Below are 57671 nucleotides of genomic sequence, written 5' to 3'. Positions count from 1 at the left end.
AAGCTGTTCAATTTCATTTAATTCTGTGGCAAAGCTATCTACCAACATTTTCAGTAAATCCACTGCAAGGTCTTCTTTGTCGGCTGCCAACATTAGGCTTTGTTGCCAATTCAACACGTCTGGGTCTAGCGCTTCAATCACAATGGCTTTATCTACTGCAGGTGGTTTATTAAAACTTTGCGTCGTCCAATGGGTTAAAATCTGGATGATTTGTTCAATCTGAATCGGTTTGGTGACATAGTCATCCATGCCAACTTTGAGTAATTTTTGCTTTTCATCGGCAAGTGCATGTGCGGTGAGGGCAATAATAGGCAAGCGTTTATGGTTTTCTAAAGTTGACTCTAAAGAACGAATTGCGCGAGTGGTATCTATCCCTGACATCACAGGCATTTGAATATCCATAAAGATCAGGTCAAAGGGTTGCTGTCCCTGTTCAATACGTTGCTGCAAAATCCCCAACGCTTCCTGACCACTTTGCGCTTTGGTAGTGGTCACATTCAGTTCGCCCAACAAGGCTTCCAGTACAATCAGGTTGGGTAGATGGTCATCCACCGCTAAAACGTGCAGGCCTTTACCATCAAATGATGCAGAATCTTGTTCATCAAAATTGTTTTCATTGTTAAGTAAGTCAATTAATGCTGAACGACTGAGCGGTTGATACAAAGCCCGCGCACGATATTCATTTAATAGGCTTGGGTCTAGCGCCATTTGATAGCCATATACCGCCAAGTTGCCTTGATAACGGGTACGAATTTCTTTTAACAAGGCTTCCGTGTCGCCGCTATGGTCAACAATCAACCAAGTGTTGTCTTGCAGGTCAGATACATCTTTTAAGCGGCTAAATAAATCTAGAATTGAAGCGGCTTCAATATGTCGCACCGCATAATTTTCAAGATAATGACGCAAGATATTGGCTGTGGCAGGGTGCGCCAAATAGGACACTACCTGAATCTCTTTAAAAGTTGGATGCTGCTGAGCATGTGCTTCATCTACCGTAAACAAGGCAGTAAACCAGAAGGTCGAGCCTTTTTCGGTTGGGGCACGTTCCTGATTGTCTTCAAAGCCAATTTGACCTTGCATTAAATGCACCAACTGTTTGGAAATAGCCAAACCTAACCCTGTACCACCAAATTGACGCGTGACCGAAGTATCACCCTGAGAGAACGACTCAAACAGTTTTTTACGGTCCGTGCCGCTCAAACCAATACCGCTATCTTGGACGCTAAAGTGAATCAGACATTGTCCAATATCATCATGTTCTACCCGCGCCCGTACAATAATTTCACCATCGGGGGTGAATTTAATCGCATTGGAAATTAAATTGGTCAAAATTTGCTTGAAACGTAAAGCATCGCCTAGCACATATTGCGGCACATTATTGGCAAAATAAAAGGCCATGTTGATGTTTTTTTGTGCAGCCAATGGCGATAGCATATCCATCACATCAAAAATAGCTTCTTCTAAATCAAAGGGTGCTGTATCCAGTTCCAGTTTGCCTGCATCAATTTTGGAAAAATCCAACACGTCATTAATGAGTGCTAAAAGATGCGCCGATGATTTACGAATGGTTTGTAAATATAAATTCTGTTCATTGCTCAGATTTTCCTGACGCAATAACAGGTGGATAAAACCATCAATACTGTTTAGCGGTGTTCTGAGTTCGTGACTGATATTGGCTAAAAATACCGATTTAGACTGGTTGGCAGAAATCGCTTGGTCACGTGCCTGACGATAAGTGATGTTTTGCACTTCCAAAGTATCGAGGGTGCGGCGCAAGTCATCTTCAGTTTGTTCGGTATGTTCTTTGAGTTCTAAAAAGCTGAAATGCAGGCGTTTTACCACATTGGCAATATCCCGCTGCAATAAACGCAATTCGCCAGTGCTGTTAATGACCATGTGTTGATCGAGCGTATCGGCATTCAGGCGTTGTAGCTGCATGCGGATTTCATACATGGGTGCAATCCAGCGTCGTGAATAGAAATTCAGACACAGCAATAACAGTAATAAGGTCAGCAAGCCTGTGGCAATTAATACAATCATGACCCGATAACGGGCTATTTGTAGCGGTTGATTGTCTAGTTCAATCAATAACCATGCAGGACGGTTGATTTCCTGCTGAATTTGCATGCCATACACATGATTGTTTTTATATTGAATTGGGCCAAAAAAATCGGCATTTTTAGGAAATTTGGGCCAACCTGCTTGATCTTGAAAGCCCATGCTTAAACGGCGTGTACCTGAAGCATCAATCAGTGCAGTACGAACCAAATGCTTTTCGTTCATCATATTTTGCATATAAGAACGGGCTTCTTCGTACTTCCACGGAAAGCTAGCCAGTTGATGCAAAGCTGCTTCAGATGGCAACTCAAAACGGGTCAAAATCGCAATTGCCATTTGTCGCTGCTGTGCTTTGGCTGCGTTCGAAGTTTCGGATAAAACCAGCATCGTGCCGACGCATGCCAAAACCATAATTGGCACAAAAATAAGTGCAATCAGCTGTCCATAAGCATGATTTAAGTGCAAGCGCTTAAATAACTTTTTATTGATATTTGACATGGTTGACGCAGTTCAATCCCTATGCAAGGCAGTTTAGCATGCTTTATTTCTGCTGACTGTGTTTTCATCTGCTTCTGTGCTAGTGATGCCGATTTTCATAGATGAGTAGGTCGTTTATAAGAAGTTAAGTCGTGTGGATTTAAACGCTATTTGACGTGCTTGAAGCGATAAAAAATAAGTCAAAGCAATGAGAGGCAGCAACGATGTAAAGGAATGCATAAATTCTCGACAGACTCTTGTCGATTTGATAAAAAGCCTGTGAAAAACGTGCAGGAAGATGCATTTTTTCATACAATAAGCCCACCTTGATATTGGTGCAGAGCATGCGTGATACCCAACCAGACTTCCAAAGTGATGAATTTTTGTTAGATCATTATGTGGGCAAAACCCCATTAGTGCGTTTGCAGCGTTTGGCTCAACATACGCAGGCAACGGTTTTAGCAAAACTGGAAGGCAATAACCCTGCGGGTTCTGTTAAAGATCGTCCTGCCTACAACATGATTATGCAGGCAGAAAAACGCGGTGAAATTCAACCGGGCGATACTTTAATTGAAGCAACCAGTGGCAATACGGGGATTGCTTTAGCGATGGTAGCCGCCATGCGTGGTTACAAAATGCAGCTGATTATGCCTGACAACATGAGCCAGGAGCGTAAAGATGCCATGCGTGCCTATGGTGCAGAGTTGATTGAAGTGACCAAAGCACAAGGCATGGAAGGCGCGCGCGATTTGGCTTTGCAAATGCAACGCGAAGGCAAAGGCTTGGTGCTGAACCAATTTGGGAATCCAGATAATGTGCAGGCACATTACCTGACCACGGGCCCTGAAATTTGGCAGCAAACGGGCGGTAAAATTACCCACTTTGTCAGTTCTATGGGTACAACAGGCACCATTATGGGCGTGTCTAAATACTTAAAAGAACAAAACCCAGAAATTCAAATTATTGGTTTACAACCTTCCGATGGTTCAAGTATTGCAGGGATCCGTCGCTGGCCTGAAGCCTATTTACCCACCATTTTTGACCGCAGCCGTGTTGACCGTATTATTGATATTCCGCAAATTGAAGCGGAAAAAACCATGCGTAAATTGGCGCAAAAAGAAGGCATCAGCGCGGGCACATCATCGGGCGGGGCGGTATGGGCAGCTTTAAAAATTGCCGAAGAAAATCCAAACGCAGTCATCGTTTGTATTGTCTGTGACCGTGGTGATCGTTATTTATCGACAGGTTTATTCTCTGTTCAAGATACTGAATCGTGATATTCATTTTTCTATCACCCATTGAGTAAGATTTTATGCGTTTACCTGTGCTGATTTTCGATATAGAAACCGTTACCGATTTGAAGTCAGGCGCGCATTTATATCAGCTGGATTTGCCTGAGGCTGAACTTGAGCAGGCTTTAATGAAACTGCGTCGCCAAGAAGCGGGAACCGATTTTCAGCGTTTGCCCTTGCACGAAATTGTGTGTATTTCAGGTTTGTGGATTGATGAACACGGCATGAAGCTTTTTTCCTTTAGCCGTGAACACGACAGTGAAGCGGCCATGCTGAAAAAGTTTTTGTCTATTTTTGATAAGCGTCATCCGACTTTGGTCAGTTGGAACGGTTCGCAGTTTGATTTGCCGGTGATTTTATTCCGTGCCATGTATCATGGGCTGTCTGCACCAAGTTTATTTGATCAGGGTGAGATTGATCAGCAAAAACGCTATAACAATTATCAAAACCGTTACCATCAGCGTCATGTCGATTTAATGGATGTGATGGCCATGTTTAATGGTCGTCATTTTCAAAAGTTGGATGACATTGCCTATTTGTTAGGTTTTCCAGGTAAACGCGTAGATGCGGGCTATCATGTTCCTGCATTTATGCAAAGCGGTGAATGGTCGAGGTTGACGCGTTATTGTGAAGGCGATGTCTTAAATACTTGGCTCATTTACCTGCGTTGGCTGCTGCTCAAAGGGCAATTACTGCTTGAAGAGCACACTCAATGGGTACAGCACACCATTCATTATTTGCATACCCAACCGCAGCATGCAGACTTTTTAAGCGTGTGGCAGCACAGTTCGCAGCAAACTGAATTTACCCGTACAGATTTTCCTGAAAAAAGTGTCAGCACGTCTTCAAATGAACCCGTGATGCCTTTTCAATCTTCCCCATCTTCCGATATTTAGACTGATATGAAGCATCGCAGTAAAAACCGTACCACGCAGCAGGCTGAGTATTGCTTTCAGGTGGAATCGTTGTCACATGAAGGCCGCGGGATTGCACACTATACAGCTCAGTCGGGTCATCCTGCAGAAAAGCAGGGGAAAACAGTTTTTATTGAAGGCGCATTGCCTGGTGAAACAGTACGCGCCAAAATTAAGCATAGTAACAAACACTTAGAACAAGCCGAGTGTTTAGAAGTACTGAGCGAGCCTTCGGTATTACGGGTCACGCCGCCGTGTCCGCATTATCAGCGTTGCGGTGGTTGCAGTATGCAACATATTCAGTGGGATGAGCAGATTCATCTCAAACAACAGGTGTTGCAGTCGCATCTGCAACATTTTGCGCAAATTCAGCCTGAAGAATGGTTAACGCCTTTGCGTTCACAGCGTGAAGATTATCGCCGTAAAGCCCGTGTTGGGGTGCGTTATATTGCCAATCAAGATAAATTGGTGGTCGGTTTTCGTGAGCGCAATAGCAATAAACTGACCTCAATTGACCGCTGCATGGTGTTGGATCAGGCTTTTGGTTCGTTAACACGAATCAAGCAGCTATTCCAAAGTCTAACAGGCAAAGCCCATATTGGTCATATAGAATTGGCAATGGGAGATCAAGAGATTGCTTTGGTGGTAAGGCATACAGAACAACTATCTGCAGCCGATATCAACGAGTTACAACAGTTTGCATTACACAAACACTGGCAATTGTATTTGCAGCCTGAAGGTCCTGATAGTTTGCATCGGGTAGATGATCCACATGCAGCACTGCGTTTGCATTATCGTTTAGATGATTTTGATGTGAATTTTAGCTTTCATCCGCAAGACTTTACCCAAGTCAACTCTACAATTAATCCACAGATGGTTAAGCTGGCATGTGATTTGCTTAATTTGAAATCAGGTGATCGGGTGCTTGATCTATTTTGTGGATTAGGCAACTTTTCCTTGCCGCTTGCACGTTGTGTAGGTGCAACAGGAAAGGTTGTTGCGGTAGAGGGTTCAGAGCAAATGGTGCAGCGTGGTGCAGAGAATGCGCAACGTAATGATTTAGACAATGTTAAGTTTTATTCACAAGATTTAACAAAAGATTTTTCGCATCATTCTTGGGCAAATCAAGGATTTGAGGCATTATTAATTGATCCTCCGCGTTCAGGTGCAGAGGAAGTGATGTATTATGTGCCCAAATTTGGCGCAGATAGAATCGTTTATGTGTCCTGTAATCCAGCTACACTCGCAAGGGATGCAGGTGTATTGGTCAAGCAGGGTTATCAATTAAAAAAAGCAGGCGTGATGGATATGTTTCCGCATACGGGGCATGTCGAATCCATTGCCTTGTTTGAGAAAGAAAAGCAAATAAACGATTTATAATATGAAGTACATAGAGGTAGGAGAAGGGTATGGTCACAGTACGTGAACAACTTCCTGGGCGTTTAAATGAACTGTCTGAGGAAACGACTGTAGAACATGCCGAGCAAGCCCGACAGGATTTAGCAGAATGGCTAGACCGAGTACGCGGGATTTACGATGGGGCGGCACTTGAACAATTAGAACGCGTTGCCCATTACACCCTAAAAAAAGAGTTAGAAACAGACGTTAGTCACCCATCGCATACCTTGTATACAGGTATTGAGATGGCGAATATTTTGGCGCACTTGCATGTTGATGAAGACACTTTATCTGCAGCGGTGCTCTATCGTAGTGTGCGTGAAAATGTCCTACAGTTAGATGATGTGCGTGAAAAATTTGGTGAAGCAGTGTACGGCTTGATCAAAGGCACCTTGTCGATGGGTAAGTTGTCTGAGCTGATTGAGAAAAATAAGCGTTTAGAAGACCACTTTAATAATAACCAGCGTGAACATTTAACAGGCATTTATAAAATGCTGATTTCTATGACAGAAGATGTGCGTGTGGTGTTAATTAAACTGGCAGAACGTACCTATTCATTACGTGAGTTGGCAACTGCTTCTAAAGAACGTCAGGAGCGTGTGGCGCGGGAAATTTTAACCATTTACTCGCCATTGGCACACCGTTTAGGGATTGCCCAACTGAAATGGGAACTCGAAGATTTAGCATTCCGTTATTTGGCACCAGACCGCTATAAAGAAATTGCAACATTGCTGAATGAAAAGCGTTTAGAACGTGAAAATTACATTCAAAGCATAATTGAGCAATTGCGTACAGAGCTAGGCAATAACGGTATTGATGCCGAAATTAGTGGACGGGTGAAACATATTTATTCGATTTATCGAAAAATGAAGAGTAAAAGCCTCAGCTTTGACCAGCTCTATGACATTCGTGCTGTACGTGTTTTGGTGAAAACCATTCCAGAGTGCTATCACTCGTTGGGTATCGTACATCAATTGTGGCGGCATATTCCGCACCAGTTTGATGATTACATTACCAATCCAAAAGCCAATGGTTATCGCTCGTTGCATACTGCAGTGATTGCAGAAAACAAGTCGCTTGAAGTGCAAATTCGTACCCTGGATATGCACGAAGAAGCCGAGCTTGGGGTATGTTCGCACTTCAATTATAAAGAAGGTTCTAAAACAACAGACCACTCGTTCAATCATCGTTTACATTCTTTGCGTTCTGTTTTAGAGCATTATCAGGAACGTAACGATGCCAGTGCACATAAAGCAGATGATGATTCTGAAAACTTTGAACAAATTCAAGAGTTTGAAGATTTTGAAAAAATTTATGTGTTCAGCCGTGATGGTGATATTAAAGAATTACCACGTGGCTCAACAGTGCTGGACTTTGCCTATCATGTGCATACCGAAGTGGGTAACAAATGTTATGCTGCACGGGTCAATCAGCGCTATGTACCGCTCACCTATACTTTAAAAACAGGGGAGCAGGTCGAGATTTTGACCAAAAAAGACCGTGAACCGAACCGTGATTGGTTGGTGAACTCTTTAGGATATATTAAAACGGCACGTGCGCGCGATAAACTGCGTCATTGGTTTAGACAGCAGGACCGCAGCAAAAATCTAGAAGTAGGGCGTGAAGTACTCAACAAAGAATTGTCACGTTTGGCGATTCATCCAAAAAGTATTGATCTAAATGATTATTGCAATCACTTTAATGTCAAAACTGGTGAAGATATTCTGATTGGTTTGGTTAATGGTGATATTAGCCTGCATGCTTTAATTAATCAGGTCAATCGTCACATGCACTTAGATCAGGATGAACCTGAACTGGTGTTGAAGCCGACTTTGAATCCACGAGCCAGCCATACCTTATCGGCACATGGTATTTTGATTGATGGTTTGGATAACGTTGAACTGCATATCGCACAATGCTGTCAGCCTGTGCATGGTGAAGCGATTGCGGGGTATATCACTCTCAATCGTGGCGTGAGTATTCATAAAGTAGCGTGTTCAGACTATGTGCGCATGATTGGCAATGGACCTGAACGTGCAGTCGAAGCTGACTGGGAAATGCAGCCAACCCGTGGTCAAAGCGTGCAGATTGTGGTGGAAGCCTACGACCGCCGTGGTTTGCTCAAAGACTTAACTCAAGTGATTTTTGCCGATCAAATTAACATTCGTCAGGTGAATACCATTTCTGAAAATGATGGAATTGCCAATATGAAATTGTTGATTGAGGTCAAAGGCTTGGCGCAACTTTCTCGTCTGTTGGCGCGTTTGGAGCAGCAACCAGGTATTATCAGTGCACGCCGTTTGGTGCAAGGCAGCTAAGCGAGCACGCTTTAAAAAACCAGCATGTTTGCTGGTTTTTTTCTATCGTATTTCAGCCAAAATGGAGAAGGGCGGATGAATAAAACACCTAAAAAAATTTGTGTGAATGTTAGCCGCATTCAGCAGATTTTTAGTCCCGATCCAAGTGCTGTACGCAGTGAACAGATTCAACAGCAAAAACAGGCTATTTATCGGCATCGGAATCAATTGCTTTCTGGATACTTAGAACACGATATTCAAAACAGCGATATTGAGCGTAACCCACATGGCAAGCCATTTTTGACAGCATTCCCTCAATTGCAGTTTAACCATAGTCATAGCCGTCAGCATTATGCTTTGGTAAGCAGTTTTGAATTGCTCGATGTTGGCGTAGATGTCGAGGACTTAGACCGTAAGGTGCGTTTCGATGCCTTGGCACAACATGCGTTTCATCCCAATGAACTCCAATACTGGCAAGATTTGGAACACGACGCTGATTATTGGTTTCGTGTCTGGACAACTAAAGAAGCAGTGCTGAAAGCATCGGGTTTGGGGATTCGTTTAAGCCTAAATGAGTTAGATACCCGGATGCATCCCAATGCACAGGGCGGCATTTGTCATCATCCACAGATTGGGCATTTCGCTTATCAAAACTTTCGTTTACCAGATTGTATGCTGACTGTAGCATGGCGAGCTGCACCTTCCTGCGCAGGCTTTCAGTTTCCACAGATTGATATTATTCGGCATTAGCATCGCAACGTCAGCGTAAATGTCGCAATGCTAAGGCACAAAAAAGCCTATCCGAAGATAGGCTTGAATGTTGGTGTCAGCAGAAATACATTAAGGAATTTCTTGCTCTTCACCCTCAAATTCTGGTTTAACTTGAACAATGAAGTCCTGACGGTTCAAACCGCGCCATAAAGCAAAGGCTGTACCAATGTAAATAGATGAATATGTTCCGACAAATACACCGACAAACATCGCAATCGAGAACCATTTCAGACCATCACCGCCCATGAGCATCATTGCGACTACAACCAATAATAGGGTCATAGAGGTGTGAATGGTACGACGTAAAGTTTCTGTCAGTGCAATGTTCACCACTTCAAGCGGTGTTGCACCACGGATTTTACGGAAGTTTTCACGAATACGGTCAGATACAACAATATTATCGTTAAGTGAGAAGCCAATAATTGCCAATAACGCTGCCAATACAGTCAGGTCAAATGGCCATTGCATCATGGCAAAAATACCCAGTGTCACAATAATATCGTGGAACAATGACAGTACCGCACCCATTGCCAGTTTGAATTCAAAGCGAATGGTGACGTAAACCAGCATCAATAATAGCGCTAAAGCGACAGCGCCCGCAGAACGCACATATAGCTCATTACCGACTTGACCACCCACCACATCTACCTTTGGAACGGTTGCCGTGTTATTTGGCAACTGTACCGCAGCGGTAATCGCTTTGGTTAGGTCTTCGGCTTTTACATCGTCTTGCACAGGCATACGCACCATGAGGTCGCGGTCAGAGCCCAGTGTTTGTACCACAGGGTCATTGAAGCCTGCTTTGATTAAAGCATTAGATACATCAGTCGCTTTGACAGGGTTGCTATAATTAAGTTCTGCCGCAATACCGCCAGTAAAGTCCAAACCTAAATTTAAACCTTTAGTGGCAATAAAGAAGATGCTAGCAACCGTTAATAGAATAGAAAGCAATGCCGCTGGCAAAGCAATCTTCATAAACGGAATCACGCGCTCATCATCAGGGCGACCATATTTTTTTGAAGGCAGTTGAGTATTCTCAGTCATCAGTGATCTCCTTAAATGCTCAACTTTTTCAAGTTACGTTTTTTGCCATAAATGATTTGTACAATTGCACGGGTGACTGTAATTGCAGTAAACATCGAGCAGACAATACCAATCATGAGCGTCACAGCAAAGCCTTTGATTGGGCCTGTACCAATCGCAAATAGAATGAATGCCACCAAAAATGTGGTTAAGTTCGAATCGAAAATAGTGTTATACGCTCGGTCATAACCTGCCACAATCGCTTGTTTTGGCGAGGCGCCCCACTTAATTTCTTCTCGTATTCGCTCACAAATCAAGACGTTGGCATCCACCGCCATACCAATAGTGATCACGATACCCGCAATACCTGGTAAGGTGAGTGAAGCACCAATCCAAGACATGACGGTTAAAATCATGGCTAAGTTAAACACTAAAGCGAAGTTGGCAATCAAACCAAACAGGCGGAAGAACACCACCATCCAGATTGCCACCAAAATGAAGCCAATCTGAGTCGACAATACACCTTTATCAATGTTTTCTTGACCCAAGCTAGGACCAATCACACGTTCTTCGACAAAGTACATTGGCGCTGCCAAGGCACCTGCACGAAGCATTAAGGCTAATTCAGAGGCTTCTTGTGGAGAATCTAGACCTGTAATACGGAACTGTGAACCTAATACCGCCTGAATAGTTGCAGCATTAATGACGACAGATTCGGTGTAAGGGGTACGTACTTCAGTTTGTGTGCCATTTTCATCGGTCACATAGCTAATGCGTTGTTTGTTTTCAATAAACAATACCGCCATACGTTTACCCACAGCGTTACGCGTCGCATCTGCCATGAGCTTGCCGCCCGCAGCATCTAGGGTAATGTTAACTTCTGCACCGCCTGTATCTTGGCTAAAGCCACTTGAGGCATTTTGAACACGTTCGCCCGTTAAAATACGGCTACGGTTCAATAATAATTGGCGCCCACTGTCTAATGATTCAAAGGCAAAAGCTTCTGTGCCAGGTGGTACTGGACCTGTAACCTGACCTGTGTATGGATCAATATATTGATCATTTAAGTCAGACACCAAGCGGAATTCAAGGTTCGCAGTTCGACCGAGTACACGCTTCGCTTCAGCTGTATCTTGTACGCCTGGCAATTCCACCACAATACGGTTGCTACCTTGGGTTTGTACCAAAGCCTCAGCCACACCTAACTCGTTAATACGGTTACGTAAAGTAGTTAAGTTCTGATTGACCGCATACGACTGAATTTCCTGTTTACGAACATCGGTATAGTTCAAACGTAAGCTAGAACCTTCTGTGGTGGCTACAGCTTGCTGCGTGTACTCATTGCCGTTACGACGCAAGAAATCCATCACTGCATCACGGTCTGCATTATTGGCAAACTGTAGCGTGATGGTGTTGTTATTCAGCGAAAGGCTATTAAATTTCAGCTTGTTGTCACGCAATTGACGGCGTAAATCGGTGGCTGAAGTTTCCATACGTTGGCTGATGGCCTTGTCCATATCCACTTCTAATAAGAAGTGCACACCACCACGCAAGTCCAGACCGAGCTTCATTGGTTTTGCACCAATTTTTTGTAGCCATTCGGGTGTGGTTGGCGCAAGGTTCAGTGCCACGACATAGTCATCACCTAAACCGCGACGTAAAGCTTCTTTGGCTTTGAGTTGGGCTTCTGAGGTGTCTAAACGCAACAATGCAGCATTGTTGGTAAAGCTGTTGTCATGACTGGTAATATTTTCTGATTGTAAAATTTGCTCTGCTTTTTGTATGATGCTTTGATCAATTTGGGTACCAGCTTTGGCACCTGAAATTTGAACAGCAGGTTCATCTGGATACAAGCTAGGCAGGGCATATAATGTACTCACCACAAGAACAACGAGGATGAGCAGATATTTCCATGCTGGGTAACGCATTTATTTTCTTCTTAAAATGAAAAAGTCGTGCGTGAGCACGACTCTTTTTGATTAGAGGTTGTTTAATGTGCCTTCAGGAAGAACTGAAATGACACTCGCGCGTTGTACTTTTACTTCTACACCACGGTTCAGCTCTACCACTGCAAAATCACCTTCAATTTTCGTGATTTTACCCATAAGACCACCTGCGAATACCACTTCACTGCCTACGCCCAAGCTTTCAATCAGTGTACGATGCTCTTTGGCACGCTTTGATTGTGGACGCCAAATCAGGAAGTAGAAAATTGCAATGAAGACTGCAATCATTAAAAGGTTAGCCACAAGGCTTGGTTGTTGTGCAGCTTCACCTGCTGCGTGAGCGGTCGAAATAAAAAGGCTCATTTCATTTTCCTAAACTAAAAACTGGCGATCAGTGATCTGATAATAAATTGGGTTTGTTCTGCAATTTACCTTGTCTTTTTACTCAGCGCAAATACTGAAAAGACTAATCTTCAGGACAAGGCGGTACTTCTAAGCCACGGCGTGCATAAAAGTCCTGTACAAATTCATCAAAAGTGCCGTTATCCAAGGCATTGCGAATATCTTGGGTAAAGCGTTGGTAATAACGTAAGTTGTGAATCGTGCCCAACATTGAACCCAACATTTCGCCACATTTTTCTAAATGGAACAAATAAGCGCGGGTAAAGTTCTTGCAAGTATAGCAATCACAATGCGGATCGAGCGGGCTTTGGTCATGACGATACTTACTGTTACGAATACGTACCAAGCCATCGGTGACAAAGTAATGACCATTGCGCGCATTACGGGTTGGCATCACGCAGTCGAACATATCCACACCACGACGAATCGCTTCCACAATATCTTCTGGCTTGCCTACGCCCATCAAATAACGTGGTTTATCTTCTGGCATTTTAGCTGGTAAATAATCTAGGACTTTGATCATTTCTTCTTTCGGTTCACCCACCGAAAGACCGCCAATGGCATAACCATCAAAACCAATTTCAAGTAAGCCGTTTAAAGATTCATCACGTAAATCTTCATACATACCACCTTGAATAATTCCAAACAGTGCGTTGCTATTTTGTAGTTCATCATGGTGATGGGTTTTACAGCGTTTTGCCCAGCGTAAAGATAATTGCAACGATTTTTGTGCTTCTTCATGCGTTGCAGGATAAGGCGTACATTCATCAAAAATCATCACGATGTCAGAGTTCAAGGTTTTTTGAATTTCCATCGAAATTTCAGGCGAAAGAAAAACCTTTGAGCCATCAATAGGCGAGCGGAAGGTCACACCTTCTTCTTTAATTTTACGCATTGCGCCTAAGCTAAACACCTGAAAGCCGCCAGAGTCAGTCAAAATAGGCTTATCCCATTTGATGAATTCGTGTAGACCGCCGTGTTGCTGAATCACTTCTAGCCCTGGACGCAAATATAAATGGAAGGTATTGCCTAAAATAATTTGTGCCTGAATTTCTTCGATATCACGTGGCAGCATGCCTTTGACTGTGCCATACGTCCCCACAGGCATAAACACAGGAGTTTCTACCACACCATGAGCAAGCGTTAAACGACCACGACGGGCGCGCCCCGACTGACCTAATTTCTCAAACTTCATATATGTTCCAAATCAAGGCGAAAAAACAGTTCGCTGATTGTTCATGCTAAAAGTGCACTATTTTCCTAGATTCTGCACGGAATTGCCAGTTGAGATACGTTTTCCTTGGTAAAAATTACGAGTAAATATTTTGCTCAAATCCATTGCGTTTACATGGCGTTAAATTGCTGAATACGTTGGGTAATTTCTTCTTTATGTAAGGCAAACTCCCCTTGTTCATGGTTGTCCATTGCAGCAACGTGCTGAATTAAACGCTGAATATATAAATTACTGTCAATAAAACTCGGTTCTAATGTGAGCAAATAGGCTTCATGTGCAATGCTCAAATAATCATACGGTTCCACTTCTAAAAGTTGTGCCAGATCAATCAGCAAGTCTTTATCCACTTGTTGTAGTTTGAGCTTGGGTTGTGCGGTGGATTGTTCCATCGTGGTTTGAGGCGCTTTGTTGTGCAGGAATTCATCGAGCAAAGCACTTGGAGCGTTTAGAAATTGCGCTGAGTGGATTTCTACATCGACCTGTTTGGGCACATGAATAAAAAACAGAATTTGGCTTAAATCTAAGCCATAAGCGCCCGATAAAGATTGTTTAGCCTGCTGAAATATATCCAGTAAAAGTTCAAGATGGTTGTATTGCAGCGTGTCATTGGAATTCAGCAGAGGATTGCCATAGATATGTCGCTGTTTAAAATAATCTGCAAAAATATTTTTAAATTGATGCAGACCGCTAGAATTGTTGGCTTGAGTGCGATAACGCCATTTTTCTATATTCCATTTATTTACTTCAGATAAATATTGTGCTTCATCTTCCTGTTCATTAAACAGGCTGCGTTGGCTTGAAACAGCTAAATAATCGACCCCAAGATATTCATTAAAGACCAGTACACAGGCATAAATTTGGTCTTGTTCATATTGCTCATAGAGTTGGAAAAACTCTTGAATGAGGGTGTTTTTCAGGTTCTCAATATGTTCTAACATTTTATCGGCTTACTTTTTATTTTGGGATTTATGTTTTGAGCAATTGTTGTTTATATTTTGCTCAACCTCATGGTTGTGTCAAAGCTGAGAAAAATGTCAATAAGACAGAACAAATTGTAGTCAAAGCTCACTTAAGTTGTTACATTGTAATTAAAATAAATTCATAGGGTGGGCTATGAGTGAAATAAACAGTGCACTAAAAGAAGACCAATTCTATAAAAAACTTTTGGAAACCACGAATGCAATTCCGTGGCAGATTAACTGGAAAACCAAAGCTTTTAGCTACATCGGTCCACAAATTGAGTCTTTACTGGGTTGGACGCAAGACAGTTGGAAAACTGCACAAGATTGGATTGATCGGATGCATTCTGAAGATCGAGACAAGACCGTAAATATGTGTGTGAGTTTGTCTGATCAAGGTACAGACCACGAAGCTGATTATCGTGCCTTAACCGCTACAGGAGATTATGTCTGGATTCGTGATGTGGTGCATGTGATTCGTGAAAATAACGAAACTGTGGCGATTATTGGGTTTATGTTTGATATTTCTGCACGTAAACAGATGGAGTTGGAATTCGAAGCATTAAGTCGTAAAAATCTGGCTTTGAGCTTACAAGACCCGCTGACCTTGGTTGCTAATCGAAAGGCGCTCAGCGAGTGTATAGAGAATGAATTTAAACGTGCTGTGCGTCATCAACATGCCTTGTCTATCCTGTTTATCGACATCGACCATTTTAAGCCTTATAACGACAATTATGGGCATTTACAGGGTGATCACTGTTTGATTAGCGTGGCGCAGTTGCTTAAACAACACTTTGCGCGTGCATCTGACTTTGTGGCTCGCTTTGGTGGTGAAGAATTTGTGGTGCTATTGCCTGAAACGCCATTGGCAGATGCTGTACAACTTGCTGAAAACTTTAGGCAGGCGGTATATGCACTGGAAATTCCACATACCAAGACTGGGGAAATCACTCAAGTCACTGTGAGTATTGGCGCAAATAGCTATCATCAAAATCAGCAGTATCACAATGTGGTCGATTTTCTGCATTCAGCCGATGAATTATTGTATTTGGCAAAAAATAAGGGGCGTAATCAGGTGCAGTATCTGACACAGTCTTGTGTTTAGTTGAAATCTGAAAAAACAGCAAGCTTCGTGCTTGCTGTTTTTATAAATAATTTCAAAGGAGCGGCTTAGAATTAAATGGCTTAAAAGTTTGGACGATAATCAAAACTTTGCGCTGCACTGTTATCACGAAAAGCGCGCACTGGTTTTTTGGCTGTGGTTACAGTATTGATCATGTTGTTAGGAAAGACCTGAATATAATTATTAAATAGTTCGACATTGCGGTTATAAATAGTAATTGCAGCACCGACATTTTCATTCTGCTCATCAATTTCATGCATCATTTTTAAATACAGTTGATCGGCTTTTAGCTCAGGATAATTTTCGACCACCACATTCAAGCTGCGCATCAATTCTTTGCTCAAGGCTTCAACACGTTGTAACTGACTTACATCGGCATTGTTGATGTTCAGGTTCATAATATTTTGGCGTAGTTCAGTCACTTTTTCTAAAGTGCCTTTTTCCATGCCTGCATATTGTTCGACCACTGGCGCAAGTTCTTCGAGTGTTTTTAATTTCTGTCGTTCAAAACTTGTCACATCTGCCCAAGCGCGGATAGTAGCGTTGTGGTGGCGTACGATATTGTTACGAATCATGATACCTAGAATCACCAATACGATAACAACCAAAAGAAAAATTGCGATACCCATGCTTTGCCCCAAGATGATTTTCTTAGTCCAGAAAATCGACCAGATCTGTCTGTAATTGTTCTAAATAAGGTAATTTAAAAGTGCGTAAGTGTCCACGCAATGCGGAAATATCTTGAATATTTTTTGCTTTACTGGAAATTTCAAACAGGTTGCGATTGCCTAAAAAACACAGCGTGTTCCGCTCAGGGTGAAATAACAAATCACCTTGCTGATGCTGAAAAAAATCATCTAGTTTTAACACCATTGCAGGGCTGAGCGTACGCGCCAGTTGAATTGCATCACTACCAAAAAAATTGAGTTTTTTATTCAGACAAATATCACTGGTATGCCACGGCACATGATAAGGCGTACCAAAGGATTTATTGTTTGAGGTAACGGCTAAACCTTGTAGCTGCACATCAAAGACAAATACGCCCGATAAATGTCGCACGACTTCACGAACTTTATAGTCATTGCCATTTTGATCTTTAATACGGGTTTCGCTGACATAGCGATATTCAAACACCAAAACCTGATGCTGCTTGCCTTGTTGATCTTGCCAAACAGTACTGGCGTAACGGCGAATTTCATTAGACAGATTCCCTAAATTAAATAAAGGGAACAGACTTTTTAAATGAGCAATCAAATAAACGGGTTGTAAGGTGCGGGCAAGATGTTGCGGCGGTTGCTGCCATGCCAGTTGATAGCGCTGTGCAATGCTTTCCTGTTCTAAAAAAGTGATAACTTCTTCAATGGGGTCGTCTTGTTCATAGGTAATAAATGCCCAGAAGATACAGCCCAACCCAATTAGCAAGCAGAGTTGCAGCCAAATATTGCTCGGTTGAATCAAGAGCAATAAACAGAACAACACCCCCATAATACCAAGCAAAATAGGCAAAACATTTTCAAACTTGAGGGTGATGTCATCTTGCCAAGGGTGCAAACCATCCAAAATTTCTTGATGGCTTTGCGCTTTTTTTCCTATATCCCATAACCGAGCGATATTGCGAAATACCCGCTGATTCTTCTTACGTCGAATATGAATGGAGTGTTTCACGGTATCGAGCGGCATAGCGATATCTTTTACAGTTTGAAAATTAAGACTGAGCTTGATCAATCAGCATGGCATCGCCATAACTAAAGAAACGATAGCGTTCAGCCACAGCATGTTGATACGCCCGCATGACATTTTCACGGCTCGAAAGCGCAGACACCAACATTAATAAGGTTGATTCAGGCAAGTGGAAGTTGGTGATCAAACGATCCACCACTTTAAATTGATAACCTGGGTAGATAAAAATTTGTGTATCACCCGACCACGCCGCAAGTTCGCCTGCATGGGCTTGTGCCGCACTTTCCACAGCACGGGTGGCAGTTGTACCCACTGAAATAACTTTGTTGCCTCGTGCTTTGGTTTCACGAATCAGCGCTACGGCAGCCTCAGAAACCTCACACCATTCACTGTGCATGATGTGATTGGCAATATCTTCGGTACGTACAGGCAGGAATGTACCTGCGCCTACATGCAAGGTCACAAAGGTTTTTTGAATGCCCTTAGCTTCTAACTGTTGAAGTAAGGCTTCATCAAAGTGCAAGCTAGCAGTAGGTGCGGCAACACTAGCGAGTTTTGTCGGGTCGTTAAATACGGTTTGATAACGCTCGGTATCAATCGCTTCGGCTTCACGGTTAAAGTAGGGCGGAATCGGCAGCTGACCGTAGGCATCTAACACATCTAAAATAGGCTGTGAAAATTCGACAATAAATAAGTTTTCATGACGTCCTTGAACGGTCACTTTTACAGCATCAGGCCCAATAAACAGTTCTGCACCTGCTTTTGGTGAGTTGCTGGCTTTAATATGACAATGGGCAATAAATTGATCTTGCAGACGTTCAACCAAGACTTCCACTGCACCGCCTGTGGCACGTTTACCTTTAAGACGTGCTTTCATGACTTTGGTATCGTTAAGTATCAGTAAATCGCCTGCTTCGAGTACATTCAGTAAGTCAGTAAATTGGTGGTCATGATATTGACCTTGAGCATCAAGATGCAGCAGGCGAGAGGCACTACGACTGGCTAGAGGGTAGCGTGCAATGAGTTCATCGGGGAGATTAAAATTAAAGTCAGAAAGCTGCATGATAAAAAAAGTTAGATCACTGGGAAAACTGCGCCTAGTATATGCTTTTTTAGGTTTTATAGATGAAATTGGTCGATTATAAATCAAAAAAATGACAGCTGATTTAATTTTAAGCAATTGCAAAAAACTTGCGTTGACAAGCTGTCAAAAAAGTTTATGATACCCATCAACACCTACCCGAGGTGGTGAAATTGGTAGACGCGGCGGACTCAAAATCCGCTGTCAGAGATGACGTGTCGGTTCGAGTCCGACCCTCGGGACCACAGATATATAATTATATGCCAACCAATGGTATATAAGCTTCGAAAGCCCTGATAATTCAGGGCTTTGTTGTTTCTGCATACCAACCCATGCCTATACACATCCCAATGTTTTAAAGATACGATTAAAGATACGGTTTATCTTTTCGAAATTTATATCTTTATTATGGCTAAAATCGTCAAACCTCTCACCGATACCAAGTGTTCTTCGGCAAAGCCCAAAGTCAACTCTCAAGGAAAACTTGTCAATAATAAGCTTGCTGATGGCAACGGGTTGTACTTAATTGTTAGACCTAGTGGCACAAAGACATGGCAATTCATTTACGGTTCATTTTCGGATTCAATCAATAATTGAACCGCTCTTTCTCTGATTTCAGGGGTATATTTTGGTTTTGTCATTGGAACATTCTCTCTCAAGAAAGTTGGTCTCCGACAAACCTGGTACGGTTCAATACGCGCTCTAGAACACTCTCATTCGCGTTTATTTGTTATGTTGAAGTTTTTCTTTGAAAGTGTGTTGATCGAGTTGGAGTGGCGAATAGGAGCAAAAGAAAGGGAGTGACACATATAACTTCCTTTCAAAAAATCTTAAATATTTTTACTCTGTACACGACAAATTTCACAGAACCCTTATCCTATCAGGGTTCTGCCTTCTTAAAATTGCCAAAATTTCCTTAAACTCTTCTTTTTTCCCAAAACCAATTAAACGCTGAATCGCCATTTGAACATAGTCTAAACCATAGCGAAATAAACTCATTGAGAGTCGTCCATGCTTCTTTATTTTTATCGCTTTTTTTTGATCATGTTGCCATTCACCCGTTAAGTAACACCAACAGAAGCTTATAGCTAACACCGCAATCAATTTTTTCACTCGTCTAGGGTCTGTCAAGCGCGTATTTTCAAGATTAAACCCGCGTCCTTTGAGACAACTGAATAAGGTTTCAATTTCCCAGCGTAATGCATAATCCTGAATAGCATTGGCATTAAACTGAGGAGAAACGACGAGTAAAAGCTCTCCATTTTCTAACTGTAGTGCACTTATATATAGTTTCACCCGACCAACCAAAATCCGTCGTTTACGACATTCAATTTGACCAACTTTAAGATGGCGAAATAAATCACTAATTTTATGATTCTTTCCTAAATGATTGGTGACAATGAAGTTTTTTTAACACGAATGCAGAAGTTGATGTCTTGTTCAATTAACCATGTAAACCACTGCTCACCGATAAACTCTCTGTCTGCGAACACATTCACAATACGGTCTTTACCAAAAATGGCTATAAAGCGTTGAATCAAAGCAATACGCTCTTTCGTATCTGAATTTCCACGTTTATTAAGCAATGTCCAAAGGATAGGTATCGCTATTCCACGATAAACGATTGCGAGCATCAGGATATTAATATTTCGTTTTCCCCATTTCCAATTGGTTCTATCTAAAGTCAGTTGCACTTGGTCGAATGAAAACATATTGAAAATCAACTGAGAAATTTGACGATAATCAAAATACTGACCTGCAAAGAAGCGCTGCATACGTCGATAAAATGATTGTGGTAAGCACTTGATGGGCAAGGCTTTAGATGCAGAAGAAAGATTACATGTTTGCTTTAAAATAATCACAAGCATGATGAGCGCAAAGCACTTTAAATGTGACTTGTTCCATTTTAGATATTTGTTTAAGATAAGATATAACTCATTGAGATGTGTCATAGTATTCGTCGTTAGAAAACAATTATTATGACATTATTTCAATGAGTTATCTATTTTTGTCGTGTACAGAGATATTTTTATTTAATATTCTATCTCTATCCTTCATATCAGCTACGAATGTTTCTAAATTATCTTTCACGAAAACTATTCTTTGTTCAAAGATTTGCTTTGGAGTAAGTTCATCTAGCTGGAGATTCATATTTTTTGCCCAAATGATAAAAAGATCATCAAACCCTATTAAATTTTCTCCACTTTCCACACGTTCTTGATGGCAGTAATCGATAATAATTCTTTTGGCTTCTTCATGTCTTTTCACTGCTTTAAAAATTTCACTAATCGGTAAAAAATTAATATTATCGCTATCTTCGCTACCTCTAATGTGCATACCTACACATTTAACTTTACCTCGATGGAATCCTACAATTAATCCACCCGACATTCCATTTGTGTTTTCACTCAAATAACTTAACTTTTTGAAAACATGAGTGTAGGTATCCTTCGTCATCACTCCTTTAATAACATCTCTATTAACTATAGTGCTACATGAGTGAATATCGGGATTAAAGCTCATAGTTGCGTTTTCTGAGTCATAGAATATTTCGTTCGATTTTTCCGTAAATCCATTATCGAATAACAATATTCCTTCTTTAAAATCATTTATTTCTAATGTGGCAGTTTTATCGACATCGATCCAAAAATTAATCTCCTGACCAGGCATAGGATTGAATAACTCGACTAAAATTACATCTTTAAAGTCATAGTATTCATGTTCCTCTATGAGATCAGCAATCTCTACGAAATACTTCGGGTATAAGAAGTCATTTATAGATTTAAAGCTATGGTTAGCTCTAGATGTAACCCAAAAGGGTGAAGTATTAGAATTTTCATGATTATCTATATAGTCGAGTAATGTGTGACGCGTCGTTAATAGAAAGTAATTTAATCCTTGCTTTAACAGTATACCTGTTCCTATTCCAGTAAACATTTGATCTTTAAAATGTTCATTTTGATTTTCGGAATATTCTTCAAGAATATGAAAAATTCTTCGTGTCGAATTTCTTAGTATTTCATACTTAGCAAGTGCTTTAGCAAATGCTTGAGGAGTTAGGCGAGGGTGTGAACTTGTTTGCTTGTTCGGTTGCGGTTTTTTTCTACGTTTAGATAGTGGCATGAGAATCTATTTTCTTGGAAAGGCAGTAAGAATATTAATCATATTGATTTGAAATATAAAACATATATAAGCGATGAGGCATATATATCTTCGGATATTAAAAATCATTATGTTAAGAAGACAAATTGTTTAATATTTCACATGGGGGATCAACCGAGCCAATCTGCTAAATATTGCTAACAACAAAGCCGACGATTGAAAGTTGGCTTTTTATTTCGTTGAAAATTTAGATAATTATTCATCAAGATATAGAGCCTAGCGAACGAGTGTTGAAGCAGGGTGAAATAGAAAATAAAGCTATACATTGGTATATTTAATTAAAATATCTTTTAATATCATGGTGTTATTGTTTGGATATAGTTCTGACCCTCGGGACCATATAAAGGAAAAGCCCTCAAGCATATTAAGACTTGGGGGTTTTTTATTGTCTGAAATTAATAACTTATATCAAATCCCTAGAAAATTTTCGATGATTCTATTAGCCACATATCAGGTGGTCACTTCGTAAAATGAGTACCCGATCTTTGTTTGGATACTCATGGTGGAATCAGATGCTAAGCTTAAATTATTAGATCAATACAATAATCAAATGTGATTGATCGGGTGTCTTATAGGGCTTGTAGTACTTAAAAGCTTTATTCACTATCTAAAGCTACTTTGATGACATCTGCAATTGTCTCAGTGGTGACGCCTCTTTTTCGAGCATTCTCAGAATGGAGCCAAGTTGCTAAGTCTTTATTGCCTTTAGATGCATTGCAGCCAATACAGCACAATGCAATATTGGATAAGGTTGTAATTCTTATATCGTTGATAATGTGTTCCCAAGACTGTTAGCGGCAGTGTAAAAATGACCCCCTAATGGCATTTAAAAACTGACCCCCTTGGTTAATATAGCGGTCATTTTGGACTGCTCAACATGTTAACTTTGGAGCAAGCAGTGACAATCCAAATACTTCATCAACAAGGTAAATCTATTAAAGCCATTAGTCGTGAACTGGGGGTGTCCAGAAATACCGTACGTAAATATTTACGGCAAAACACCACACCTCAGTATCAGCGTATACAGCCTAGAATAAGTATCCTTGACCCATATAAACCCTATTTACTCCAACGTGTAAACGCAGCTCATCCTGAATGGATTCCTGCTGTTGTGCTCTACCAGGAAATTTTAGGGTTGGGATATCCAGGAAAGATCAGGATCTTGAGGGAATACCTTGCAACATTAAAACCAGTTGCTCAACCGGAACCGATCATTCGTTTTGAAACCCAACCTGGCCAACAAATGCAGGTGGATTTCACCACAATTCGACGCAACAACACGACTTTAAAAGCCTTTGTCGCAACATTAGGGTATTCCAGAGCGACTTTCGTGAAATTTTATGATCATGAACGTACGGATGCATGGATCGATGGTCTAGAAAATGCATTTCAGTTTTTTGCAGGAGTACCTCAAGAAATCCTGTTTGATAACGCTAAAACGATCATGATTGAACGGGATGCCTATCAGGAGGGGCAGCATAAATGGAACCCCAAACTGCTCGACTGCGCCAAGAAATACAGCTTTCGTCCTCGCGTATGTAAGCCCTACCGTGCACAGACCAAAGGCAAAGTTGAACGCTTTAATGGATACCTCAAATCAAGCTTTATTGTGCCATTGAAAGCAAGCCTGAAGACTTCGGGTTTACTGTTAGATGTTGATGTCGCCAATGCCCACATTGGCCGGTGGCTGCATGAAACCGCCAATCAGCGGATTCATGCCACCACGCAAGAAAAACCGGCTGTTCGACTGCAACAGGAGCAGCAAAAATTTACGCCATTACCGCAATCAGATACAGGTTCCAGCACTGTACCTGTTGCAGCAGCACAGCATGTCATGCCCTACGAGAGTTTGCAGCATCCCTTATCTGTATATGACCAGTTGCTGGGAGTTTCCTGATGAATCTGCAATACGACCGTATAGAGCAGCTTTGCCAAAAGCTCAATCTGCCTGCCATCGCATCACAATGGTCACATCATGCACAACAAACATTAGGTCAGGATGGAAGTTATGCCGACTTTGTTGAAGCGATCTTGACGCATGAATATGCTGCCAGGCAACAGCGCAGCCAGCAGGTACTGATGAAACTCTCAGGCCTGCCTCAAGTCAAAACCCTGGAAGACTATGATTTTAATTATGCCCTAGGGGCCCCTAAATCACAGGTGATTGAACTGTTCAATCTGAGCTTTATTGCTAGAACAGAAAATGTGGTGTTTCTCGGGGCTAGCGGAGTAGGAAAAACGCATTTATCTATGGCATTAGGCTATAAGGCCATCATGAACAATGTCAAAACCAAGTTTATTACCGCCGCCGATCTCATGCTGCAACTCAGTACAGCCTATCAGCAAGGTAAACTGAAAACCTATATGCAACGTGCGGTACTGGGACCAAAGTTACTGATTATCGATGAAATTGGTTATTTACCGTTTGGACGTGAAGAAGCGAATCTGTTCTTTAACGTGATTGCCAAGCGTTATGAAAAAGGCAGTACGATATTGACGAGTAACTTACCCTTTAGCCAATGGTCTAAGTCGTTTGCGGATGATGTTACGTTGACCGCTGCGATGTTAGATCGGTTGCTGCATCACTGTCATGTGGTACAAATATCGGGTGAGAGTTATCGTTTGAAGGATAAAAAAAGAATTGGGATTCAGCCCCAGGTTGAAATTTAATACGAGATCAAAGGGGTCAATTTTACTTTGCCATTTGTAAGGTGAAAGGGGTCAATTTTAGAATGCCGTTGACAAGACTTCTTATTAGCTCTTTCAGTGCCAAACTTTTTGCCGCAATATACACAGCACAGGTCTCGCTCCGAGACCGCATCTTCTATGTGCTTTGGTATTCCCCATGAATTTGCCATTTTAGGTTTTCCTTATTTTACGGCTATAGTTCAATGAAAAATCCTAACCTTTGATAACTCACATTCATAAAATTTAGATCTAAGCATTAAATGAAATAGTTGTCATAACACTATATAAATTAGTGTGTAAAAAAACCAGCACCGAAGCGCTGGTTTTTTACATCACTAACTTAGGTTAGTTTTGCATCAACTTATTGAGCTGCATCAAGAGCAGCATTGAATGTTGGGCTTGGACGCATTACGGCATTCACTTTGGCTTGATCTACTGCGTAGTAACCACCGATATCAACCGATTTACCTTGTACTTCAGCAAGTTCAGCAACAATTTTGTCTTCGTTTGCAGCTAAAGTTTGTGCAAGCGGTGCAAACTTCGCTTTTAACTCAGTATCTTCGTTTTGCGCAGCAAGTTCTTCAGCCCAGAATTTTGCCAAGTAGAAGTGGCTGCCACGGTTATCCAATTCGCCAGTACGACGTGATGGAGACTTATCGTTGTCCAGTAATTTGCTGGTCGCTTGATCAAGGGTTGATGCAAGTAATTTCGCACGCGTATTGTTTTCTTTAATGCCCATTTCTTCTAAAGAAGCAGCAAGTGCAAGGAACTCACCTAAAGAATCCCAGCGTAAATGGTTTTCTTCAACAAGTTGTTGTACGTGTTTAGGCGCAGAACCACCCGCACCAGTTTCGTACATACCGCCACCCGCCATTAACGGAACGATGGACAGCATTTTCGCAGAAGTACCAAGTTCCATAATTGGGAACAAGTCAGTGAGGTAGTCACGTAAAATGTTACCTGTTACAGAAATGGTATCTAAACCACGTACAACACGCTCAAGTGTATAGCGCATCGCACGCACTTGAGACATGATTTGAATGTCTAAACCAGTCGTGTCGTGATCTTTTAAGTATTTTTGCACTTTTTTGATCACTTCGTTTTCATGCGGACGGTACGGGTCTAACCAGAAGATTGCAGGCATACCAGAGTTACGTGCACGAGTTACTGCAAGTTTAACCCAGTCGCGAATAGGTGCGTCTTTCACCTGACACATACGCCAGATATCGCCTTCTTCCACGTTTTGAGTCATCAACACTTCACCCGTGTCAATGTCGGTGATGTTTGCAACACCCGCAGCAGGAACTTCAAAAGTTTTGTCGTGTGAACCGTATTCTTCAGCTTTTTGCGCCATCAAACCTACGTTTGGCACAGTGCCCATTGTACGTGGGTCGAAGTTACCATTCCACTTACAGAAATTGATCATTTCTTGGTAAATACGCGCGAAAGTAGACTCAGGCATTACAGCTTTACAGTCGTAAGGCTTGCCGTCAGCACCCCACATTTTACCGCCACCACGAATCATTGCAGGCATAGAAGCATCTACAATTACATCGTTTGGAGAGTGGAAGTTGGTGATGCCTTTTGCAGAATCCACCATTGCAAGTGCAGGGCGGTGTTCTTGGCATGCGTGTAAATCTTCGATGATTTCTTCACGTAAAGAAGTTGGTAAGGTTTCGATCTTTTCATAAAGACCTGCCATACCGTTGTTAACGTTAATACCAAGTTCTTCAAACAATTTACCGTGTTTTTCAAACGCTTCTTTATAGTAAATTTTCACACAGTGACCAAATACAATTGGGTGTGAAACTTTCATCATGGTCGCTTTTACGTGTAAAGAGAACAAAATGCCTGCTTCTTTACAATCATCCAATTCTTTTTCATAGAAGTCGCAAAGCGCTTTCTTGCTCATGAACATAGAATCGATGATTTCACCATCAAGTAACGCTACTTTTTCTTTCAGTACAATGGTTTCACCAGAATGAGTGATGAGTTCCATTTTTACATTACGTGCGCGGTCAAGCGTCATTGATTTTTCGCCATGGTAGAAGTCGCCTTCATCCATGTGTGAAACGTGAGTTTGTGACCATTGCTTCCATTCACCCATAGAGTGAGGGTGTTTTTTTGCATAGTTTTTCACTGCAGCAGGTGCACGACGGTCAGAGTTACCTTCACGTAATACAGGGTTTACTGCTGAGCCTAAGCATTTACCAAAACGAGCGAGTAAAGCTTTCTCTTCTTCAGTATCCGCATTTTCAGGATAGTCAGGAATTGCATAGCCTTTTGCTTGTAACTCCTTGATACATGCAACTAACTGAGCAACTGAAGCACTGATGTTTGGAAGTTTGATGATATTGGTATCTGGATCTTGCGTGAGACGTCCAAGCTCTGCGAGGTTGTCGGCTACCTTCTGTTCTTCGGTTAGGTATTCCGAGAATTCAGAGAGTACGCGTGCTGCGACAGAGATATCACTCTTGACAATCTCGATGCCGGCAGGCTTAGTAAAGGTCTCAATGATCGGCAGTAGAGAGTAGGTCGCCAACAATGGCGCCTCATCGGTCAGTGTATAAATGATTTTTGACTTTCCACCAGCCATATATAGCCCCTTGCTTTGATTGAGTTTTTTAGGAGCGAGATCATGACTCAGCCCCTGCGAACCGATTTGCCTAATTTAACCTTGAGAGTATCGACTCTCTATGCATTTCAGTCAACGTAATTACAGTGATGACGCCATTTCGCTACGAAATGATGTGTCGCATTTGTGCGAGTCAAGACACGGCTTAATGTAAAAACGAGCCTGTTTAAACCTAAAAATCGCCTTGAGTATTTAGTGTTGAAATACTAATCAAATCGTATGATGAAGATATGACATCAAAAATATATGTATATTTTATTATAAATTAACCAGTTGATGGTTCGACTTAAGTCGTATGTTTGATAAATAATCGATGAAAATGATAGGTAGATATATTTAGTCTATTTATTTTATATGTTTATCAATATGTTGCTTCTATTTTTTACAGTATGATGTAATGTAAATTCTTGTATAGAAGTTGAGATTTTCTTTAAAACCGGTTGCAAATCTACAGATAAAAAGCCTGATTGAGATTCTAAAAGTTAAGATCTATTTTTATGGTCTAAATTTTACAAAAATCGGCGTATTTTTTAGTGGGTTTGTAGCACCGTTTGATCCATCAAAAATCATAATCAAGCGTGAGCTAAACCCTTGTTAATCCATAGATGAAAAAATCAAGTAGTAAAGAAGAAATGCCGAGTTGTTACGCAGTTTTTTAAATTAGTTTGAAAGCTTGTATTTTGTGTTAAAATTTGTAGGTTAACTCTGAATTCAATGGACGAGTTTTGCAGAAAAAATAATTCATAGGCGCGGCACACTTTAATTAACGAGGAAAAAATGAAAATACAGTTGCTGGAAATTGGTCCTGAGACGGAGCAACTCAATGCTTGCAAACTCTCGTTATTATTGGGCGTACAAACGCCAAGTAACCAAATTGATGGTTTTTTGAAGTTTGCTCGTCAAATGCTGCAAGTCGATCATGCCATTTTAACTTTTAAAAATGAGCCCTATTTCTGGTATTCCACCACTCAAGTTTTTAAAGCTTTTCGTGCCAATCCAAATGCACAGCTAGACGCATTCTTTCAGGGTCAGCAACTGATTGAACCTCAACATCCGCAATATGCGAAGTTTGTGCAGCACATCGCAAGTTTGGGGATAGAAGCTGCGCGCTTAATTGCACTGGATTTACTCAAGACTGATGGAGAGTCAATTGGACAGTTGTTGTTATTTGATCATCGTGAAGAAGCGTTTAGTTTAGGTGCTGTGCCGACAGTGGCGGAGTTTGCTGCAGGTTTGGTGCGTTATATTGAATTAAAAGTTGATTATGCAAGCTTAAAAGAACTGTATGAACAGCAGTCTGCATTGAATTTTAGTAAAACCAAGTTTTTCCAGATTATTGCGCATGATTTGCGTGCACCATTTCATGGATTATTGGGTTTTTCCGAGGTTTTAGCCCAAGAGCGCGAAACTTTGGATGATTCTAGTATTCAAAATATAGCTGATTATTTATTCGATACAGCACAATCGACTTATAACTTGTTAGAAAGTTTATTGAATTGGGCAATGGCAGAGGGTGGACGGTTTGTCTACCATCCAATCAATTTTGAGTTAAAGCAATCGACCAAAATTGTTTGTGATGTTTTGAAAAGTTTAGCAATTAAGAAAAATATTGAACTCATTGATCAAGTTGAAGAAGGCATTAAAGTCTATGCTGACATCAATATGATTACCTCGGTGATTCAAAACTTGGTCTCGAATGCGCTGAAATTTACCTGTACCGATGGTACAGGCAAAGTCATTTTACGTGCAGAACAAACAGAAACTAGTGTGGATATTTATATCCAAGACACAGGTTTAGGCATGACTGCACAACAACTCGAAACGTTGTTCGAGCCTAAACTGACTGTTAGTTTTAAAGGCACTGCAGGTGAAAAGGGCACCGGTTTAGGTTTGGTCTTGTGTAAGCGTTTTGTCGATTTGAACCACGGGCAAATTGTGGTGGAATCGAAAGAAGGTGTGGGAACGACTTTTAAAGTCAGTTTGCCAATTGCGACCAGTAGCCATCAAGTATTAAGTAAAGAAGCGTTATTATCTGAGAAAACTTAATTTCAAAGTTTATATACAAAGCAAGCAAAAGCCCGTGGATGTTTAAAATCATCCACAGGCTTTTTTTATCGTGATCAATTTAGATCAACTCTTGCATTATTGAATGTTTTGAATCGGACTACCACCCAACGCTTGCAATAAAGTCACATAGGCGTTGTATTGGTTTTGCTTGGTCTGCAATAAACTTAAACGTGCATTGCGGGTGGTTTCTTGTGCATCTAGCAGGTTTTTTAAGGCAATCGCACCATGCCGATAACGCACCTCAGTTAAGCGTTCAGTTTTCTCTGCCAGTGCTAAATTGCGGCTTTGCAGCGCGACTTGTTGATTCAGCGCGGTTCGTGCTGACAGTGCATTTTCGACATCGGCAAAGGCTTTATATAAAGTTTGTCGATATTGCACAATGGCTTTTTCATATTCCAAAGCATTCACTTTTAGATCGCGCTGCATGTCATTCCATTGCAAAAATGGCAGGGTTAAACCTGCACCTAAAGTGGCAATTGGGTTTTTTAGGGCATCGCTTAAAGAGGTATGCGCGCCTGTACCGACACCTGTACTGAGTGTGCCTGTAAGACTGATGGATGGGTAATAACTGGCTCGATTGGCATCTTTATTGGCCAAGGCTTTGCGTAAACGTAATTCAGCTGCACGTAAGTCGGGACGACGTGATAGCAATTCCGCAGGTAAGCCTGCAGTGATGTTGGGTAAGCGAACAGCGGCTAAACTCTGTGGTTCATTGATATTCAGCATTTGCACAGGTTGATGCAGTAAAACTGCCAAGGCGGTACGCGTTTCAACTTTTTGCTGTGCAATTTGGCTCAAGGTTGATTTTTGACTTTGCAGGGCTTGTTCGGCTTGGTTTAAATCCAATCCTGAAACTGCACCCGCGCGATATTGCGCACTGACCAATTGATAAGTTTTTTGCGTACTGGCAAGGTTTTGTTGTGCGACAACATAGCGTTCATTTAAATAACCCAATTGCCAATATAAATTGGCAGTGGTCGCAATCAGGCTTTGTGCAGTGGCTTGTAAGTCTTGTTCGGTGGCTAAGGCTTCCCAACGTGCAGCTTCAGTCTGATTGACAAGTTTACCGAATAAGTCCAATTCGTAGCTCAGTCTGGGATAATTCAGCGAAATCCCGCGTGCTGTATCACCATTGCCCTCTAAACTAAATTGATGTTCTGTAGAAATACCTGCATTGCCAATCTGGACACCTTGCTGACTTTGGCTTTGTTTGGCTTGTAATCTGGCTTGTTGCAAATTCAACCCTGCTACTGCAAGGTCACTGTTACGCGCCAAGACTTGTTCAATCAGTTGATTTAAAGCAGCATCGTGAAAGAGTGTCCACCAACGGTCTGTATTCAGTTGTGCAAGCACTTGCTGGCTTTTTTGCTGATGGTCAAACTGTTGTGGAATATCTACAGCAGGTGCCTGATAAGGCGTTTTGACTACGGCTGCACAACCCACCAAGCTGCTGCCAAGAAAAAGCGCAGTGACAAGTTGGCTGAATTGTCGTGACTTCTGGTTAAATCGCATCATCATTCCTTACTCTAATTCCTTATTCTCTAGATAGCGCATCGACAGGGTTCAGTTGGGCAGCATTACGTGCAGGAATAAAACCGAACACAATTCCAATCAGGCTTGAACAGACAAAAGCGGCTACAATCGAGGTGGTGGAGTACGCCATTTGAAAGGTTCCACCTGCCACATGATTAATCAATTGCCCAATTCCGAGTGCGAGCAAGACGCCAAGTACACCGCCTAAAATACACACTAAAATGGCTTCAATTAAAAATTGCTGCAAAATATCGCTTTGTCGTGCGCCGACTGCCATGCGTACCCCAATTTCTTGGGTGCGTTCTGTGACAGAGACCAACATGATGTTCATTACGCCAATTCCACCCACCACCAGTGAAATCACTGCAATAGCAGAAACCAGTAAGGTCATGGTGGCGGTAGTTTGTTGGATGGTTTCGCGAATACTGTCGGCATTTTGAGTAAATACATCCTGCGCACCATGACGCTGTACCAGCAGACTCAGAATGGCATTTTCTGCTGCAGCACTTGGATATTCATCTTTGACTCGTACAATAATGCTGCGCACATGGCTTTGACCGAGCATGCGACTCATTACCGTAGAGTAAGGCAAATACACATTTAAGCTGTCGGCATTGCCCATCATGCTTTTTTGTTCTTCGACCACGCCAATAATACGGCTGGGTACACTGCCCAATAAAATTACTTGCCCAACTGGGTTGCTGCCATCACTAAAAAATGTATTTTTGGTATTGTGATCAATCACCACATCTTGCGCTTGTTCCAGTACGCTGTGTTTGTCAAAAGGCTGACCGGACTGGAAATTCATGCCGCGTACATAGAAAAAGTCTTCACTCACACCATTGACTGTGGCGGACGCTTCTGTGTCTTTAAAGCGTACTGTGACGTTGCTATTGACCGATGGGCTGACCCCATCCACATAAGGTTGTTCTGCCAAAGCATCGGCATCTGCAGGAATTAGGGTTTGGAGCTGAGATGAGCGTGAGGTATCGCCAAAACCACGCCCCTGAAACACTGTGATGGTATTGGTGCCTAAACTGCTGATATTCTCTAGAATTTGTTTCTGTGAACCATTGCCGAGTGCCACAACAGATACAACTGAAGCAATCCCGATAATAATCCCGAGCATGGTTAAAAAGGTGCGCATGCGATGTGCATTCATCGCCAGTAGCGCCATGCGGAAGGCTTCACCTAAACGATCAAATACAGAGCGCCAAGCTGAAGTTCTTTTTTGTGGTGGATGTTGCAAGGTTTGTTGAGCAATATCATCCTGATTGGCAGGTGTGTTGGGCTGATCAGAAATAATAAGCCCATCACTGATTTCAATAATCCGTGTGGCATTTTTAGCGACATTATGGTCATGTGTGACCAAGATGATAGTGTGACCTTTGGCATTCAGCTCACGCAAAATCCGCATCACTTCAATACCGCTATTCTTGTCGAGTGCACCTGTGGGTTCATCGGCAAGAATCACATCACCACCATTCATCAAGGCACGTGCAATCGATACACGTTGTTGTTGTCCACCTGAAAGCTGACTTGGACGGTTTTGAGTTTTATCGGCTAGACCTAAGTCACTGAGCAACGCAGTCGCGCGTGCTTGTCGTTCTTCAACATCGACACCTGCATAAATTGCAGGCACTTCGACGTTGCCCGCAGCGCTTAAATCGCCCAATAAGTGATAGCGCTGGAAAATAAAACCAAAATATTCACGACGGAGCTGTGCCAGTTCATCGGCTTCAAGTTGTCTGGTTTCACGTCCTTTGACTTTATAGCTGCCAGTGGTGGGTTGATCCAGACAGCCCAAAATATTCATGAGGGTGGATTTTCCCGAACCCGACTGACCTACAATGGCAACCAATTCACCTGGGTAAATTTTCAGATCAATGCCTTTGAGAATCTGCACTGTAGATTCACCCGCAGGGAATTCACGGGTCAGATTGGTGACCTCTAACAGAGGTTGTGACTGACTCATCTTACATTCTCACTGATGGGCCAACACGACCACCACGCTTCGCCGAATCGTTTGAGGTATCAGAACCATCGGCAATAATGACTTGATCGCCCAGTTTTAGGCCGCGAATGACTTGTACCGTTGCACGGTTGTTTAAGCCAAGCAATACCGATTGTGGACGGGCTGAACCATCGGCTTGTAGCACGCGTACCATGCCTAAAGAGGCTTTACCCTGATCAACCAAGGCTTTTTCATTGGCAGTCAATTCCAAACGGGCAGGGCGTTTGCTAGAGCTGGCATCGGTATTGTTGCGTTCAGTACGTGCGTTGCTGTCTGAATTATTGCTGTTGCTACGACTGCGTGAACGGTTTGCACCTTGCACTGCAGCAGCAGGAATGGTCAGTACATTCCGTGCCTCTGCCAAAACAATGGACACTTGTGCGGTCATATTGATGCGTAGCTTGCCGTCTTCATTTGGTACATCAAATAAAGCGTTGTAGTACACGGCAGAACTTGAAGATGATGAGGTGTTGTTATTGCTTTCGGTATTGATGGATTTGGGTGCAGGTTCTACCTGATGTAAAGTAGCGTAATGTTTTTTCTCACTGTTGCCCAAGGTGGTGAAATAGACCGTTTGTCCCTCTTCGACCTTCATTATATCCGCTTCAGAAATTTCTGCTTTTACAGTCATGGTGTCAAGTTTGGCTAATTTAACAATCGTGGGCGCACTTTGATTGGCGTTCACGGTTTGACCTTCTTCGGTCACAATTGCGACGACAGTGCCATCCATTGGGGCAAGAATACGGGTATAACCTAAATTTTCTTTAGACGTGTCTAAAGTTAGGCGTGACTGTTCAATTTGAGCGTTAATGGCAGCAATTTCTGCTTGCGAAGTTTTATAGTTGGCTAAGGCAGTTTCAAGTTCGGCACGTGAGGTCGCATCTTGCGCATACATGGCTTGTTGACGCTGATATTCTGCTGCGACTTTAGCAAGATTAGCTTGTCGAACCGCCAATTGTGCCTGTTGGTTTTTAATGCTGGCTTGTGCTGTTTTAAACTCGTTTTCCTGTCGTACAGAGTCAATTTGGGCAATCAACTGTCCTTGTTTGACTTGATCGCCTAACTGAACATACATTTTTTTGACTTGACCTGAAACTTGCGCACCAACGCTGACCATTTTGGTGGCTTCAAGTACGCCTGTTGCCAACACCGCACTTTCAATATCTCCACGGCTCACTTCGGCAGTAATGTATTGCGGTTGTTGTTCTTTCGGTTTTAAAAAATACCAAGCGGCAAGTGCCAGCATTAGCGCAATGATAATTCCCGCAATAAGTTTGGTCGATTTTATTTTTGGCATGAGTCAAAAAACAGAAAAAAAGAAATTAAAAGGATTATAGAAGTGAAATAAGGATAAATCGTGAATTTTTTGAAGAAACTGCAAATGAGAATTATTTATTAGTGGTTTGAGCTAGATTTAATACAGTCTGAGTACGGTATTACATCCATAAAAAAAGTGAAAATAGCATCTGTTAACGAGGTGGGGGTAGTTTGTTTCATCTCTATGATAATTTTATGAATTTTTATGATAAATGCTGAAAAATACAACTATGGTCTAAGTTGCTTAAAAAACCTTATTTTCTATATGGATTTAAGAATTAAAAGCAGCTAGTATCAAATTCCATAAAATAATTATGGATTTAATCATTAGGATAATACGGCATCGGGACGATGCAATAAAACATGACTTTAAGCAAAAAATCTGAGGGGTAAATTATGGAGTGGAGTGAGAAATTTAATATCGGAATTGATGTGATTGACAATCAACATCGACAAATTTTGGACTATATTAATGCGCTAGAAAAAATTCGGGCGACGGGTGCGCGTGAACAAATTAAAGAAGTTTTAGATGATTTGATTGATTACACACAATCGCATTTTAGTTTTGAAGAAAACGTGTTGGCGCAGGTGAATTATCAATATTTGCCTTCACATCGCGGTATTCATGAATTGTTTGTAAAACGTCTGAATGATTGCCGTCAGCGTTTTGCCAATGGTGAATCGGTAGAAAATGATTTGTATCGTTTATTGTCTAAGTGGTTGATTAACCATATTCAGCATGATGATCAGGATTATGTCGATGCTGTGCGTGACAATATGCTGCATTATTTGCGTTCGCAGGAGCAGAAAAAAGGTAAAAGTTGGTTTGCACGTTTCTTTAGCTAATCCTCTGATAAGCAGATGACTTTAAAATTTATTTAATGAAGTCTGCTAAATTAAGCCGAGTGAGAAGCGAACAGTGTTTTACCACATAGTTCTGTAATGGCTTGTAGCACCAAATGTTCAGGGTTTTCCTTGGACATCCCTTTGATGGCGGCGTCAATACGCAATAATAGGGCGGGCCATTGCAAGAAACTATTTGGATTTAAACGTCGCAAAGCTTGCTGATAAACACTGACTTTGTTTTTCCAAATACCCAGTTGCAAAGCATTTTGTGGTTGTTCAAATAATTGCATCAGTAGACGCATTTCTTTGCTGATGCTCCACAAAATTAAACTCATGGCTTCACCCGAAGCCATGAGGTATTGAAAAATTTTCATGGACTGTGCCAGATTTCCTGCCAGTAAAGCATCATTTAAATCATAAGTGCTATAACGAGATTGATCTTGTAAACAGGCATGTAAATGTTCAATCTGAATCTGCTGAATTTCAGGAAAGGTGTCACTGACCCGCATTAAGCTATTTTTGGCAGCCAAAAGGTTGTGTTCATGATGTTGTTCCAACCATTGCCACGCATCATGTCCCAATTGGATGCCAAGCTTTTCTGCTTCCAAACCTAAAATCTGCTGCCGATCTTTAGGATAATTCGCCGTGAGTGCAACATTGACCCCATTGGCATCAATCAACTGAAAAAAACTGGATTTCAGACTATTGTTGTCTTGTTTCGGCATTACCACCAACAGCAAGTTTTGTTCATTGTGTTGAATATAACTTTTCAGTTGTTTTAGTGTGCTGGCATCAGGCTTGATATTGCCGTGTACTTCAACCGCCAATTGACTCGAAAACAGTGACAGACTGTTTAAGGCATTGAATACATTTTTCCAGTCGCTCACGCTATTTAAGTCATAACGCTGGCGTTCAATCTCTTGTTTTTGCCAACTGGCACGAAAAGCATCCAGCAAGTTTTGTTCGAGTAAGGGTTCTTGACCATGCAAAATCCATACGCCACGTGCTTCATCGACACGTTTGAGGGCTTGTAGATAGTCAAGTTTCATAAAAAATTCGCACTCGAAAACTTATTTAGGGTTTGAATACACAGGTGGGTTGACCAAAGGTAAACGGTTCGAAGAAATTTGACGCACCATTTGCTGTGCTACATCATCAATAATGACTTCTTTTAAGAATTTTTGTTCCTGATCATCGGTATTCACCGTTGCGACATCGTATTGATAACTACGGCTTGCCATGACGGTACGAGGTTCGGTGATCGGGTTGCCTTGCGCATCTTCAATACGGAAAGTCACACTCAAACGCAATAAGGTTTCCACCAGTTTGCCATTCAATTCCAAGCGACGTGGTGTATAGTCAAGTACACGTAGTACATAAGCATTAGGGTCATTGCTGAGTTGTACGCCCGCTGTACCCATGTGAATGGAAAGTTTTTCTTCTAATTCTTCAGCATTGCTCGGTAAAGCCAGACTCATTTTTGAATAAGCCACTGGTGCAATGCTTGGATTGGTGCCTTTAAGATGAAAACCACAGCCGACTAAGCCAGCACTGAGTCCACAAGTTAAAACAATGACTGCTAGACGTTGGCTAAAGTGCATGTGCTGTCCTCTGTAATATTCTTGAAAGTTTAAAAGCGGAAGTTGAGAATATCTTGATTGTAGGTGCAAAGCCCGTTGACTGACAACGGGCTTTGTTTGGAAATTGTTTTAATTCCTTTTTTGTAGGAGGGTTTAGGGGGATTGTTTTATAAAATCCCTCCAAACCTCCCTTTAAAAAAGGGAGGTTTAAAAGCACTTAAACCACCAAATTCACTAGCTTATTCGGTACCACAATTTCTTTCTTGGTTGGCCCAGTCAAGAATGGTTGTACTTCTGGTAACGCTTTGGCAAGTGCAAGAATGTCTTCTTTAGATGCATCTACTGCTACATCAAGCTTGCCGCGTAATTTACCATTTACCTGCACCACAATCGTTTGAGTATTGCGGGTTAATGCAGACTCATCGACCACAGGGAATAGGGTGGAGGTTAATTCAATTCCGAACTCTGCCAACAAGGTTTGGCTCAAGTGTGGTGCAAATGGCGCAAGCAAGGTCAATAACGTCACAATTGCTTCGCGTTCAACCGCAAGGTCTTGTTCATTCTGTGCTTCAAACTTGTTGCAAGCATTCAAGAGTTCCATCAATGCTGCAATTGCAGTGTTGAACGCATGACGACGTTCAATATCATCGCCCACTTTTTGAATGGTTTCATGGGTTTTGCGACGTAAGTCTTGCGCTGCTGTAGCAAGTTTACTACTGTCAATTACAGTTGTATTGCTGCCTTTTTCAAGGAAACCTGCTGCTAAACGCCAAACACGTTTTAAGAAGCGGTTCGCACCTTCAACGCCTGCATCTGACCATTCTAAAGACTGATCTGGTGGTGCAGCAAACATCATGAATACACGTGCTGTATCTGCGCCGTATTGATCAATAATGGCTTGCGGGTCAATACCATTATTTTTCGATTTCGACATTTTTTCCTGACCGCCAACAATCACAGCTTGACCATCACCTATGTATTTGGCAGAAAGAACACGACCTTTCTCGTCTTTTTCAAGTTCAATATCGGCAGGGTTAAACCAAGTTTTTTTACCGTTTTCTGCTTCACGATAGAAAGTATCTGCCAAGACCATGCCTTGAGTCAGTAAGTTGGCAAATGGTTCATTGCCTTGCACTACGCCTTCATCACGCATGAGTTTGTGGAAGAAACGCGCGTATAACAAGTGTAAGATGGCGTGTTCTACACCGCCAATATATTGATTAACTGGCAACCAAGTTTGTGCAGCTTCAGGCTTGACCATACCGCCCGTAAAATCTGGAGATGCGTAACGTGCATAGTACCAAGACGACTCTACAAAGGTATCTAGGGTATCGGTTTCACGACGTGCTTCGCCACCACAGCATGGGCAAGCGGTTTGATAGAATTCAGGCATTTTATTTAACGGGTTGCCTGAGCCATCTGGCACAACATCGGTAGGTAAAATGACAGGTAGCTGATCTTCTGGAACTGGCACTTGTCCACATTTTTCACAGTTGATCATTGGAATTGGGCAACCCCAGTAGCGTTGGCGTGAAACACCCCAGTCACGTAAGCGGAATTGTACTTTTACATTGGCTAAGCCTTGTGGCTCTAATTTCGCTAAAAGTGCATCAAAAGCCGCTTGGAAATCTAAACCATCAAATTCGCCTGAATTGACCAGTTTACCTTCTTTAGAACCGTACCATTCTTGCCATTGGGTTGTGTCAAAGTCCGCATCGTCTGCACCTTTGGCATCAATCACCTGAAGAATTGGCAATTGGAATTTATTGGCAAATTCAAAATCGCGCTCATCGTGAGAAGGTACAGCCATCACTGCGCCAGAACCGTAAGACATCAACACGTAGTTGGCAATCCATACAGGTAGTTCTTTACCTGTTACTGGATGCTTCACAAATAAGCCAGTCGCCATCCCTTTTTTTTCGGCAGTGGCAAGATCAGCTTCCGCCACAGAACCCATACGGCATTCTTCAATAAAGGCTTTTAATTGTGCATTGTTTTCTGCTGCTTTTAACGCCATTGGATGTTCTGCTGCCACAGCCACATAAGTTGCGCCCATTAAGGTGTCGGCACGCGTGGTAAAAACAGTCAGACCCTCTGCATAAACTTCTGGATTTGCCGATGGGAATGTGATTTCCATCCCTTGCGAACGACCAATCCAGTTGCGTTGCATGGTTAAAACTTGCTGTGGCCAACCATCTTTTAAGGTTTCTAAATCATCTAATAGTTCTTGGGCATAATCGGTAATGCGGAAGTAGTACATTGGAATATCACGTTTTTCTACCAATGCACCTGAACGCCAACCACGACCATTTTCGACCTGTTCATTGGCCAACACTGTTTGATCCACGGGATCCCAGTTGACTGTCGAGAGTTTGCGATAAATTAACCCTTTTTTATACAGTTGCACGAATAGCCATTGTTCCCAGTGATAGTACTCTGGGGTGCAGGTGGCAAATTCACGATCCCAATCTACCGCCAAGCCCAATTTTTTCAATTGGTCACGCATGTAGGCGATATTTTCAAAAGTCCATTTAGCAGGGGCAACCTGATGCGCAATCGCTGCATTTTCTGCAGGTAAACCAAAAGCATCCCAACCCATTGGTTGTAAAACGGTTTCACCCTTCAAACGGTGAAAACGACTAATTACATCCCCGATGGTATAGTTACGCACGTGACCCATGTGCAGTTTGCCGCTTGGGTAAGGGAACATCGAGAGGATATAACGACGTGGACCTTCGACAGTGTCGGCAACTTTAAAGGCTTTGCGAGATTCCCAGTCATTCTGGACTTGAGGTTCAATCGCACTGGCTTGATATTCAGGGTCAATGTGAGTAGTCATAAGGTTAAATCAGGAATAAACGGTTAAAAAAAGTGTGTCACACAGCATAGCGCAAAATGCAGCTAAATTGAATTTTGCGCGTTGGATTGTGCAGGAAAATTTAAGCGAGTCGTATTTTATGGCTTAAAACTTAAAAAACTTGTGGACTGGCACGTTCTTATTGTGCTTGATTTAAAGCTGCATTGGCTTCACGTTGTTGTTGATCCATGGCTGGATTTCCTACAGGATGATTTGTAGTTGGTGTCGCTTGTTGGTTTGTTGCATTTGCAGCAGTAGGCTCAGGGTTCGCAGTAGAATTTGCAGGAGTAGCAACAGTCGGTGCTGAATTTTTCCAGCCATAGGTATCGACTTTACCTTTTTTCTTGGCAGTTTTTGGTGGCGGTGTTGTGGTGTAATGGGTTGAACCATTTGCATCGACCCACTTGTAATATTGTTTTGCAGAAACTGAGCTGGTGGCAAAAATTAAAATCAAGCTTGCAGAAAGACAACTCAAGCGGATCATTGGTGTTTTCATGTTTGGACGTCCTGAGTAAAAAAGGTAAATGGGAGAAAACCAATCACAAAAAATCATGTTGGCTAAATTTTAGCAATAATTACTCATTAAGCTAGGATTTATTGACAATTTTTTGATGATTTTTATCTGCAATATCGCTTGTTTAAAATTGGGGCATGGACTTGTCTATTTGCAAGCTAAAATAAGCTGAAATACGTTGGTTAATCATAACCAAGCGCTTTATATTTTTTTTAACTCATTCTTTATTTTTATGAATGTAATATGAAAAAATTATAAAAAATTCATCAAATATCTGAAGTTATTTGTTTTATATGGAAATATTAGACTTTGGATTAAATTGTGATGGATGACGCAATGCTTAAAAAATACCAAGTTTATCAATAAAGCAGAAAAAGCCGATTTTTAAACTTGACTTTAGTCAGGTAAACTACAAAAATGCACACTTTAGTTTTATGTGCCTTAGATCGATCACCCTTCGAATAAGTGTCATGTCATGCAATGGGCAACTTCTCTAGCCGAGAAGCTGAACAAAGCTTATAAAATGTGTTTACCCCAACACGTTTTAGATCTCATATTGCTTATACGGTAATCAGATCAGAAATTTTTCCTATTGCCATGAAAACTATGAAATATGTGTGCTATAACAGTGCAGGAATTAATGAACAAAACACTGCAGGTGTCTCCCATTTTGCAGTGACAAGACTAGGGTGAATCACGTTGGAACTTTTATCTGGTGGTGAAATGCTTGTTCGCGCATTGGCGGACGAAGGCGTTGAACATGTTTTTGGATACCCAGGCGGCGCAGTACTTCATATTTACGATGCGTTCTTTCAACAAGACAAAATTAATCATTACCTTGTGCGCCATGAGCAAGCTGCTGGTCATATGGCAGATGCCTACTCGCGTGTAACAGGTAAAACCGGTGTGGTGCTTGTGACTTCAGGTCCAGGTGCAACCAACACGGTAACTCCAATTGCAACGGCTTATATGGACTCAATCCCAATGGTGATTTTGTCTGGTCAGGTTGCAACACACTTGATTGGTGAAGATGCCTTCCAAGAAACCGATATGGTGGGTATTTCACGTCCAATCGTAAAACATAGTTTCCAAGTGCGCCATGCCAGCGAAATTCCTTCAGTGATTAAGAAGGCATTCTATATTGCATCTTCAGGCCGTCCAGGTCCTGTGGTGGTTGATATTCCTAAGGATGCAACCAATCCAGCGGAAAAATTTGCGTACGAATACCCAGAAAAAGTGAAGATGCGTTCGTATCAACCGCCGCATCGTGGTCACTCAGGTCAAATTCGTAAAGCGATTGATGAATTATTAAATGCCAAACGTCCTGTAATTTATTCAGGCGGTGGCGTTGTTCAAGGCAATGCAGCTGAGCAATTGACTGAACTTGCGCACGTCTTGGGCTTTCCTGTAACCAATACATTGATGGGCTTGGGTGCGTTCCCGGGTAATGATCCACAATTTATTGGTATGTTGGGGATGCATGGCACGTATGAAGCTAACATGACCATGCACAACGCTGATGTGATTTTGTGTATTGGTGCGCGTTTTGATGATCGTGTAACCAATAACCCTGCAAAATTCTGTCCAAATGCCAAAGTCATTCATATTGACATTGACCCAGCGACCATTTCAAAAACCATCATGGCGCACATTCCAATTGTAGGTGCAGTTGAACCTGTACTTCAGGAAATGTTAGTTCAATTGAAGCAATTAAATGTGTCTAAGCCAAACCCTGAAGCGATTGCTGCATGGTGGAATCAGATTAATGAATGGCGTAAGGTTCATGGTTTGAAATATGACAAACCAACCGATGGAACCATGAAGCCACAACAAGTAGTTGAAGCATTGGATAAAGTGACCAATGGTGATGCGATCATTACTTCTGACGTTGGTCAGCACCAAATGTTTGGCGCGAACTACTATAAGTACAAGCGTCCACGTCAATGGTTGAACTCTGGCGGTTTAGGAACGATGGGTGTAGGTTTACCGTATGCAATGGCGGCTAAACTGGCTTATCCAGATCAACAGGTTGTATGTATTACAGGTGAAGCATCTATTCAGATGTGTATCCAAGAGCTTTCTACCTGTAAGCAATATGGTTTAAACGTAAAAATCTTATGCTTGAATAACCAAGCTTTAGGTATGGTTAAACAATGGCAAGATATGAACTATGAAGGTCGTCACTCAAGTTCTTATGTTGACTCATTGCCTGACTTCCCTAAATTGATGGAAGCTTATGGTCATGTGGGTATTCAAATTAACCATGCCGATGAGCTTGAGTCTAAGCTTGCAGAAGCCATGGCAATTAATGACAAATGCGTATTCATTAATGTCATGGTTGACCGTACAGAGCACGTTTATCCGATGCAAATTGCAGGTCAATCCATGAAAGATATGTGGTTAGGTAAAGGGGAGCGTACAGAATGAGACACATTATTTCCGTTCTCGTTGAAAACGAATCAGGTGCGCTTTCTCGTTTAGTGGGTTTATTCTCTCAACGTGGTTATAACATTGAAACTTTAAATGTTGCACCAACCGAAGACCCAACACTTTCACGCTTAACGCTTACGACTTATGGTGATGATCATAAAATTGAGCAAATCACTAAGCAACTGAATAAATTGGTTGAAGTGGTTAAAGTCGTCGACTTGTCAGAAGGTCCACATATTGAACGCGAATTGATGCTAATTAAAGTCAAAGCATCGGGTGCGGCACGTGCTGAAATTAAACGCACTGCTGACATCTTCCGTGGACAAATTGTTGATGTCACACCAACGACTTATACCGTGCAGCTTGCGGGTACAACTGAAAAATTAGATGGTTTTATCGATGCGATTGCAGAAAACACTATTTTAGAAGTTGTGCGTTCAGGTGTGTCGGGAATCGCACGTGGCGAAAAAGTTTTAACCATTTAACTAATTTCATAGTTAATTTTATTCATCGAATTCATTCCATCTCTAAGGATGGAGCGCTTACTTTAGTACTGAATAGACAAGTACTTGAGTAAGATAGGAATCCAAAGCATTTTAGCGGAGACAGCAATGCAAATTTTTTATGATAAAGACTGCGACTTATCTATCATTCAATCTAAGAAAGTAGCGATCATTGGTTACGGTTCACAAGGTCACGCGCACGCGCTTAACCTGAAAGATTCTGGTGTAGACGTCACTGTAGGTTTACGTGCTGGTTCTGCTTCATGGAAAAAAGCTGAAAATTCGGGTCTTAAAGTTTCTGAAGTTCCTGCTGCTGTTGCTCAAGCAGACTTAGTTATGATTTTGACTCCAGATGAGTTCCAATCACAACTTTATCGTGACGTGATTGAGCCAAACATCAAGCAAGGCGCAACTTTAGCATTTGCTCACGGTTTCTCTGTACTTTATAACCAAGTTGTTCCACGTGCGGACTTAGACGTCATCATGGTTGCACCTAAAGCACCTGGTCACACGGTACGTTCTGAATTCCAACGTGGTTCAGGTGTTCCTGATCTTATCGCGATTCATCAAGATGCTTCTGGTAATGCACGTAACGTTGCGCTTTCTTATGCTTCAGGTGTGGGTGGTGGTCGTACAGGTATCATCGAAACGTCTTTCCGTGAAGAAACAGAAACAGACTTATTTGGTGAGCAAGCAGTTCTGTGTGGCGGTGCTGTTGAATTGGTTAAAATGGGCTTCGAAACTCTTGTTGAAGCGGGTTATGCACCAGAAATGGCTTACTTCGAATGCTTACACGAGCTTAAATTGATCGTTGATTTGATGTTCGAAGGCGGTATCGCTGATATGAACTATTCAGTATCTAACAACGCTGAATATGGCGAGTATGTAACTGGTACTGAAGTAATTAATGAACAGTCTCGTGAAGCAATGCGTAATGCACTTAAACGTATTCAATCTGGTGAATATGCGAAGATGTTCATCCAAGAAGGTGCGTTGAACTACCCATCTATGACTGCACGTCGTCGTCAAAACGCGGCACATGGTATCGAAGTTACGGGTAACAAGTTACGTGCAATGATGCCTTGGATTCAAGCGAACAAGATCGTAGACAAAGAAAAGAACTAAGGTTGCGTTACGTGCCTTAAAAAATGGGAAAGCAGTGCTTTCCCATTTTTTTCGTGCCTTGGATTCAAGCGAACAAGATCGTAGACAAAGAGAAAAACTAAGTTTTAGTTTAATCTTTAAAAAACCCTTATTCTATATAAGGGTTTTTTTATGGGTGAAGTAAAGGATGTTACGTGCATTGCGCTTCGCTCAGAACTGTGTTTTCACTCCTTGCGCTGTAAGCGTCCGCTGAACCCCATGCCTATTTTTTAATTTGAGTTGGATTTCCAGCGATGTGGCGTAATTCTTCTATTTGGGTCGCTTTATGCGTCGGCAGCCTTTTCAGCACATCACTTAAATAGGCATACGGATCCAAGCCATTCAGCTTTGCTGACTGGATTAAAGTCATGATATTCGCCGCTCGCTGGCCGCTGCGCAGCGAGCCAGCAAACAGCCAGTTCTTGCGCCCTAAGACCCAAGGTCGCATTTGATTCTCTACCCAATTATTGCAAATCGGTAGATTGCCATCATCCAAATAGCGGATTAAAGCTGGCCAACGCTTCAGAGTGTAATTGATGACCTTGGCGGTGGGAGAACTCGATGGCACCGTCAGATGATGTTGGTTGAGCCATTCATATAGTTGTTGCATCACCGGTTGGCTATGCTGTTGTCGGTATTCGCGGCGGTCTTCCGCTGTACCATCGGTCTTTTTCCTGAGTTCTGCTTCTATGGCATACAGTTTCTGAATCAGCACTAATGCCTGTTCAGCGACCTGACTTTTCCCGGTCACATGCAGTTCATGGAATTTACTGTTAGCGGCAATGTAAAAATGACCCCCCAACAGCATTTGAAAATTGACCCCCTTGGTTAATATAGTGGTCTTTTTGGACTGCTCAACATGTTAACTTTGGAGCAAGCAGGGACAATCCAAATACTTCATCAACAAGGTCAATCTATTAAGGCAATTTGAACCGTACCGGGTTTGTCGGAGACTCAATATTCTGAGAGACTATTCCGATGAAAAAACCAAACTATACTCCCGAAATTAGAGAAAGAGCGGTTCAATTACTCATTGAATCTGAAAAGGCGGATTCAAGCCTTGTGACAGTTCAATGAAGTTTATATTTCGAGTCATTGAGGAGATGTAGCTTTACTTACTTAAAATGCTTTGATCGAGTAAAATAATGCGATTCTTGCTTTAGATCTGGTGGGTGAATATGCATATTGTATATGTGAGTGATGGCAAGGCCGGTCATCGGTCTCAGGCATTAGGTCTATTTAAGGCAATACAAAAGCAAACACATATTGAGCTCACTTTTGAAGAAATTTCGATTGATCATTTACCGCTGTTGAGTTTGGTGACTGCATATAAAAAACAAAAACATGCAGCAGTATCGCAGTCACCAGATTATATTGTTGGGGTAGGCAGTCATACACAATTCCGTGTTTTTTTGATGGGCAAAGTTTTTCCGCAAGCGAAAACTGTCATTTTAATGAAACCAAATTTTCCATTGTCTTGGTTTGATTATGTGGTTATTCCTGAACATGATGGTGTTGCTAAACAGGGCAATGTGATTGTTACACAAGGTGCGCTGAATCCAATTGAAAATGAGCAGCGACACATGCCAAACCGTATTTTGATCGCATTAGGTGGTTCATCTAAACGGCATGTTTGGAATGCAGATAAGGTGTTGTCTGCGATTGGGCAGATCGTGCAGCAGAATATGCAGTGTGACATTATTTTGACGAGTTCTAGGCGTACACCTGCTGATTTTTTAGCGACATTGGCTCAGCAAAGTTTTGCTTCACGACTACAAATTTTTCCAGTTGAAGAAACGCCGCAGGGTTGGATTTTTGAAGAGATGCAAAAAGCGGAAGCGGTATGGGTGACTGAAGATAGCGTATCTATGATATACGAGGCACTCACTGCAGGTTGTAAAGTAGGGCTTATTCAGATAGATCGAGTGAAAGAGGATCGGATTACGCGTTCGGTACAGCATTTGCTTGATCAAAAACTTGTATCGAATGCTAGACAAATTGCTGAATTATATTCTACGACTGCTTTTAAAGAAGCAGAGCGTGTGGCGAATAGGATGCTAGTTAAATGAGGTGTAGTTGTTTAAATTGTTATGATGGACTAGCTTATATCCTATTATTCTTTTTTAACAACGATTAAAATATACCAATCTATAAATGGGACATTCATTTGTTTCTTGAGTGATTTATGAAAATATTACATATTGCGAATTTTGGGTTCAACAAACAAGGTGCTCATTTTTATTGTACAGACCGTAAGATTTCTGCGGGTTTGATTGAAAATGGTCATTTTGTATATGACTTTAGTTTTCGTGATATGGCTAGAATGGGAACTATTTTTAAAACAAAAAAATTAGGGGCAAATTGGGCAAATAAAGAAGTTCTTAAAATAGTTTCTAATTTAGAACCAGATCTAGTTTTGATTGGACATAGCGATTTAATGAGTCCAACGGTGTTAAAAGAGATCAAGCAACAATTCCCAAAGACAAAAATTGCATTTTGGTATGTTGATCCTTTGTATTTGGAGCAAAAACTTGGTTTTGTTCGTGAATTTTCTCCATATTTAGATGCTATTTTTTGTACGACTGGTGGAGAATATCTTCAAAAATTGAAACAGCCAAATTTAAAAGTAGCTTATTTTCCTAACGTCGGGCATTCAAATGTTGAAATACTAAAACAATTTGAATCTACAAATATTGATAAAGAATTTATATTCTGTGGTGTTGTTTATAAAGAACCAGAACGTGAAAAATTTTTGAAAGACTTGGCAAATACTCTCCAAGCACATTCATTGAAATACCAATATTATGGTTGTTTTGAGCAAGCTGGCGTGTATGGAAAAGGTTATTATAAAGTGCTTTCAGAAGCGCGTATGGGGTTAAATTATTCACGTAAAAACGATGTAACTTTATACAGTTCAGATCGTATTGTGCAGTTAACGGGTAATGGCCTGTTGACTTTTAGCCCTCGTATCCCTGATTTTGAAAAACTGTATAGTGAACAAGAAATTGTCTATTTTAACGACCAAAATGATTTAGCTGAAAAAATTAAGTACTATGCAGATCATCCTGATGAGGCAAGAAAAATTGCAGAATTGGGTTGGAGCAAAACGCGTCATAGTTTTAATGCTAAACGTATTACTCAATTTATGCTTGAAGTTACTTTTGATCAGCCGTTATCTGAAGCATATGAGTGGGCATATGAGGTGTATATCTAATGTGGTTTGTTTATGTGGTACTTGGTTTAATTGTTTTTGCTGCAATACTTTACTTATTGGGTAATTATACCTTTTGGTTACCATTACGCAGTGCAAAATTGCCACGTATCGTGATGTTGCATCAAGTAACCCCCCATGCAGAAGCTTCAGGTATGAATATGCCACCGGCTAAATTTGAACAGTTGTTGCAGTATTTGGTAAAAAAACGGGCTATTTTTTGTTTCGTTTCCGAACTTGACCAGTATGAGGGGCAGAGTAATGTTTTTGCCTTATCATTTGATGATGGCTTTCAGGATAACTACCAATATGCATTTCCTTTACTCAAAAAATATAATGCGAAGGCAACAATTTATTTAGCAACACAAATTGAAGGTATTGAGAAGTTAAATACAGCACAAATTCAAGAAATGTCAGCTTCTGGCTTAATTGAGTTTGGTGCACATACTCAGCATCATGTAAATTTGCTGAAATTGTCTGATGAGGAAGCATTTGCAGAAATGCAGGCATCAAAAAAAGATGTAGAAGTTTTAGTAGGGAAATGTCCAAGCTTTGCTTATCCATTTGGGCGTTTTAATGACAAACATCAACAAATGGCAAAAAAAATTGGTTTTAAAAATGCTGTATCTACACGTAAAAAAGTAGAAGCTTATACAGAAACTAATCAATTTAATATTCCACGTGTCAGTACACATGGCGCAATGAATGCTTTGCAAATGCGTATTGCTTTAGCCAAAGGACGATATAAATTATGATTCCTTGTAGTGTTTATATCGTAACATTAAATTGTGCTGAATGGCTTGAGAGTACACTGGAAAGTGTAAAAGACTTTTCAGAGGTCATTATTTTAGACTCAGGCAGTACAGATCATACTTATGCTATTGCAGAATCATTTCCCAATACGCGGATTTCTCATCAAGATTGGCAGGGCTATGCTGGTCAAAAAAGCTTAGCTTTGGCGCAATGTAAAAATGATTGGGTTTTAAATTTAGATGGTGATGAAGTTTTATCTTCTGAATTAAAAGCTGAAATTGAGCAAACGATACAAAGTAATCAATTGGATGCTTTAATTACACCAATTAACGATGTGTTTTTAGGTGTTCCCAATAGTAAACATACAAAAAAGCATGCCAAGGTACGTTTTTTTCGTAAATCTAAAGGGCGATATGACTTAGAAAATAAAGTGCATGAAAATGTGATTGTAGATGGTCAGAGTGATCGTGCAGAAGGTGATATTTACCATTATGGTGAATCAAGTATTTTTGTTAAAGTTGAAAAAAATAATCAATATTCTGAATTAAAAGCACAAGAAAAATACCAAAAAGGTAAAGCGCCGAGTTTATTAAAGTTGGTTTTAGTCATGCCTCTCACTTTTGTAAAGTCTTATTTTATTAGACGTAGCTGCTTAAATGGGTGGAGGGGCTTTGTAAACAGCATGGTAAATGCTTTTTATGCATTTTTAAAGGAAGCTAAATTATTTGAGCAACATCATAAAATGAAAAATAAACAGGATAATCTATGAAGATTGTTCAAGTTTTGGCAACAAGTGGTGGTGTTGGTGGTTTAGAACAACACACTTTTAACTTGGTTAACGAATTATCTCAGCAACATGAAGTACATATTATTGCACACCCTTGCTACGTGGATAAATTTAATGCGCATGTATGTTTTCATGCTGTAGATTTTTCTCGTAGTCGTTGGAATATATTTTTACTTTGCCAGCTAAAATCTATTATTAATAAAATTCATCCAGATATTGTACATGCACAAGCAGGAAAAGCTGCTGAATTGGTCTCTAAAATAAGAACATGGCTAAAACCTGTTAAATTTGTAACAACAGTCCATGGTACGAAAAAGAACAAATCAATTTATACTTTTGCAGATGCCGTTATTGCAGTAAGTCAGGCTTTAACGCAGGGAATTCCTAGTGAAAAAGCATATGTGGTTTATAATGGGGTATATACACAACCAAATTTATCTGACGAGCAAAAACAACAACTAAAATCTGAAATTTATATTCAATATTCTTTATTAAATTCTTCTAAAAAAATAGTAATGTGTATTGGACGTTTAGAGCCTGTAAAAAATATAAGTTTACTGCTTGACGCAATGTCTAATATAGATGCACATCTTTTTATTGTTGGTAATGGGTCATTACGTTCAGATTTAGAGCAACAAACAGCAGCACAAAAAATGCTAGATCGTGTTGCTTTTTTAGGTTTTAGGACAGATGCTCGTGATTTAATCCAAATCGCTGATGTTGTTGTATTGTCCTCGGATCGTGAAGGATTTCCATTAGTGATGGTTGAAGCTTTACAAGCAAATAAAACGATGGCATCTACTCGTGTAAATGGTGTTATTGAATGGTTGCCAGAGCCATATCTTGCAAATATAGGACAAGCGAAAGAGTTACAACAAGCAATAGAAAATGCTTTAACTGTACAAGCACAAATAGATTTTTTACCTTTATTTATGAAAGCAAAGCAAGAGTTAACTGTTACAGCCATGGCACAGCAAACGCTCAATATTTATGAGCATTTGCTAAAATAGTTGTTTTGGTCTTATTTACTTTTTAACTGATAAGCGTATTGCATCTAAAACTACAAAATTATGTTCAACATTTATTGTATGGCAACCATCATCGTTATTATTCCATGTGGGTAAAACAACTTCTAAAAGTTGCTCTTTATATGAGGTTGGGCTAAGTTCAAGAATTTCTTTGAATTCAATATTACCACCATAACGTTTTAATGAATCTTGACTAGGACGTACAAGTTTTTCTTTATAAATAAAAGGCTTCCCAGCCATTCTGAGTTGCTGATGACCTTTGCAGACTGGATTTTGTGGGTGTTCTTGCCAGTTAGGATTTAAAATATTTTCAGTAAAGAAAATATCTAAACGGTCACCAAATTTTTTGCAGTTTCTACGTGTGGACGTCAATAAATACCACATACCCTCATGATAAAAGGGAGTGGTATCTACAGCATCAATATTTTCAAATAAGTTTAAATGTTTTTCCCATTTTAAAGGGAAATCAGTACATTTCCATAGTTCAATAGTTCTTTTAGCACTGGTTTCAGGAATCATATACCAGTCATTTTCAACTTTAAAAACGCATGGGTAGGAAAGATGATAATCCTGTTTTAGAATGGTTTGCGGTTCTGTATAGGTGCCATCTTTAAATACTTCTAAGACCGATAAGAATCCAACGGGATGAACATCATCGACTTCTTCAAAAAAAATGAAATGACGGTCGTTGTCCTGAGCATAGAAACAGTCAGCAAAAGTGAATTTGCGCGGTGAATGAATTTCAAACAGGTTCTTGAGCTGTTCTTGGTTTTTTAAGGGTTGATCTAGCCAGCCAAAGCGCATATACCAGTGGGAGGTAAACTTTTTAGCTTGTTGGTTTTGCTGGTATTTATACCATTTTTTTAATAATGAACGCGATAAAGACATAGCTTGAAATCCTGAATTAATAATGATCATATTTCATTTGAAGATTTATGCATTTTTATAAACGTGGACAAGCGAATAATTCTTTTAAAAACAAAGATTGAAATGATTCTAGATATAATATCATTTTTAATTTTATTAAAATTCTTTTTGAGGCGATTAGGTTTTTTCATGAAGCTTTTTCTATCATTTGCGATATGACTTATTTGGGCATCATCATGCTCGAAACAATAGAAAAAAGGAGTTGAAACAGTATCCGCCAATAAGTATTTCCAGTCATCAATATAGGTAAGTTTTTTTATTTGTTTATAAATAAAATTGTGCGCAGTCTTAGGTGTTAATGAGTAAGCATATGTAGCTGTGTAAAGATCTTTAGGGCCAGTCATATGAAATGAACATTGATCGGGGCTAACATAGCCTCTAATTCTTCGGCGAGATGGTTCAGAGTGGCCACCTAGAAATGCGAAATCATGATTTGTATTTAATAAGGAATGGAGCTTTTGGCTAATGTTATTAAAGTTAAGAATCACATCATCTTCGATGATAATAACGCGATCAAAACTATTGTAGTCTCCCTGAGCAAGTCGTTGCCATAGAATCATATGGCTGAGAAAACATCCAAGTTCACTAGGCCCTAATTCATGTTCACATTGATTCGCAATTTCACGGCTAATATTTAAAAACGTTAAATATTCGGGCTGTAGTTTCTTTCCATAGATAGCATCAAAAAAAGAAAATTCGATTTGAATATCTTGAACATGTTCTTTTAGCGATAGAAGTTGGTCTTTCATTTTTTCTTGTCGATCTAAACTATCTTTTAAAGATACACATAAGATAAGAATTTTTTTCATGTTGCTTTAACTTGAAATGTTATAGTTAAGGTATTCTATACTGCACTACGCTTGGTTGATAGTCTTAGACTGTTTTGTGATGGGTTAAGGCGAAATGCTCGTTCTTAATCAGTGATCATTTTATAGCAGCTACGCTTCTTGTGAACATATATTTCAGTTTAAAAGTTAAAAGAAAATAGGATTGTAAGCAATGTCAATTAACTTACCCATAATTCATGCATTATGGATCGGAAATAAATTGGGGCCAATTTCTAGAAGTTGTCTTCAATCCTTTGTGATGAGGGGACATGAAGTTCACTTGCATACATATGGTGATATTGATGACTTGCCTGATGGTGTGAATCAAGTTGATGCTAATTTAATTATTTCTGCCGAAAAAATTATAAAGCATAATGAAACAGGGAGTTATGCCTTATTTTCTGATATTTTTCGTTATGAACTAATGCGTAAAGTAGATGGTATTTATGTTGATTGCGATGTTTATTGCTTAAAACCATTATCTATCCCAGAACATGGGTATGTTTTAGGTTTTGAAGATGATAACTGGATTAATGGTGCAGTATTAAGAATACCAAAAAATAGCCCATTGTTAGAAAGTTTATTGAATGCAGCATATGACCCGCAATTTGTACCGCCATGGTATTCAAAAAGTCGTCAATTTAGATTAAGAATGAAGAAGGCTTTTGGTATAGGTACAAGTTTAGCTGATATGCCTTGGGGGGTGATCGGTCCCAAAGCGATTACATACTATGTACGGTCATATCAGCAAGAAAACAATGTCCAGCCTATAGACATTTTTTACCCAGTTCATTATCAATGCATTAGTCAATTGTGTGATCCAAATTTAACTATTCAAGAGCTTACAACGTCACGTACTTTGGCTATTCATTTATATAATGAAATGTTACGAGGTATAGATTTAGAAAGTATTGATTCGAAGTCTACTTTAGCTTTATTGCTAAATAATAAAATATAGGGATTGATGTTAGTATGCTTAAAGTTGGATTAATCATTGACGAATTCTTTGGTGGAGCTGGAACTGCTTTTGGTGGCTATGGTTTTTTAGCGCGAGAATACATCTCTAAGTACATTCCGAATAAGGATATACAAATTGATGTTTTGCTAGGGAAGGGTTCGAAGAAACTCTGTGTTGAAGAATATAATATTGACAATATTCGCGCTTTTCGTTTGCCTCGAAGAAAATGGTTTGCAAGAAGGTGGCTTAAAAAGCAAAATTATGATGTTTATTTGAGCATTGAGTTGACAGATAATTACATTCTGTTAAATGAACCAAATAAAAATAAGAAATTAATCTTATGGATACAAGATCCTAGACCTAAATACGAATGGGATGAAATAGAAACTGTAAAATTATTTCCTGAATATAATTATTATAATCAGGAAATTTATGATTTAGTCCATGACTGGTATAAGAATGGGCGTGTAAAGTTTATTTCACAAGGGTATTTCTTAAATCAGAAGGCTATTGATTTATATAATTTAGAGCAAAATGTAAGCATACAATATTTGCCAAACCCAATTAATGTAGATGAAAGTTTTGATGTAAAAAAATTTCCAAAGAAAAATATGATTATTTTCTTGGGGCGAATAGAGTCTGTAAAGCGTGGTTGGCTTTTCTGTGAAATTGCAAAGAAGATGCCTAATTATGAGTTTTATATATTGGGTAAGACTCATCGAGAAGAGGGTAGGAACTCTCAGATTATGTCCGATTATAATGCTATTCCAAATTTACATTTTGCGGGTCACGTAGAAGGTGAAGAAAAGGAAAAATATTTAAAAGAGGCAAAAATTTTAGTTAATACCTCAATTCATGAGGCTTTGCCAATTTCATTTTTAGAGGCATTATCTTATGGAACATTATTGGTTAGTAATAGAAATCCAGAAGATCTAACTTCTAAATTTGGGGTTCACGTAGGGGACGTTTTAGGTGATGGTTTTGATAAGGTTGATTTGTATGTAAATGCAATTAACTATTTATTAATGGATAATGGTAAAAGAGAGAAAATTTCATTAGAAGCAATTGAATACATTAAAAATATCCATAATGTACCGAAATTTATCAATGATCTCAGAAATGTTATTGCTGAAGAGTCTAGATAATTAGATGATGTAAAAACAGGAAGATTACATATTCCTGTTTTTACATCATTCTATAGTATTTGAAGGTTTAATTTTCCTTATCCGCATTACCTTTCAACACCATATAAATCAAACCGACGAAAATTAATAATGCGCCTGCAAGACTACTCACGCAGAACAAAACAATACGATTATAGGTGGTTAAGTTAAACAACTCGTTGGCCAAAATGTAGCGCATGAATAGCCATTGTACGATTGAAAAAATAATCAGAACGATTGCACGACGACGAACTTCAGGACGCATAGCCATAGGAGATTCACTTAAAAGTGGAAATTGGGGTCATTATGCCACTATCGATAATTGATCTCAATTGAATAAGGTGAATCTATGCAATCTTGCTCAACAATGAGATGTAAGGTTTTGACGGTAGTACCAATAATTTTATTGACGATAGACGTTGATGTTCCCTAAACAATGTCTAAAGCGCTTATAAGACCAGATATATTGTTCAGGTGCTTGATTGATTATATCTTGCATCGCAATATTGAGAGTATCTACAGAGAGCTGTAAATCTCTAGACAAAATGTCATCTGAGAGATTTGTGCAATGTAAATCAAAACTAGATAGATCGTCGTTGCGGATACAGCTCAAACCAATCACATTACATTGTGTTTTTGCAGCGAGTTTCGACACCAAAGTCACAGTTAGGGTATTTTGCCCAAAAAAATGGGAATAAATGCCACCAGAAGGCTTAGGTAAATGGTCTGGTAAAATGACAGTTAAGCCACCTTGTTTCAAATGTTTAAAAATGGCACGAATCCCTGTTTCATCTGTCGGGACTAAGGTTGCATTAAACTTTTGACGTGCTTCTAGTATATAACGGTTGATGCTCTTATTTTTGTTGGGCTTGTACATAATCATTGGTGCGGTATAGACATTTAGCCAAGCATTGAGCAACTCCCAACAGCCAAAATGCGGTATTACAACGATGATACCTTTTTGATTGGCTAAAGCTTCAGTTAGCACCGATTCACCATGAATATGCTTTAATAAATTTAAGCTATAACTGGGTGGCATCCCCCAGCATTTAATAAACTCCATATAGGTGAGGCATTGGCTTTGCATACTTTTTTTAACCAGTTGCTGCTGTGCATGTTCAGTTAATTCTGGATAGGCCAACTGAATGTTGATTGTGGTGATGCGTTTAATAGATGAATTGAAAGCATAAAGCACAAATGCTGCGAACAAAGCCAGAGCTTGCAAAATTCTTAAGGGTAATAGCGACAGTGTCTTGAAGATGAAATACATTGCAGTGTGCGAATCTCGGTTATTTTAACAGATGACTTGTTTAAAAAATTGTCAAGAGACTATGCACTTTCAGAAAATAGTACAAAAAGAATGAGAATCTACAGAACAAAAAATTAGAATAAATCAATAAATACAGTAATATCGTTTTAGCTATGATCACATAACTGTTATGTGCTACATCATAGCGCAGTTTATATCTTATGGATGAACTAAATTGATCTAAGTATTGGTTCCATTTTAGTGATTAAATTTTTAAGTAATAATCCAATAAAACCCTGCAATTGCAGGGTTTTTACATCAGGAGCTAAAAATTATTTAGCTTCTTCAGCTTTGGGTTTTTCACGTAAGCGAATACCCAAATCACGCAATTGATTTGCTTCAACTGGTGCTGGTGCTTGAGTCAATGGACATTCAGCCGTTTTGGTTTTTGGGAAGGCAATCACATCACGAATAGACGATGCACCTGTCATCAACATCACCAAACGGTCAAGACCAAATGCCAAACCACCGTGCGGAGGCGCACCGTATTTCAACGCATTCAGTAAGAAGCTGAATTTCTCTTCGGCTTCTTCTTCAGAAATACCAAGCGCTTCAAAAATTGCTTTTTGCATTTCTAAAGTATAAATACGCAGTGAGCCGCCACCAATTTCAGTACCGTTCAACACCATATCATAGGCAACAGATAAAGCTTCACCTGGGTTGCTCTTCACATCTTCAACGCTTGATTTTGGCAAAGTGAATGGGTGATGCACAGAGGTCCATTTACCATCCTCAGTTTCTTCAAACATTGGGAAATCAACCACCCAAAGCGGTGCCCATTCGCAGGTTGCAAGGTTTAAATCGTGACCGATTTTGACACGAAGTGCACCCATTGCATCGTTGACAATTTTGGCTTTATCTGCACCAAAGAATACGATGTCGCCATTTTCAGCGCCTACACGTTTTAATAAATCAAGCACGATTGGCTCAATAAATTTCACGATAGGAGATTGTAAACCTTCGATGCCTTTTTCAAGTTCATTGACTTTAATATACGCCAAACCTTTCGCACCGTAGATGCCAACATATTTAGTGTATTCATCAATTGCACTACGTGGTAATGAACCCGCACCAGGAACGCGAAGCGCGACAATACGACCTTTCGGATCTTTCGCTGGGCCAGCAAATACTTTGAACTCAACGTCTTGCATTAAGTCTGCAACGTCTACCAATTTCAGTGGGATACGCAAGTCTGGCTTATCAGACGCATAATCACGCATCGCTTCTGAATATGGCATACGTTGGAATTTGTCGAATTTCACGCCTAGAAGCTCATTGAACATCTTCACGGTCATGCCTTCCATCAAATCCATAATGTCATCGTCACTCATGAACGATGTTTCAATGTCGATTTGAGTAAATTCTGGCTGACGGTCTGCACGTAAATCTTCGTCACGGAAACATTTAGCGATTTGGTAATAACGGTCAATACCGCCCACCATCAACAATTGTTTAAATAATTGTGGCGATTGTGGCAGCGCATAGAAGCTACCGTTAGATACGCGGCTTGGTACTAAATAGTCACGCGCACCTTCAGGCGTTGCACGTGTTAAAATTGGTGTTTCAACATCCAAGAAACCATGATCGTCTAAATAGTTACGAATTAGGTTGGTGACTTTAGAACGGAAACGTAAGCGATCTAACATTTCTGGACGACGGATGTCCAAGAAACGGTATTTCAAACGAATTTCTTCTGAAATGTTGGTATTTTCATCGTTCAATGGGAACGGAGGCGTTTCAGATGCTGCAAGAACTTCAATTTCCTTGCCTAAAACTTCAATTTGTCCACTGACCATATTGGCATTTTCTGTGCCTGCATAGCGACGACGTACACGACCTGTGATTTTTAATACAAATTCTGAACGTGCTTTATCTGCAGTTGCAAATGCTTCTGGGGTATCTGGGTCAATTACGACTTGCACAAGACCATCACGGTCACGCATGTCTAGGAAAATTACACCACCGTGGTCACGACGACGGTGTACCCAGCCACACAGGGTCACGGTTTGATCAATTTGAGCTTCGGTTAAAGAACCGCAATAATGAGTTCGCATCATAGCGTTAAAAATCCAACTATATGGGTTAAGGAAGCGAATACGTAAACAGCGCACCGCCTTTAGCAAAGGTAGGATTATGCCTCTTTGGGCATGTGGCGACAAGAACCTGCTGCAAAAACAGTGGGTTTTTAGCGGGAATCTACTTCAAACTGAAGAATGTAGGCAGATGAAAGAGAAAGTAGAGCGATAGAGTGTTTATTCCATGCGTCCTTGAAAATCTAAAAACAAAAATAACAGGCAGCCCAAACTCAACATGAGTAACGCGCCTTGACTAAATTCATTGATGGCACGCCCTGTAAAGTAATACAGTTCGGCTTGCCAAGTCGCATCGGGGATATAGCGCGCATAATCCCAAAGTGAAAAACCACCACATACAATCGACAAGAGAATGAGAGCGATGGCATAAACGCGAATTTTTTTGCTTACAGAATTGACCTGCCGATGCTTGCGATAATAATGCAGGCTCATCCAAAATAAAAAAGGCAGGGCTAAAATAGAACTGCCAATTTGTAGTACGCGATGCATCGGATAAATACCTGTGCCTAATTGTACCGATTGCGCTAAAAAATCCTGAAAGGCAAAACTACGAAAGTCGTGATGGGTTAAACCATCCCAAATTAAATGGGTGGCATTGCCAATCAGTAAGGCGAGAATCAAGCCACATACAAACCCAAGTACAGATTTTATTGTGTTTAGATTTAACGGGT

Annotated in this window: 46 protein-coding genes, 1 tRNA gene and 1 pseudogene (2 of these 48 only partly in view); 22 read left to right on the top strand and 26 right to left on the bottom strand. The window is 40.6% G+C overall.

Translation table 11 applies throughout. The annotated features are described in order from the left end of the window. Positions 1-2556 carry the 5' portion of a GacS-like sensor histidine kinase gene (locus tag LZP46_RS12370; RefSeq protein WP_236094007.1) on the bottom strand. 264 nt of this gene lie to the left of the window's left edge, so 2556 of the gene's 2820 nt are visible here — the first part of the coding sequence; its start codon is at positions 2554-2556; its stop codon lies beyond the left edge, outside the window. A gap of 323 nt (positions 2557-2879) precedes the next feature. Between LZP46_RS12370 and cysM the strand changes: the two genes are divergently transcribed. The 5 genes from cysM (at position 2880) to LZP46_RS12345 (ending at position 9186) form a co-directional block, all read left to right on the top strand. Next, entirely contained in the window at positions 2880-3812 is a 933-nt protein-coding gene (gene cysM, locus LZP46_RS12365; protein ID WP_236094006.1) for a cysteine synthase CysM, read from the top strand. Between the two features lie 35 nt (positions 3813-3847). Next, positions 3848-4723, top strand: a complete 876-nt coding sequence (locus LZP46_RS12360) for a 3'-5' exonuclease (protein ID WP_236094005.1) — start codon at positions 3848-3850, stop codon at positions 4721-4723. 6 nt (positions 4724-4729) lie between these two features. Continuing rightward, positions 4730-6121 carry a 23S rRNA (uracil(1939)-C(5))-methyltransferase RlmD gene (rlmD, locus tag LZP46_RS12355; protein WP_236094004.1) on the top strand — a complete coding sequence of 464 codons (1392 nt, stop codon included), beginning with the start codon at positions 4730-4732 and terminating at the stop codon, positions 6119-6121. A gap of 29 nt (positions 6122-6150) precedes the next feature. Beyond that, positions 6151-8457: a RelA/SpoT family protein gene (locus tag LZP46_RS12350; protein ID WP_236094003.1), complete on the top strand. Its 2307-nt coding sequence runs from the start codon at positions 6151-6153 to the stop codon at positions 8455-8457. A 75-nt stretch (positions 8458-8532) separates the two neighbouring features. Continuing rightward, positions 8533-9186 (top strand): 4'-phosphopantetheinyl transferase family protein, encoded by a 654-nt coding sequence (locus LZP46_RS12345; protein ID WP_236094002.1) that lies wholly within the window; start codon positions 8533-8535, stop codon positions 9184-9186. 90 nt (positions 9187-9276) lie between these two features. Here the strand turns inward: LZP46_RS12345 and secF are convergent, their stop codons facing one another. The 5 genes from secF to LZP46_RS12320 all read right to left on the bottom strand — a co-directional run bounded on the left by secF (position 9277) and on the right by LZP46_RS12320 (position 14750). Beyond that, positions 9277-10254 carry a protein translocase subunit SecF gene (gene secF, locus LZP46_RS12340; protein ID WP_236095219.1) on the bottom strand — a complete coding sequence of 326 codons (978 nt, stop codon included), beginning with the start codon at positions 10252-10254 and terminating at the stop codon, positions 9277-9279. Positions 10255-10262: 8 nt separating this feature from the next. Continuing rightward, positions 10263-12158, bottom strand: a complete 1896-nt coding sequence (secD, locus tag LZP46_RS12335) for a protein translocase subunit SecD (protein WP_236094001.1) — start codon at positions 12156-12158, stop codon at positions 10263-10265. 51 nt (positions 12159-12209) lie between these two features. Next, on the bottom strand, positions 12210-12539 hold the full coding sequence (gene yajC, locus LZP46_RS12330; protein ID WP_004974939.1) for a preprotein translocase subunit YajC: 330 nt from the start codon (positions 12537-12539) through the stop codon (positions 12210-12212). A gap of 103 nt (positions 12540-12642) precedes the next feature. Beyond that, on the bottom strand, positions 12643-13773 hold the full coding sequence (gene tgt, locus LZP46_RS12325) for a tRNA guanosine(34) transglycosylase Tgt (protein WP_179994370.1): 1131 nt from the start codon (positions 13771-13773) through the stop codon (positions 12643-12645). A 149-nt stretch (positions 13774-13922) separates the two neighbouring features. After that, the gene (locus LZP46_RS12320; protein ID WP_236094000.1) at positions 13923-14750 is read right to left on the bottom strand and encodes a DUF4303 domain-containing protein; all 828 of its coding nucleotides are present in this window, start codon (positions 14748-14750) and stop codon (positions 13923-13925) included. Between the two features lie 175 nt (positions 14751-14925). On the opposite strand from LZP46_RS12320, the gene LZP46_RS12315 reads away from it, so the two are divergent. Further along, the gene (locus LZP46_RS12315; RefSeq protein ID WP_236093999.1) at positions 14926-15876 is read left to right on the top strand and encodes a sensor domain-containing diguanylate cyclase; all 951 of its coding nucleotides are present in this window, start codon (positions 14926-14928) and stop codon (positions 15874-15876) included. A gap of 80 nt (positions 15877-15956) precedes the next feature. On the opposite strand, the gene LZP46_RS12310 is transcribed toward LZP46_RS12315, so the two are convergent. From LZP46_RS12310 to queA, 3 genes are read right to left on the bottom strand one after another with little or no spacing between them, the layout of a single operon-like run. Next, positions 15957-16523: a LemA family protein gene (locus LZP46_RS12310; protein ID WP_236093998.1), complete on the bottom strand. Its 567-nt coding sequence runs from the start codon at positions 16521-16523 to the stop codon at positions 15957-15959. A gap of 22 nt (positions 16524-16545) precedes the next feature. Beyond that, positions 16546-17574, bottom strand: coding sequence for a hypothetical protein (locus LZP46_RS12305; protein ID WP_236093997.1), 1029 nt, complete (start codon positions 17572-17574; stop codon positions 16546-16548). Between the two features lie 25 nt (positions 17575-17599). After that, positions 17600-18637 carry a tRNA preQ1(34) S-adenosylmethionine ribosyltransferase-isomerase QueA gene (gene queA, locus LZP46_RS12300; protein WP_236093996.1) on the bottom strand — a complete coding sequence of 346 codons (1038 nt, stop codon included), beginning with the start codon at positions 18635-18637 and terminating at the stop codon, positions 17600-17602. A 176-nt stretch (positions 18638-18813) separates the two neighbouring features. Here queA and LZP46_RS12295 point away from each other — a divergent pair. Next, positions 18814-18900 (top strand) — tRNA-Leu (locus LZP46_RS12295). 163 nt (positions 18901-19063) lie between these two features. Further along, positions 19064-19252, top strand: coding sequence for an Arm DNA-binding domain-containing protein (locus tag LZP46_RS16355; RefSeq protein ID WP_329608963.1), 189 nt, complete (start codon positions 19064-19066; stop codon positions 19250-19252). A gap of 264 nt (positions 19253-19516) precedes the next feature. On the opposite strand, the gene LZP46_RS12290 is transcribed toward LZP46_RS16355, so the two are convergent. Both LZP46_RS12290 and LZP46_RS12285 read right to left on the bottom strand, forming a co-directional pair. Beyond that, positions 19517-20607 (bottom strand): IS4-like element ISAba1 family transposase gene (locus LZP46_RS12290; protein WP_085940413.1). Its coding sequence is split into 2 segments (ribosomal slippage): positions 19517-20067 and positions 20067-20607, totalling 1092 coding nucleotides; the frame shifts between segments, so codons are not numbered across the junction. Positions 20608-20653: 46 nt separating this feature from the next. After that, positions 20654-21778 carry a hypothetical protein gene (locus LZP46_RS12285; RefSeq protein WP_178319661.1) on the bottom strand — a complete coding sequence of 375 codons (1125 nt, stop codon included), beginning with the start codon at positions 21776-21778 and terminating at the stop codon, positions 20654-20656. A gap of 916 nt (positions 21779-22694) precedes the next feature. Here LZP46_RS12285 and istA point away from each other — a divergent pair. Together istA and istB are read left to right on the top strand one after the other, a co-directional pair. After that, entirely contained in the window at positions 22695-23714 is a 1020-nt protein-coding gene (gene istA, locus LZP46_RS12280) for an IS21-like element ISAba8 family transposase (RefSeq protein ID WP_159153814.1), read from the top strand. Next, on the top strand, positions 23714-24487 hold the full coding sequence (istB, locus tag LZP46_RS12275) for an IS21-like element ISAba8 family helper ATPase IstB (RefSeq protein WP_236093995.1): 774 nt from the start codon (positions 23714-23716) through the stop codon (positions 24485-24487). Before istA ends, istB begins: the two co-directional genes overlap by 1 nt. Before the next feature lie 379 nt (positions 24488-24866). On the opposite strand, the gene LZP46_RS12270 is transcribed toward istB, so the two are convergent. After that, on the bottom strand, positions 24867-27101 hold the full coding sequence (locus LZP46_RS12270; protein WP_236093994.1) for an NADP-dependent isocitrate dehydrogenase: 2235 nt from the start codon (positions 27099-27101) through the stop codon (positions 24867-24869). A gap of 816 nt (positions 27102-27917) precedes the next feature. Here LZP46_RS12270 and LZP46_RS12265 point away from each other — a divergent pair. Next, the gene (locus LZP46_RS12265) at positions 27918-29186 is read left to right on the top strand and encodes a sensor histidine kinase (RefSeq protein WP_236093993.1); all 1269 of its coding nucleotides are present in this window, start codon (positions 27918-27920) and stop codon (positions 29184-29186) included. Positions 29187-29282: 96 nt separating this feature from the next. Here the strand turns inward: LZP46_RS12265 and LZP46_RS12260 are convergent, their stop codons facing one another. The 3 genes from LZP46_RS12260 to LZP46_RS12250 are packed head-to-tail and all read right to left on the bottom strand — an operon-like array spanning position 29283 to position 34051. Continuing rightward, the gene (locus LZP46_RS12260) at positions 29283-30719 is read right to left on the bottom strand and encodes an efflux transporter outer membrane subunit (protein WP_236093992.1); all 1437 of its coding nucleotides are present in this window, start codon (positions 30717-30719) and stop codon (positions 29283-29285) included. 22 nt (positions 30720-30741) lie between these two features. Next, positions 30742-32715, bottom strand: coding sequence for a MacB family efflux pump subunit (locus LZP46_RS12255; RefSeq protein ID WP_236093991.1), 1974 nt, complete (start codon positions 32713-32715; stop codon positions 30742-30744). 1 nt (position 32716) lies between these two features. Beyond that, positions 32717-34051 (bottom strand): efflux RND transporter periplasmic adaptor subunit, encoded by a 1335-nt coding sequence (locus tag LZP46_RS12250; RefSeq protein ID WP_236093990.1) that lies wholly within the window; start codon positions 34049-34051, stop codon positions 32717-32719. Between the two features lie 416 nt (positions 34052-34467). Between LZP46_RS12250 and LZP46_RS12245 the strand changes: the two genes are divergently transcribed. After that, complete coding sequence (locus tag LZP46_RS12245; RefSeq protein WP_236093989.1) at positions 34468-34917, top strand: bacteriohemerythrin; 450 nt, start codon at positions 34468-34470, stop codon at positions 34915-34917. A gap of 50 nt (positions 34918-34967) precedes the next feature. Here LZP46_RS12245 and holA read toward each other — a convergent pair whose 3' ends face one another. The 4 genes from holA to LZP46_RS12225 form a co-directional block, all read right to left on the bottom strand. Beyond that, the gene (gene holA / locus LZP46_RS12240) at positions 34968-35966 is read right to left on the bottom strand and encodes a DNA polymerase III subunit delta (RefSeq protein WP_236093988.1); all 999 of its coding nucleotides are present in this window, start codon (positions 35964-35966) and stop codon (positions 34968-34970) included. 21 nt (positions 35967-35987) lie between these two features. Continuing rightward, on the bottom strand, positions 35988-36518 hold the full coding sequence (locus LZP46_RS12235) for an LPS-assembly lipoprotein LptE (RefSeq protein WP_236093987.1): 531 nt from the start codon (positions 36516-36518) through the stop codon (positions 35988-35990). A 196-nt stretch (positions 36519-36714) separates the two neighbouring features. After that, on the bottom strand, positions 36715-39336 hold the full coding sequence (gene leuS / locus LZP46_RS12230; RefSeq protein WP_236093986.1) for a leucine--tRNA ligase: 2622 nt from the start codon (positions 39334-39336) through the stop codon (positions 36715-36717). Between the two features lie 157 nt (positions 39337-39493). Beyond that, positions 39494-39838, bottom strand: a complete 345-nt coding sequence (locus tag LZP46_RS12225; protein ID WP_442863548.1) for a DUF4124 domain-containing protein — start codon at positions 39836-39838, stop codon at positions 39494-39496. A gap of 729 nt (positions 39839-40567) precedes the next feature. On the opposite strand from LZP46_RS12225, the gene LZP46_RS12220 reads away from it, so the two are divergent. The 3 genes from LZP46_RS12220 to ilvC all read left to right on the top strand — a co-directional run bounded on the left by LZP46_RS12220 (position 40568) and on the right by ilvC (position 43926). After that, a complete protein-coding gene (locus tag LZP46_RS12220; RefSeq protein ID WP_236093984.1) occupies positions 40568-42295 on the top strand; it encodes an acetolactate synthase 3 large subunit in 1728 nt (575 codons plus the stop codon). Next, positions 42292-42783, top strand: coding sequence for an acetolactate synthase small subunit (gene ilvN, locus LZP46_RS12215; RefSeq protein ID WP_004974986.1), 492 nt, complete (start codon positions 42292-42294; stop codon positions 42781-42783). Before LZP46_RS12220 ends, ilvN begins: the two co-directional genes overlap by 4 nt. 126 nt (positions 42784-42909) lie before the next feature. Further along, complete coding sequence (ilvC, locus tag LZP46_RS12210; RefSeq protein WP_004974988.1) at positions 42910-43926, top strand: ketol-acid reductoisomerase; 1017 nt, start codon at positions 42910-42912, stop codon at positions 43924-43926. A gap of 248 nt (positions 43927-44174) precedes the next feature. Here ilvC and LZP46_RS12205 read toward each other — a convergent pair. Next, positions 44175-44722 (bottom strand): annotated as a pseudogene (locus LZP46_RS12205) (IS66 family transposase); the annotation flags it as partial. 400 nt (positions 44723-45122) lie between these two features. On the opposite strand from LZP46_RS12205, the gene LZP46_RS12200 reads away from it, so the two are divergent. The 5 genes from LZP46_RS12200 to LZP46_RS12180 all read left to right on the top strand — a co-directional run bounded on the left by LZP46_RS12200 (position 45123) and on the right by LZP46_RS12180 (position 49705). Next, complete coding sequence (locus LZP46_RS12200) at positions 45123-46013, top strand: mitochondrial fission ELM1 family protein (protein WP_236093983.1); 891 nt, start codon at positions 45123-45125, stop codon at positions 46011-46013. A gap of 116 nt (positions 46014-46129) precedes the next feature. Next, positions 46130-47158 carry a glycosyltransferase family protein gene (locus LZP46_RS12195; protein WP_178318717.1) on the top strand — a complete coding sequence of 343 codons (1029 nt, stop codon included), beginning with the start codon at positions 46130-46132 and terminating at the stop codon, positions 47156-47158. Beyond that, positions 47158-47910 (top strand): polysaccharide deacetylase family protein, encoded by a 753-nt coding sequence (locus LZP46_RS12190; RefSeq protein WP_180080132.1) that lies wholly within the window; start codon positions 47158-47160, stop codon positions 47908-47910. Before LZP46_RS12195 ends, LZP46_RS12190 begins: the two co-directional genes overlap by 1 nt. Next, positions 47907-48677 carry a glycosyltransferase family 2 protein gene (locus LZP46_RS12185; protein ID WP_236093982.1) on the top strand — a complete coding sequence of 257 codons (771 nt, stop codon included), beginning with the start codon at positions 47907-47909 and terminating at the stop codon, positions 48675-48677. Before LZP46_RS12190 ends, LZP46_RS12185 begins: the two co-directional genes overlap by 4 nt. Then, complete coding sequence (locus tag LZP46_RS12180; RefSeq protein ID WP_236093981.1) at positions 48674-49705, top strand: glycosyltransferase; 1032 nt, start codon at positions 48674-48676, stop codon at positions 49703-49705. The genes LZP46_RS12185 and LZP46_RS12180 overlap by 4 nt, the downstream gene beginning before the upstream one ends. Before the next feature lie 15 nt (positions 49706-49720). Here LZP46_RS12180 and LZP46_RS12175 read toward each other — a convergent pair whose 3' ends face one another. Both LZP46_RS12175 and LZP46_RS12170 read right to left on the bottom strand, forming a co-directional pair. After that, a complete protein-coding gene (locus tag LZP46_RS12175) occupies positions 49721-50611 on the bottom strand; it encodes a glucosamine inositolphosphorylceramide transferase family protein (RefSeq protein WP_236093980.1) in 891 nt (296 codons plus the stop codon). A 26-nt stretch (positions 50612-50637) separates the two neighbouring features. Further along, complete coding sequence (locus LZP46_RS12170; protein ID WP_178318722.1) at positions 50638-51459, bottom strand: glycosyltransferase family 25 protein; 822 nt, start codon at positions 51457-51459, stop codon at positions 50638-50640. A 190-nt stretch (positions 51460-51649) separates the two neighbouring features. Here LZP46_RS12170 and LZP46_RS12165 point away from each other — a divergent pair, with 190 nt between their 5' ends. Both LZP46_RS12165 and LZP46_RS12160 read left to right on the top strand, forming a co-directional pair. Further along, positions 51650-52435, top strand: coding sequence for a glycosyltransferase (locus LZP46_RS12165; protein WP_178318723.1), 786 nt, complete (start codon positions 51650-51652; stop codon positions 52433-52435). Between the two features lie 14 nt (positions 52436-52449). Further along, positions 52450-53580: a glycosyltransferase family 4 protein gene (locus LZP46_RS12160; protein WP_178318724.1), complete on the top strand. Its 1131-nt coding sequence runs from the start codon at positions 52450-52452 to the stop codon at positions 53578-53580. Positions 53581-53647: 67 nt separating this feature from the next. Here LZP46_RS12160 and LZP46_RS12155 read toward each other — a convergent pair whose 3' ends face one another. The 4 genes from LZP46_RS12155 to LZP46_RS12140 form a co-directional block, all read right to left on the bottom strand. Then, positions 53648-53869, bottom strand: coding sequence for a hypothetical protein (locus LZP46_RS12155; protein WP_178318725.1), 222 nt, complete (start codon positions 53867-53869; stop codon positions 53648-53650). A gap of 132 nt (positions 53870-54001) precedes the next feature. Beyond that, positions 54002-54868 carry a lysophospholipid acyltransferase family protein gene (locus LZP46_RS12150; protein WP_178318726.1) on the bottom strand — a complete coding sequence of 289 codons (867 nt, stop codon included), beginning with the start codon at positions 54866-54868 and terminating at the stop codon, positions 54002-54004. Positions 54869-55179: 311 nt separating this feature from the next. Then, positions 55180-56964, bottom strand: coding sequence for an aspartate--tRNA ligase (aspS, locus tag LZP46_RS12145; protein WP_236093979.1), 1785 nt, complete (start codon positions 56962-56964; stop codon positions 55180-55182). Positions 56965-57159: 195 nt separating this feature from the next. Then, positions 57160-57671, bottom strand: the 3' portion of a protein-coding gene (locus tag LZP46_RS12140) for a DUF4184 family protein (RefSeq protein WP_236093978.1). 253 nt of this gene lie beyond the right edge of the window; the window shows 512 of its 765 coding nt (coding positions 254-765); its start codon lies off the right edge, out of view — the gene reads right to left on this strand; it ends in the stop codon at positions 57160-57162.

It is taken from the genome of Acinetobacter sp. SCLZS86 (assembly GCF_021560715.1).
GTDB lineage: Bacteria > Pseudomonadota > Gammaproteobacteria > Pseudomonadales > Moraxellaceae > Acinetobacter > Acinetobacter towneri_A.
The sequence above is the reverse complement of the archived record's forward strand: the minus strand, read 5'-3'. Positions and strand labels throughout refer to the sequence as shown.

Bases quoted from the DNA above. Each gene is read 5' to 3' on its own strand.
- cysM (WP_236094006.1), top strand. From the start codon at position 2,880: ATGCGTGATACCCAACCAGACTTCCAAAGTGATGAATTTTTGTTAGAT.
- LZP46_RS12360 (WP_236094005.1), top strand. From the start codon at position 3,848: ATGCGTTTACCTGTGCTGATTTTCGATATAGAAACCGTTACCGATTTG.
- rlmD (WP_236094004.1), top strand. From the start codon at position 4,730: ATGAAGCATCGCAGTAAAAACCGTACCACGCAGCAGGCTGAGTATTGC.
- LZP46_RS12350 (WP_236094003.1), top strand. From the start codon at position 6,151: ATGGTCACAGTACGTGAACAACTTCCTGGGCGTTTAAATGAACTGTCT.
- LZP46_RS12345 (WP_236094002.1), top strand. From the start codon at position 8,533: ATGAATAAAACACCTAAAAAAATTTGTGTGAATGTTAGCCGCATTCAG.
- secD (WP_236094001.1), bottom strand. From the start codon at position 12,158: ATGCGTTACCCAGCATGGAAATATCTGCTCATCCTCGTTGTTCTTGTG.
- yajC (WP_004974939.1), bottom strand. From the start codon at position 12,539: ATGAGCCTTTTTATTTCGACCGCTCACGCAGCAGGTGAAGCTGCACAA.
- tgt (WP_179994370.1), bottom strand. From the start codon at position 13,773: ATGAAGTTTGAGAAATTAGGTCAGTCGGGGCGCGCCCGTCGTGGTCGT.
- LZP46_RS12320 (WP_236094000.1), bottom strand. From the start codon at position 14,750: ATGTTAGAACATATTGAGAACCTGAAAAACACCCTCATTCAAGAGTTT.
- LZP46_RS12315 (WP_236093999.1), top strand. From the start codon at position 14,926: ATGAGTGAAATAAACAGTGCACTAAAAGAAGACCAATTCTATAAAAAA.
- LZP46_RS12310 (WP_236093998.1), bottom strand. From the start codon at position 16,523: ATGGGTATCGCAATTTTTCTTTTGGTTGTTATCGTATTGGTGATTCTA.
- LZP46_RS12305 (WP_236093997.1), bottom strand. From the start codon at position 17,574: ATGCCGCTCGATACCGTGAAACACTCCATTCATATTCGACGTAAGAAG.
- queA (WP_236093996.1), bottom strand. From the start codon at position 18,637: ATGCAGCTTTCTGACTTTAATTTTAATCTCCCCGATGAACTCATTGCA.
- LZP46_RS16355 (WP_329608963.1), top strand. From the start codon at position 19,064: ATGGCTAAAATCGTCAAACCTCTCACCGATACCAAGTGTTCTTCGGCA.
- LZP46_RS12285 (WP_178319661.1), bottom strand. From the start codon at position 21,778: ATGCCACTATCTAAACGTAGAAAAAAACCGCAACCGAACAAGCAAACA.
- istA (WP_159153814.1), top strand. From the start codon at position 22,695: ATGTTAACTTTGGAGCAAGCAGTGACAATCCAAATACTTCATCAACAA.
- istB (WP_236093995.1), top strand. From the start codon at position 23,714: ATGAATCTGCAATACGACCGTATAGAGCAGCTTTGCCAAAAGCTCAAT.
- LZP46_RS12270 (WP_236093994.1), bottom strand. From the start codon at position 27,101: ATGGCTGGTGGAAAGTCAAAAATCATTTATACACTGACCGATGAGGCG.
- LZP46_RS12265 (WP_236093993.1), top strand. From the start codon at position 27,918: ATGAAAATACAGTTGCTGGAAATTGGTCCTGAGACGGAGCAACTCAAT.
- LZP46_RS12260 (WP_236093992.1), bottom strand. From the start codon at position 30,719: ATGCGATTTAACCAGAAGTCACGACAATTCAGCCAACTTGTCACTGCG.
- LZP46_RS12255 (WP_236093991.1), bottom strand. From the start codon at position 32,715: ATGAGTCAGTCACAACCTCTGTTAGAGGTCACCAATCTGACCCGTGAA.
- LZP46_RS12250 (WP_236093990.1), bottom strand. From the start codon at position 34,051: ATGCCAAAAATAAAATCGACCAAACTTATTGCGGGAATTATCATTGCG.
- LZP46_RS12245 (WP_236093989.1), top strand. From the start codon at position 34,468: ATGGAGTGGAGTGAGAAATTTAATATCGGAATTGATGTGATTGACAAT.
- holA (WP_236093988.1), bottom strand. From the start codon at position 35,966: ATGAAACTTGACTATCTACAAGCCCTCAAACGTGTCGATGAAGCACGT.
- LZP46_RS12235 (WP_236093987.1), bottom strand. From the start codon at position 36,518: ATGCACTTTAGCCAACGTCTAGCAGTCATTGTTTTAACTTGTGGACTC.
- leuS (WP_236093986.1), bottom strand. From the start codon at position 39,336: ATGACTACTCACATTGACCCTGAATATCAAGCCAGTGCGATTGAACCT.
- LZP46_RS12225 (WP_442863548.1), bottom strand. From the start codon at position 39,838: ATGATCCGCTTGAGTTGTCTTTCTGCAAGCTTGATTTTAATTTTTGCC.
- ilvN (WP_004974986.1), top strand. From the start codon at position 42,292: ATGAGACACATTATTTCCGTTCTCGTTGAAAACGAATCAGGTGCGCTT.
- ilvC (WP_004974988.1), top strand. From the start codon at position 42,910: ATGCAAATTTTTTATGATAAAGACTGCGACTTATCTATCATTCAATCT.
- LZP46_RS12200 (WP_236093983.1), top strand. From the start codon at position 45,123: ATGCATATTGTATATGTGAGTGATGGCAAGGCCGGTCATCGGTCTCAG.
- LZP46_RS12195 (WP_178318717.1), top strand. From the start codon at position 46,130: ATGAAAATATTACATATTGCGAATTTTGGGTTCAACAAACAAGGTGCT.
- LZP46_RS12190 (WP_180080132.1), top strand. From the start codon at position 47,158: ATGTGGTTTGTTTATGTGGTACTTGGTTTAATTGTTTTTGCTGCAATA.
- LZP46_RS12185 (WP_236093982.1), top strand. From the start codon at position 47,907: ATGATTCCTTGTAGTGTTTATATCGTAACATTAAATTGTGCTGAATGG.
- LZP46_RS12180 (WP_236093981.1), top strand. From the start codon at position 48,674: ATGAAGATTGTTCAAGTTTTGGCAACAAGTGGTGGTGTTGGTGGTTTA.
- LZP46_RS12175 (WP_236093980.1), bottom strand. From the start codon at position 50,611: ATGTCTTTATCGCGTTCATTATTAAAAAAATGGTATAAATACCAGCAA.
- LZP46_RS12170 (WP_178318722.1), bottom strand. From the start codon at position 51,459: ATGAAAAAAATTCTTATCTTATGTGTATCTTTAAAAGATAGTTTAGAT.
- LZP46_RS12165 (WP_178318723.1), top strand. From the start codon at position 51,650: ATGTCAATTAACTTACCCATAATTCATGCATTATGGATCGGAAATAAA.
- LZP46_RS12160 (WP_178318724.1), top strand. From the start codon at position 52,450: ATGCTTAAAGTTGGATTAATCATTGACGAATTCTTTGGTGGAGCTGGA.
- LZP46_RS12155 (WP_178318725.1), bottom strand. From the start codon at position 53,869: ATGGCTATGCGTCCTGAAGTTCGTCGTCGTGCAATCGTTCTGATTATT.
- LZP46_RS12150 (WP_178318726.1), bottom strand. From the start codon at position 54,868: ATGTATTTCATCTTCAAGACACTGTCGCTATTACCCTTAAGAATTTTG.
- aspS (WP_236093979.1), bottom strand. From the start codon at position 56,964: ATGATGCGAACTCATTATTGCGGTTCTTTAACCGAAGCTCAAATTGAT.